Source organism: Streptomyces hokutonensis (assembly GCF_000376565.1).
GTDB lineage: Bacteria > Actinomycetota > Actinomycetes > Streptomycetales > Streptomycetaceae > Streptomyces > Streptomyces hokutonensis.
In genome coordinates, this window is record NZ_BARG01000021.1 from 111676 (window position 1) to 168467 (window position 56792).

A 56792-nucleotide genomic window follows, 5' to 3' on the forward strand; every position below is an offset into this window, starting at 1 on the left:
GGCGATCCGGTCGGCCCGTGAGGTGTGGCTGCTCGCGGCGGGCGAGGACAAGGCGGAGGCCGCGGCGATCGCGCTGTCCGGCGCGGGCGAGATCCAGGCACCGGCCGCCGGTGCCCAGGGCCGCTCCCGCACCCTGTGGCTGCTGGACGCGGCGGCGGCCTCACAACTGCCCCGCGCGCTGTATCCGCCGGCTTCGCCCTGACGCCTGCGTGCTGCTGAAGAGCCCGTACGACTTCGGTCGTACGGGCTCTTCGCTGTCTCAACGCCCGCGCAGCTCGCGGTACTTGGTGACCAGAGCCGTCGTCGACGCGTCCAGGCCCGGCACGTCCGCGCCTTCGGTCAGCGCGGGTTCGACGCGCTTGGCGAGGACCTTGCCCAACTCGACGCCCCACTGGTCGAAGGAGTCGATGTTCCAGACCGCGCCCTGCACGAACACCTTGTGCTCGTAGAGCGCGATGAGCTGGCCGAGCACCGAGGGCGTCAGCTCGCGGGCCAGGATCGTGGTCGTGGGGTGGTTGCCCTTGAACGTCTTGTGCGGCACGAGTTCCTCGGGGACCCCCTCCGCGCGCACCTCGTCGGGCGTCTTGCCGAACGCCAACGCCTGTGTCTGGGCGAAGAAGTTGGCCATCAGGAGGTCGTGCTGCGCCTTGAGGCCGTCGCTCAGCTCGGCCACCGGCTCGGCGAAGCCGATGAAGTCCGCCGGGATCAACTTCGTGCCCTGGTGGATGAGTTGGTAGTAGGCGTGCTGCCCGTTCGTGCCCGGCGTGCCCCAAACCACCGGGCCCGTCTGCCAGTCGACCTCCTGGCCGTCCCGGCCGACGTACTTGCCGTTGGACTCCATGTCCAACTGCTGCAGATACGCGGTGAACTTGGACAGGTAGTGGCTGTACGGCAGGACCGCGTGCGACTGGGCGTCGTGGAAGTTGCCGTACCAGACGCCCAACAGGCCGAGCAGCAAAGGCACGTTGGACTCGGCGGGCGCGGTGCGGAAGTGCTCGTCGACCAGGTGGAAACCGTCGAGCATCTCCCGGAAGCGGTCCGGGCCGATGGCGATCATCAGCGACAGCCCGATCGCCGAGTCGTACGAGTAACGCCCGCCGACCCAGTCCCAGAACTCGAACATGTTGGCCGTGTCGATACCGAACTCGCTCACCTTGCCGGCGTTCGTCGAGAGCGCCACGAAGTGCTTGGCGACGGCGTCCTGACCGGCCTTCAGCTCGGTGAGCAGCCAGTCGCGGGCGGAGGTCGCGTTGGTGATCGTCTCGATGGTGGTGAAGGTCTTCGAGGCGATGATGAACAGCGTCTCCGCCGGGTCGAGGTCGCGGGTGGCCTCGTGCAGGTCGGCGCCGTCCACGTTCGACACGAAGCGGACCGTCAACTCGCGGTCGGTGAAGCTGCGCAGCACCTCGTAGGCCATCGCGGGGCCGAGGTCGGAGCCGCCGATGCCGATGTTGACGATGTTCTTGATGCGCTTGCCGGTGTGGCCGGTCCACTCGCCGGAGCGGACCCGCTCGGCGAAGTTCGCCATCTTGTCGAGGACCGCGTGCACGGCCGGCACGACGTTCTCGCCGTCGACCTCGATGACCGCGTCACGCGGGGCGCGCAGCGCGGTGTGCAGCACCGCGCGGTCCTCGGTCACGTTGATCTTCTCGCCGCGGAACATGGCGTCCCGGAGGCCGAACACGTCCGTGGCGGCGGCCAGCGCGTGCAGCAGCCGCAGGGTCTCGTCGGTGACGAGGTGCTTCGAGTAGTCGAGGTGCAGGTCACCGACCCGGAGCGTGTAGCCGGTGCCGCGTCCGGGATCGGCGGCGAACAGCTCCCGCAACCGGACCTCGCCGAGCTCCTTACGGTGCTTGGCCAGTGCGGTCCACTCGGGCGTCTGGTTGAGCCTGGTACGGCCGTCTGCGTTCATTGCGACTTCAGCCTTCTTTCCTACCGACCTGGGGGCCGGTTCCAACCTAATTGATCAGCCCGTGGCGCGAGCGGTCGTCCCGTTGTCCTGCGGGGCAACAACAGGTACGTCCGGCTTGACCCCAGGTATCAGTGCGATGACCGACAGGACGAAGAAGGCTGCGGTGAGCAGCGCGGGTGCGTTCAGTCCCCAGGCCTCGGCGGCGGCACCGCCTAGGAGGGCGCCCAGCGGGGCTCCGGCGACGGCCAGGGTACGGAAGGCGGAGCTGACCCGGCCCAGCATGTCGGCGGGGGTGCGCTGCTGCATCAGCGTGGTCGTGTTGACGTTCCACAGCATCCCCATGAAGCCGAAGACCGCGAGGGCCGCCACCACGGCGGTCAGGCTCCGCACGCTGCCCATGACGACGAGGGCGACGATCTGCACCAGGCCCGCGAGCAACACGCTCCGCAGCGGGCCGAGCCGGGCCGTGATCCGCCGGTTCAGGACTCCCCCGGCCAGGCCGCCGACGGTGTACGCGGTGGTCGCCGCCGCGTATCCGGCGGTGCCCGCGTCCAGCCGGCCGGTCACCAGGACGACCAGGGTGGCGATCAGCGCGCCCATGCCGATGTTGCACAGGGCCGTCGCGGCGCACAGCCCGCGCAGGGGCCGGTCGCGCCACAGGGTGCGCAGCCCGTCGGCGATCTCCCCGCGCAGGGTGCCGCCCGCCGGTCTAGGGCCTGTTGTGAAAGTCCCGTCGTCCGCCCGGAGGGCGGGCCCCGCGGCGTCTGGTGCGTGCTCTCGGCGTGCCGGGTGCAAGCCCTCGTACTGGACGTACTTGGGTTTGTGCCCGGTGCGGCGAGAGTGCGTGCCGGGCGTCGCGGGGCAGGCGGGGCTTTCGCGACAGGCCCTAGGCGCTCGCTCGGGTGCGCCGGCCCGCAGGGAGGCGACCAGCGCGGCGGCCAGCAGGAAGGTCCCCGCGTCGGCCACGAAGGGCACCGCCGCCCCGGCGGCGATCAGCAGGGGCACCACGGGCGCCCCTATCAGGCCGCCCGCGATCTGCTGGCCGGTCATCAGCCGGGCGTTGGCGCTGCTGAGCGCCGCGCGGTCGACGAGGGCCGGCAGCAGAGCCGTAGAGGCGTTGTCGAAGAGTGTCTGGAGTGTGGTCAGCGCGAAGGCCAGCGCGATGAGCAGGAGGATCGAGGCGTGGCCTAGGGCGACGGCCACCGCGAAGGCGGCGACGAGCAGGGCGCGGACCGCGTCCACCGTCCACATCGCGCGCCGCTGGTCCACCCGGTCGGCGACGGCGCCGCCGAGCAGCCCGAAGACGATCCAGGGCAGATAGCCGCAGGCGGTCACGGAGGCGATGAGCAGGGGCCGGTCGGTGAGCGAGACGGCGAGCAGCGGCAGGGCGGCACCGCGCAGCGCGTCCCCGAACCGGGAGATCACGGCGGCGCTCCACAGCCGCCCGAACCCCCCGCGCCACGCGGGCACATGACTGCCCGTCACCTCGACCGTCGTCACGGCTCCCCCTCACGATTCGTCGATGCACAAACCGTAGAGGGTGCCACTGACAATGGGTCCGGAGGCGGCCGGACGCCGGGGTGGGAAACAGCTCCGGCCAGACACCTTGTGGGCGTCCGGCCGGTTCAACTCCTAGATTTCTCCCCGCAGTTTGGCGAGTGCCTCGGCGAGGATCGCCTCGCCGTCCGCGTCGCTGCGCCGCTCCCGTACATACGCGAGGTGCGTCTTGTAGGGCTCGGTGCGCGGCGGGTCCGGCGGGTTGTCCCGGTCCTGTCCGGCGGGAAAGCCGCAGCGGGGGCAGTCCCAGGTGTCGGGGACCTGCGCGTCGCTGGCGAAGCTGGGCTGCGTCTCGTGCCCGTTGGAGCACCAGAAGGAGATGCGCAGCCGGGGCGCGGACTCGCCACGCTCGGCCTCGCCCATCGGCCCCGCCCCGACCCGGCTTCCACGGATCGCGTTGCCACTTGCCACGGTCGTAACTCCCTGCGTGATGGTGCCGCGAAGCGAGTCGGCGTTTCGCTCCGTTGCGAGCGCCTCAGTCTACGTAAGGCCCAACGCGCGTCCAGTGGTTGGAGTTACAGCCCCTACACCTAGACGCAAGCCCCATGATAGGCCGCGCTCAGCTGCGCGTACCGAACATGGGGCCTTACGTACGGAATGTGCGAAGGAACGTGCGGTCAGTTCGTCTTCATCAGCAGGCCGAGCACGACGATGCAGGCGAACCAGAGCAGACCGAGCACCACGGTGATGCGGTCGAGGTTGCGCTCGGCGACCGAAGAACCACCGACGGACGACGCCATGCCGCCACCGAACATGTCGGAGAGACCGCCGCCCTTCCCCTTGTGCATCAGCACCAGCAGCATCAGCAGCAGGCTGAAGACGATCAGGGCGATCGAGAACCCCAAAACCACGGCTGGACCAACTTCCTCGGATTCGGACGGACGACGGGGACACGGCCGTGGAGCCATGTCCCCGCAAGGGTACGACGGATCGTCGCTAAGGCCTACTCACGGTCTCACTGGTCGCGGAAGCGCACGATCTTGACGAACTCGTCGGCGTCCAGCGAGGCACCGCCGACCAGGGCGCCGTCGACGTCGGGCTTGGCCATGATCTCGGCGACGTTGCCGGACTTGACGGAGCCGCCGTACTGGATGCGGACCTGGTCGGCGAGCTCCTGGGTGTACAGCTCGGCGAGCTTGCCGCGGATGGCCTGGCAGACCTCCTGGGCGTCGTCGGCGCCGCAGACCTTGCCGGTGCCGATGGCCCAGACGGGCTCGTAGGCGATGACGACCGACTCGGCCTGCTCGGCCGGGACGTCCTTGAGGCCGCCCTCGACCTGGGAGAGCGTGTGGGCGACGTGGTTGCCCGCCTCGCGGATCTCCAGTTCCTCGCCGACGCACAGGATCGGGGTGAGGCCGTGCTTGTAGGCGGCCTTGACCTTGGTGTTGACGATCTCGTCGGTCTCGGCGTGGTACTGGCGGCGCTCGGAGTGGCCGATCGCCACGTACGTGCACTTCAGCTTGGCCAGCATGGCTCCGGAGATCTCGCCGGTGTAGGCGCCGGAGTCGTGGGCCGAGATGTCCTGGGCGCCGTACTTGATCTTGAGCTTGTCGCCGTCGACCAGGGTCTGCACGGAGCGCAGGTCGGTGAAGGGCGGCAGGACGGCGACCTCGACGGCCTCGTAGTCCTTGTCCGCGAGGGCGAAGGCGAGCTTCTGGACGTGGGCGATGGCCTCGAGGTGGTTGAGGTTCATCTTCCAGTTGCCCGCCATGATCGGCGTGCGCGTGCTCATGTAGGTCAGTCCTCCAGTGCGGCGAGGCCGGGGAGCGTCTTGCCCTCGAGGTATTCGAGGGAGGCGCCGCCGCCGGTCGAGATGTGTCCGAATGCCGTCTCGTCGAAGCCCAGGATGCGGACGGCGGCGGCGGAGTCGCCACCGCCGACGACGGTGAAGGCCTGGGAGTCGACGAGGGCCTGGGCGACCGCCTTGGTGCCCTCGGCGTAGTCGGGGTGCTCGAAGACGCCCATCGGGCCGTTCCAGAAGATGGTGGCCGCGTCGGCGAGCTTCGAGGCGTACAGGGCACCGGTCTCGGGACCGATGTCGAGACCCATGTGGTCGGCCGGGATGGCGTCCGCGGCGACGGTGACGGGGTGGGACGGGGCCTTCGTCTTCAGGTCCGGGAAGGCGGTCGCGGCCACGACGTCGACGGGTACGACCAGTTCGACGCCGTTCTTCTCGGCGCGCTCGACGTACTCGGTGACGGCGGGCAGCTGGTCGTCCTGGACCAGGGAGGCGCCGATCTCGTAGCCCTTGGCCTTGAGGAAGGTGAAGGCCATGCCGCCGCCGATGAGCAGCCGGTCGGCCTTGCCGAGGAGCTGGTCGATGACGGCGAGCTTGTCGGAGACCTTGGAGCCGCCGAGGGCGACGACGTAGGGCCGCTTGACGTCCTCGGTGAGCTTCTTCAGGACGCCGACCTCGGTGGCGATGAGGTAGCCGGCGTAGTGCGGCAGCCGGGCCGGGAGGTCGTACACGGAGGCGTGCTTGCGGTGCACGGCGCCGAAACCGTCGCCCACGTAGACATCGGCCAGGGCGGCGAGCTGGTCGGCGAACTCGCCGCGCTCGGTGTCGTCCTTGGCGGTCTCGCCGGCGTTGAAGCGCAGGTTCTCGATGACCGCGACCTGGCCGGGCTCCAGGCCCCGCACCGCGTCGTGGGCGGCGGGGCCGACGGTGTCCTGGGCGAACGCGACGGGCGCGCCGAGGAGTTCGGCGAGGCGCTCGGCGGGCTGGAGGAGGGAGAAGGCCGGGTCTGGGGCGCCCTTGGGGCGGCCGAGGTGCGAGGCCACGATCACCTTGGCGCCGGCCTCGACGAGGGCCTTGATCGTGGGCAGTACGGCCCGGATGCGGCCGTCGTCGGTGATGAGGCCGTCGGCCAGCGGGACGTTGAGGTCGGCGCGGACGAAGACCCGCTTGCCGTCCACGCCTTCGGCGAGAAGTTCGTCGATCGTCTTCATGAAAGGGGCTCCTAGGGAAGGCTCTTCGGGCTCTTCGGATCCGAGAGGGCTGATCGATCACTACGTAGTAGGCGATCGATCACTACGCAGCGCAGGGCTCGGACAGCGCGGCGTGCGCTGCCCGAGCCCTGGCTCACATCGAGTTGCCTGCTCTGGGAACTAGAGCTGGCCGCCGACGAAGACCGTGAGGTCGACGAGGCGGTTGGAGTAGCCCCACTCGTTGTCGTACCAGCCGAGGATCTTCACCGAGGTGCCGTCCTGGACCATCGTCAGGGAGGAGTCGAAGGTGCAGGAGGCCGGGTCGCTGACGATGTCCGAGGAGACGATCTCGTCCTCGGTGTACGCCAGGAGGCCCTTGAGGGGACCGTCCTCGGAGGCCTTCTTGAACGCGGCGTTGACCTCGTCCTTGGTGACCGGGCGGGTCAGTTCCACGACCAGGTCGGTGGCCGAGCCGGTCGGGACCGGGACGCGCATCGCGATGCCGTCGAGCTTGCCCTTGAGCTGCGGGAGGACCAGGGCGGTCGCCTTGGCGGCACCGGTCGTCGTCGGGATGATGTTCTCGGCGGCGGCGCGGGCGCGGCGCAGGTCCTTGTGCGGGAAGTCCAGGATGCGCTGGTCGTTGGTGTACGCGTGGACCGTCGTCATCAGGCCCTTGACGATGCCGAAGTTCTCGTCGAGAACCTTGGCCATCGGCGCCACGCAGTTGGTGGTGCAGGAGGCGTTCGAGATGACGTGGTGCTGGGCCGCGTCGTACTTGTCCTGGTTGACGCCCATCACGATGGTGATGTCCTCGTCCTTGGCCGGAGCCGAGATGAGGACCTTCTTGGCGCCGCCGGCGATGTGCTTCTCGGCGTCGGCCTTCTTCGTGAAGATGCCGGTCGACTCGATGACGATGTCGACGCCCAGCTCGCCCCACGGAATGTCCGAGGGGTTGCGCTCGGACAGCACCTTGATGGTGTGTCCGTCGACGGTGATCGTGTCGGCGGTGTGCGACACCTCGGCCTTGAGGCGGCCCAGGATGGTGTCGTACTTCAGAAGGTGAGCGGTGGTCGCGGTGTCACCCAGGTCGTTGACAGCCACGATCTCGATGTCAGCACCCTGCTCCAGCAGCGCGCGGAAGTAGTTACGACCGATGCGGCCAAAGCCGTTGATGCCTACGCGGATCGTCACGAACCGATCTCCTCGTTGGTACGCCGGCTCAGTGCCGGCGAGTTGTATGGGATGTCCCCGACCGCCTACGACCCTACCCTCCTGAGCCCGCCGAGGTGACATCGAGTTGCCCCATACACCGCAGGGCGGTCCGTACCCGCCAGTAGGGGTACGGACCGCCCTGGATGTTCATGACATCGTCACACCGAGTCAGCTCTTCAGAGCCGCCAGTGCCTTCTTGAGCAGGGCCGCGCGGTCGGTGGCCGAGGTGACCTGCTCCAGGCCGAAGCCCAGCAGTACGGTCCGGTCGGTGGTGACCGCGCCGTAGGTCTGGAAGAGGGCTCCGGTGCGGGTCCAGTCGTTCAGGACCGCGGGGCTGCCGGCGGGCGGGCCGGTCACGGTCCAGGCGCCGAGGGAGGTCTCGAAGCCCTCGATCTGGGTGGCCGTGCCGCCCACGACGAGCGAGGTGTCGTCGGCGAGGACGCCGTGGCCGCCGGTGCCCGGGTCGGTGATGTAACTGAGCGAGACCTCCACGGACTTGCCCGCGTAGGCGCTCAGGTCGAAGCCGACCTGCTGCCAGCCGTTGGACGCTCCGGTGAGGCTGTTCCACGAGCCGGTGGTGCCGGTCGCGGTGCAGCCGCTGCTCGCGACCGTCAGGTAGTGCTTGAGCCAGGGGTGCTCGGCGACCAGGAATCCGGCCTCGCACTCCGTCGGTACGGCGGTGCTGGTGGCGCCGCCGACCTCAGGGAGCGTGGTCCAGTCGTCGGCCCCGGTGGTGTGGATCTCGACGACGGCGTGGTCGTAGCCGGGCTCGGTGTCCCACAGCAGCTCGCTGCGCAGCGTGGGCTTGTCGGCCGCGGTCACCCCGGTGAGGTCGATGGTGCGGGTGAGGCGCTTGTAGGCGTCGTCGGTGTGGACGGCCGCCGCCATGTACGAACCCGCGTAGGGCCCGTACGGGTTGACGGTCCCGGCGAACTTGCCCGCCCCCGCGCTCGCGAACTGCGGGTACTTGGCGGGGGACAGCGAGTCGGAGGTGACGCTGTAGGTGCCCGCCCGGTCCAGCGGGTTGCCGGGCGCGCCGCTGAGCGCTCCGGTGAATCCGTCGAGCTTGTTGGAGCCGGTGAAGCCGGTGGCCCCGGGGGTGGACGTACGGGAGTAGGCGCCCAGGTAGTACTGGCTGAAGTCGTTCGAGGGGGTGCCGTCGGCGAGGGCGACGGAGCCGCCGGCCTGTTCGCCGGCCTCGATCAGCTTGCCGCCCTCGTTGAGGAAGGCGCGCAGCTGGAGCTGGGTGTCGTTGCCCGGTCCGGCCGCGCCGGAGTAGTGGACGACCGTCTTGAAGTGGTCGAGCACGGCGAGCGCGTCGGGCGCGCCCTGGGTGGCGACGTCCCAGACGAGCGGCTTGCGGCCGTTCGCCTTCAGCGCGTCGACGTAGGCCTGCGCCTGGGTGGCGGCGGCGCCCTCCTCGGCGACGACAAGGGTGTCGGCCGAGGGCAGCTTGGCCACCGTGTACGTGAAGTGGGCGCTGGAGGTGGGTTTCCCGGCCTTCGTCCTGCCGGTGAACCACACCTCGACCTTGTCGCCCGGGTCGCCGTCCTTGACCTTGGCCCGGTACTCGTCGAAGTACAGGTTGTCGTCCCCGCCGTAGGTCTGGCCGCCCTTCCAGGGCTTGAGCGCCACGTCCTGCGTACGGCCGCCGTTGACGCGGTACTTGAGCTCCTTGTCGCGCACGGACTTCCGTACGACGACGGAGACCGTCTGGTCGGCGCCGCGCGCGTACGACGTGGCGAAGGTGGCCGGGGTGAAGTCGGCGGCGCTGAGGCCGACGGACGACTTCGGCTGGTCGGGGTGGACGGCCGTCTCGGCGACGGAGAGCGCGAAGGGGATGTTCTTCGCGAACTCGTCCTGGATCAGCTTCTCGTCGTCGGGGAAGTTGAAGACGGACTGGCAGTCGGCCGCGTTCCAGGCGTCGTTGGGGTCGATGTTCGACGCGGTCTGGCAGGTCGACATCTCCGGGGTGAACATCGACATGCCGTTGACGTTCGACGCGTGGCCGTCCGCCTCGCCGTTGGTCGTGTACAGCTCCGAGGAGACCTGCGAGTGGTAGCCGGGGATCGCCGGGTTGTCGGGCGTGCCCGCGAGCGCCTTGTAGAGCACGTCGTCCGGGGTGGGTGTCGCGACCTGCCAGCCGACCCCGTAGAGGAGGAGTTCGGCGGCGGAGTGGTAGTTGATGCCGTAGGTGAAGCCGATCCGCTTCTCGAAGTTGTCGAGCGCCTGCGTCTCGGGCTCGGAGGCGGGGGCCGTGCCGCGGTACGTCTCACTGGTCGGGTTCGGGGACGAGCCCTCGTCGTCGTAGCCCCACTTGTAGGCGAAGTTGCGGTTGAGGTCGACGCCGTCGCCGGTGGAGATGGTGCCGTCGCCGTTGACGTCCCGCAGGTTCTTGCGCCACAGGCGGGTGTTGGTGTCCTTGAAGGTGTAGTCGTAGCCGTCCGGGTTGGCGGAGAGCACGAACCACAGTTCCGTGGAGTCGACGATCTTCTTGACGCGCTTGTCGGTCTTGTAGTTGTCCAGGTAGTAGTGCATCAGCCGGCGGGTCATTTCCGGCGTGATCCACTCGCGCGCGTGCTGGTTGGACACGTACAGCACCGAGGGCTTGGAGCCGTCCTTGGTCTTCTTCGCGTTCTTGGTCAGTTTGAGCGCGAGGATGTCCTGGCCGTTGATCGTCTTGCCGATGGACTCGACCTTGGTGAGACCGGGGTTGGCCTGCCCCGTCCTGACGATCTCCTCTTTCAGACCGCCGCTTCCGCTGTACGGCCGGAACACGCCCTGCGCCGCGTTCTCGACGCGGGTCTCGGCCTTCGCCGAGAGGGTGTGCTCGGTGAGGTCGACGCCCTGCTTCTCCAGCTTCTGGGCCTGCTGGTCGGTCAGGTAGACCTCGACGGAGGTCTTGCCGGCGGCCGAGAACTGGTTGTCGCCGAGTTCGTGCGCGTCCTGTCCGGCCTTCAGGAGCAGGGGTATCTGCTTCTGGGTGACGTCGGCGTGGAAGACCTTGACCTCGTCGGGGTCGGCCTTCGCGGAGCTCCCGCCCTGCGCCTGGGCGATGGGCGCGATGCTCGCCCCGGCCATCAGGAGCGCGCCGACAGCGAGGATCGATCTCGCTCTGTGTCTCATGAACCCCCCTTGCGATTGTTCGCCACAGCAGCGAACAGTTGCCAGGCTCATGACACTTCATGATCGAGTCAAGGGCGACACAAGGACAGACAAACGCCGGTGAGGATATCCCAAGGGGACATCCGCACCGGCGTGTTGAGAGATCGTCAGGCGACAGGGGGTGTCAGCCGACCATGTTGTCGGCCATCTCCTCGGTGATGCTGGACTCCGTGCCCGGGATGCCGAGGTCCTGGGCCCGCTTGTCGGCCATCGCCAGCAGGCGGCGGATACGGCCGGCCACCGCGTCCTTGGTCAGCGGCGGGTCGGCGAGCGCGCCCAGCTCCTCCAGGGAGGCCTGCTTGTGGTCCATGCGGAGCCGGCCGGCCGCCGCGAGGTGCTCGGGGACCTCGTCGGCGAGGATCTCCAGCGCGCGCTGCACCCGGGCGCCGGCGGCGACGGCCGCGCGGGCCGAGCGGCGCAGGTTGGCGTCGTCGAAGTTGGCGAGACGGTTCGCCGTGGCGCGCACCTCGCGGCGCATCCGGCGCTCCTCCCAGGCCAGCACCGACTCGTGCGCGCCGAGCCGGGTGAGCAGCGCGCCGATCGCGTCGCCGTCACGGACGACCACCCGGTCGACCCCGCGCACCTCACGGGCCTTCGCCGCGATCGACAGCCGGCGGGCGGCGCCGACCAGCGCGAGCGCGGCCTCCGGACCCGGGCAGGTCACCTCCAGGGAGGAGGACCGGCCGGGCTCGGTCAGCGAGCCGTGCGCCAGGAACGCGCCGCGCCAGGCCGCCTCGGCGTCACAGGTCGCCCCGGAGACCACCTGTGGCGGCAGACCCCGGATGGGGCGTCCGCGGCCGTCCACGAGGCCCGTCTGCCTCGCCAGCTGATCGCCGCCCGCGACCACCCGGACGACGTAACGGGAGCCGCGGCGCAGTCCGCCGGGCGCCATCACGATCAGTTCGGAACTGTGGCCGAAGATCTCCAGGATGTCCCGCTTGAGCCGGCGCGCCGCCATCGCGGTGTCCAGCTCCGCCTCGATCACGATGCGCCCGCTCACCAGGTGGAGGCCTCCGGCGAACCGCAGAATGGCGGAGACCTCCGCCTTCCTGCAGCAGGTCCGGGTGACGGGGAGCCGGGAGATCTCATCCTTCACCGCTGCCGTCATCGCCATGGGCCGATCCTTCCATGCATCCGAAAAATACGGTCGTACGCGGCGGCCAACAGCTCCGGGTCGTGCCTTGGAGTTCCGTCGGTCCGAGCCACCGGCGCCAGCTCGACCGCGGCGTCCAGCCGCTTGGCGGCTTCGGTGAGCGACGCTCGGTCGGGCACGGCGGCCTCGTCGGCCAGCACCACGTCCAGGGCGAGTTTAGGGGCGTGTCGTCCCAAAACCTCCAAATGACGCTGCGGGGAGAAGCCATCGGTTTCTCCGGGCTGCGGAGCGAGGTTCAGGGAGAGTACCCGGCGCGCCTTCGTCTCGGTGAGCGCGTCGAGCAGTTCCGGCACCAGCAGGTGCGGGATCACCGACGAGAACCAGGAGCCGGGACCGAGCACCACCCAGTCCGCGTCGAGCACGGCGGCGACCGCCTCGGGCACGGCCGGCGGGTCGTGCGGCACGAGGTGCACGGACTGCACCTCGCCGGGCGTCAGCGCCACGGTCGCCTGGCCCCGCACGGTGTCGACGTCGTCGGGCCGCGCCGGATCGTGCCCCTTGACCAGGGCCTGGAGCTCCAGCGGTACGGCGGACATGGGCAGCACGCGCCCGTGCGCGCCGAGCAGCTTGCCGACCAGGTCGAGGGCCTGCACATGGTCCCCGAGCTGCTCCCACAGGGCGACGATCAGCAGATTGCCGACCGCGTGCTCGTGCAGGTCGCCCTTGGACTGGAAGCGGTGCTGGATGACGCGGGCCCAGGTCTGGCCCCAGTCGTCGTCGCCGCACAGCGCGGCCAGGGCCTTGCGCAGGTCGCCCGGGGGCAGCACGCCCAGTTCGTCGCGCAGGCGGCCGCTGGAGCCGCCGTCGTCGGCCACGGTGACGACGGCGGTGAGGTCGCCGGTGATCCGGCGCAGTGCGGTGAGCGAGGCGGACAGCCCCATACCGCCGCCGAGGGCGACCACCTTGGGCTGGGTGCCCCGTCGGCGCGGCTTGCCGCCGCGGGCCTCCACGGGCCTGGTCGTACGTCCCTCGGGCACCACTCGGCGCAGCCGGCCGAGCCGTGGGCTACGTCCCGTCATTCCCGTCCCATGTCCCGGTGTACGACCACCGTCTCGACGCCCTCGGCCACGAGCCGCGCGGCGAGCTTCTCCGCCGTGGCGACCGAGCGGTGCTTGCCGCCGGTGCAGCCGATCGCGATCGTCACGTACCGCTTGCCCTCGCGGCGGTAGCCGGCCGCGATGAGGCGCAGCAGCTCGGCGTACCGGTCGAGGAACTCCTTGGCGCCGGGCTGGTTGAAGACGTACGCCGAGACCTCTTCGTTGAGGCCGTTGAAGGGGCGCAGCTCCGGAATCCAGTGCGGGTTGGGCAGGAAGCGCATGTCGGCGACCAGGTCGGCGTCCACGGGGAGGCCGTACTTGAAGCCGAAGGACATGACGGTGGCCCGCAGTTCGGGCTCCTCCTCGCCGGCGAACTGGGCGTCCATCTTGGCGCGCAGTTCGTGGACGTTGAGGCTGGAGGTGTCGATGACGAGGTCGGCGTCGCCGCGCAGTTCGCGCAGCAGCTCGCGCTCGGCGTCGATGCCGTCGACGATGCGGCCGTCGCCCTGGAGGGGGTGCGGGCGGCGCACGGACTCGAAGCGGCGCACCAGGGCGTCGTCGGAGGACTCCAGGAAGACGATCCGCCGGGTGACGTTCTTCGACTCCAGGTCGGCGAGGGACTCGCGGAGGTTGTCGAAGAAGCGCCTGCCGCGTACGTCGACGACGACCGCGATCCGTGCCACGTTGCCCTGGGAGCGGGCGCCGAGCTCCACCATGGTGGGGATCAGGGCGGGCGGGAGGTTGTCGACGACGAACCAGCCGAGGTCCTCCAGACACTTGGCGGCCGTGGACCGCCCGGCCCCGGACATGCCGGAGATGATCACCAGCTCGGGGATGGCCGCCTCGGGCACCCCGCCGGCTGTCGTGCTGTCCGTGCTCACCTGTGCTCCGTCGTCCTGGACCGCCTGCTGCGAAGCCTGATCGTCGCCCGTTTCCTTGTGCGTCCGATCTCGGTCCGCTGTGGGCTGCTTCTCTTGTTCCGTCATGTCTCCTGCCCCCGTCGCTCGTCCGGGGCGCCCGCGGGTACGGGCTCCCCCGGTGCACCCGCCGTCGTCGCGGGTGTCCCGTCTTCCATGTCATCCATGATCTCTCCAGTCGCCGTGTTCACGGCGGGTGCGGCCGGGGCCGCCTGGGCGAGGGCCACCGCGATGGTCTCGGCGGTCTTGCGACCTATGCCCGGAACCTCGCAGATCTGATCGATTGTCGCGGATCGCAGCTTCTTCACCGAACCGAAGTGCTTGATCAGCGCCTGCTTGCGGGTCTCGCCGAGTCCGGGCACGTCGTCCAGGGGGCTCGCCCGGAAGCGCTTGGCGCGCTTGGCGCGCTGGTAGGTGATCGCGAAGCGGTGGGCCTCGTCGCGGACGCGCTGGAGGAGGTAGAGGCCCTCGCTGGTGCGGGGCAGCACCACCGGGTCGTCCTCGTCGGGCAGCCAGACCTCCTCCAGGCGCTTGGCGAGACCGCACACGGCGATGTCGTCGATGCCGAGCTCGTCGAGGGCCTTCTTGGCGGCGGCGACCTGCGGCTGGCCGCCGTCGACCACCACGAGCTGCGGCGGATAGGCGAACCGCTTGGGACGGCCCTCGTCGTCCTTCAGGTCCGTGAGCTCGTCGCCGTCCGCCCACTCCCCCGTCTTCTCCTTCTCGGCGAGATAGCGCCGGAAGCGGCGGGTGATCACCTCGTGCATCGAGCGGACGTCGTCCTGGCCCTCGAAGCCCTTGATCTGGAAGCGGCGGTACTCGCTCTTGCGCGACAGCCCGTCCTCGAAGACGACCATGGACGCCACCACGTCGTCGCCCTGGAGGTGCGAGATGTCGTAGCACTCGATCCTGAGGGGGGCGCTGTCCAGGTCGAGGGCCTCGGAGATCTCCTCCAGGGCGCGCGAGCGGGTGGTGAGGTCGGAGGCGCGCTTGGTCTTGTGGAGGATCAGCGACTGCTGGGCGTTGCGCGCGACGGTCTCCATGAGGGACTTCTTGTCGCCGCGCTGCGGGATGCGCAGCGACACGTTCGACCCGCGCCGGTCCGTCAGCCACTGCTGGACCGGCTCCACCGGGTCGGGCAGGGCCGGGACGAGGACCTCCTTGGGGACGGAGTCCCCGGTCTCCTCGCCGTAGAGCTGCTGGAGGGCGTGCTCGACCAGGGCCGCGGTGGTGACGTCCTCGACCTTGTCGGTGACCCAGCCGCGCTGACCGCGGACGCGTCCGCCGCGGACGTGGAAGATCTGGACGGCGGCCTCCAGCTCGTCCTCGGCGACCGCGATCAGGTCGGCGTCGGTGGCGTCGGCGAGGACGACCGCGCTCTTCTCCATGGCCTTGCGCAGGGCCTCGATGTCGTCGCGCAGGCGGGCCGCCCGCTCGTACTCCATCTCCTCGGCCGCCTCCGTCATCCGCTGCTCCAGGCGGCGGATGTACGTGCCGGTGCGGCCGGCCATGAAGTCGCTGAACTCCTCGGCCAGTTCGCGGTGCTCCTCCTCGGAGACGCGGCCGACGCAGGGCGCGGAGCACTTGCCGATGTAGCCGAGCAGACAGGGGCGGCCAGTACGGGCGGCGTTCTTGAAGACGCCCGCCGAGCAGGTGCGGACGGGGAACACGCGCAGCAGCAGGTCCACGGTGTCGCGGATCGCCCACGCGTGTCCGTACGGCCCGAAGTAGCGGACGCCCTTCTTCTTGTGACCGCGCATCACCTGTACGCGCGGGTACTCCTCGTTCATCGTCACCGCGAGGTACGGGTAGCTCTTGTCGTCGCGGTACTTGACGTTGAACCGGGGGTCGAACTCCTTGATCCAGGAGTACTCCAGCTGAAGTGCCTCGACCTCCGTGGACACGACCGTCCACTCCACCGACGCGGCCGTGGTGACCATCGTGCGCGTGCGCGGGTGGAGTCCGGCCAGGTCCTGGAAGTAGTTCGCCAGGCGCTGGCGCAGGCTCTTCGCCTTTCCGACGTAGATCACCCGGCGGTGCTCGTCGCGGAACTTGTAGACCCCGGGCGAGTCCGGGATCTCTCCCGGCCTGGGGCGGTAGCTGGAGGGATCGGCCATGTTTCACACCCTACTGGCGCGGAGTGACAGCGCGGCGGGGCTGTGGACAACGCCGGGCACGCCCCGGCGGAACTCCTACCGCGACTCCAGAAAGGTGAGAACCGCCAGGACCCGGCGGTGGTCGTCGGCGGCCTCCGGAAGGCGGAGTTTGCCCAGGATGCTGCGGACGTGCTTCTCGACGGTGCCCTCGGTGACCCACAGCCTGCGGCCGATGCCGGCGTTGGAGCGGCCCTCCGCCATCAGTGCCAGGACCTCGCGCTCGCGGGTGCTGAGGACGGACAGCGGGTCGTCGCGGCGCTGCGCCGAGAACAGCTCGTGCACCAGGGAGGGGTCGACGACCGAGCCGCCCTTGTGGATGCGGTCGAGGGCCTCGATGAAGTCGTCGACGACCGTCACCCGGCTCTTGAGGAGATACCCGATCCGGTGCCCGCCGGCCAGCAGCTCCAGGGCCTCCTCGACCTCGACGTACGCCGAGAGGACGAGGATGCCGGTGCCGGGGTGGCGCTCCCGGATCTTACGGGCCGCCTTGAGGCCCTCGGTGGAGTGGTCCGGGGGCATCCTGATGTCGACGATCGCGAGGTCGGGCCGCTCGGTGTCCACCAGTTCCAGGAGCCGTTCCGCGTCACCGGCCTGGCCCGCCACCTGGTAGCCCAGGCGTTCGCACAGGCTCGCCAGGCCCTCTCTGAGCAGGACGTCGTCATCCGCGAGAACGACCCTTCCCCGCGCGGTCTGCTGCGATGCGTCCATCGTCTCGGCTCCCCTTGCCCGACCGGTGCCGTGCGCCAGGCACAGCCTGCCGGACCCGGTCGGGTACGGCTAGTGGGTAAGGGAATTGGGGGGTGACCGTGACGACAGGGGGCCGGGTCCGGACGATTCTCGAAGCAGTGCGGACGCGAGCGGACCGGTCGCCCCGGGTGAGGGGTTTCGGGCCGCGGGTCGGAAGGGCTGCGGGAGATGCGGCGGACACGGGCGGAGAGACGACGGCGGTCGGTCCGTGTCCACCGGTACGAGGACGACACCCGGTCCCCGAAGGACTTCCTGGACCCCCGGGACCCGGACGTGGTGCGTGCCGAGCAGCTGCGCGCCGACCCCGCGCGGCACCCCTGAAGCCGGACGGTCGCCTCTCCGTCCGAGAAGACCGCCCGACGCGTACGCGACGTCACCGAGTCCACGCTCCCCCGGCCTGGACCCCACCGCGTACGCCTCGGGCGGTCACAGCTCCGTTGCGGGCAGCGGCAGCCGCACGGTGAGTGTCGTGCCCTCCCCCGGTGGGCTGTCGACGCGCAGCTTGCCGCCGATCGCCTCCACCCGGTCGACGAGTCCGATGAGCCCGGAGCCGTGTCCGAGATCGGCGCCGCCCGCTCCGTCGTCGGCGATCGTCACCTCCAGGACGTCGTCCCCGGCCCGCGCGGTCACCCGCACGAAGCTCGCGCGCGCGTGCTTGGCGGCGTTGGTGAAGGACTCGGAGGTCACGTAGTAGACGGCGACCTCCGTCTGTTCCGGGAGACGGCCCGGAGGCAGCCGCAGGTCGAGTTCCACCGGGACGGCCGAACGGCGGGCGAGCGCGCGCAGGGCGGGGCCCAGGCCGCCCTTGGAGAGGATCGCGGGGTGGATGCCACGCGCGACCTGAAGCAGGTCGGTGAAGGCGTCGTCGAGGCCCTTGGCGATGTGTTCCAGTTGCTCGGCGAGTTCCTCCGGCTGTTCGTCCAGCATCGACTGGGCCGTTCTGAGGTCGAGTTGGAGCGAGACGATCCGCTGCTGGACGCCGTCGTGCAGATCGCGTTCGATACGGCGCCTGGAGGCGTCCCCGGCGGCCACCACGCGCGCGCGTGACGCCGTGAGCTGGTCGCGGCTGTCGGCGTTGGCGAGGGCGGTGGCGACGAGTTCGGTGAAGTCGGCGAGCCGGGACTCGGTGCCCGGGGGCAGCGGTTCGGGTCCGGCGGCGGTCGCGACGACGGCACCCCACAGCCGGTCGTCCACGACGATGGGGGCGCCCACCGAGCGGCCCACGCGCGCGGGGCGTGCGGTGCGGGCCACCTCCTCCGCGGCCTCCGTCGCGGCCGGGTCGGTCTCGGCGGTGGGCCCGTGGGCGGCTCCGAGGACGGTGGCCGTTCCGTCGGCGCCGTAGCGCAGGACGGCGGCCGAGCCGCTGCTCAGGACCTTGCCCACCTGGTCGGCGACTTCGGAGAACACCTCGTGCGGCGGCACCCCGCGCGCGACGAGGGTGGCGACCCGGCGCAGCGCGGCCTGTTCACGGGCGGCACGGCGGCTCTCGGTGACATCGCGCGCGGCGGCGTAGATCAGTCCCTCCGCGGTGACCGGGTGGGCGCTCCACTGGAGCCAGCGTTCGGTGCCGTCGTCCCGGAGGAAGCGGTTCTCGAACTCGCCCAGTTCGACACCCTTCGCCAGCCGGTCGAGGGCGGCACGCGTGCGTGCCTGGTCCTCCGGGTGCACGAACTCCAGCCAGGGTCTGCCGAGCAGCGCCTCGGCGGAGTGGCCGAGGGTCCGCTCGAAGGCGGGGTTCACGCGCTTGAAGTAGCCGTCGAGTCCCGCGATGCACAACAGGTCGAGGGAGAGGTGGAAGATGCTCGCCAGTTCCTGCTCGGCCTTGTCGCGTCGCCCGTGGGCGGCGGCGAAGGATGCCATGGTGCCGTTCATGCCGCCCAGGAGCCGCGCCCACGCCCCTTCGAAGGCGGCGACGTCCGCGCGGTGGCCGAGTCGGTTGTCGTCGATCGCCACGCTCATGGCGTTGATCTCGGCGGCGAGCCGTCCGGTGGTGACCCTCAGTTCGCGGAACGTGTCGGCGACGGCGCCGAGTTCGTCCCGGCCGGCGTACCGGATGTCGTACGACAGATCGCCCCCGGAGAGTGCCCGGGCGCCGGCGGAGACCTCGCCGAGCGGGCGGGTGATCGACAGCCGCAGGGCCAGTGCGAGGACGGTGACGGCGGCCAGGACGGCCAGCGACACGCCGAGGTCGCGGGTCTCACGCGCGCGTGCGGTGTCCAGGTCGCGCGTGGCGTCACGGCCCAGTTCGGCGGCGGCCCGGTGCTGGACGACGCGCAGCGCCTCGATGCGCCGGGTGGAGGCGGTCAGCCAACTGTCGTACGTGGGCCAGGCGTTCCGCTGGGTGTGCGGGTCGGCGAGGATCTCGCGGGTCTTGCGGACGACGAGACCTGGGTGCTGGAGGAGGACGACGTACAGCCTGCCCCTGAGGCCGGCGGGCGCGGTCCGGCCGAAGTCGTCCAGGAGCGCCTTCTCCAGGGCGGACCAGCGGTCCGTGGCGATGGGGTGCGGGGCGTCGGGGGCGGCGAACAGGACGGCCAGCTCGGTGCGTTCGCGTTCGGCGGCCTCGATGGCGTTCAGGAGCGCGACGTGGGCGTCGGCGGCCTGGCCCGAGGTGCGGGTCGGGCGGCCGGACTCCAGGGTGGCGGCCAGCTCCAGGAGGTCGTGCTCGATCGTGTCGTACTGGTCGGCGAGTTGGGGCGCGGTGAGGGAGCCGGTCCCGGTCTGCAGCCGCAGGGCGCGGAGTTGGCGGCTGCGGGCGTCGAGCCGGCCCGGCACGTCGAGCGGTCCGGTCCGGTCGGCGGCGTCGAGGAGGGCCGCGCGCAGGGCTCCGTCGGTCGCGTGCTGTGCCCCGGCGCGTTCCTTCAGGGTCGCGGATCCCGGACGCAGCCGGGCCTTCACGGCGGCGATGCGTTCCCTGGCGAGCGCGTCGGTCAGCGCGGTGGTCCGGAACGACAGCTCGGTCGCCGTCCTGAAGTCCCGCAGGGTCTGGGCGTCGTGCCACTGCGAGACGGCGCCGAACGCGGTGAACGCCATCATGCCGGTCACCGGGAGCAGCACCAGGAGCATCAGCTTGCGCCCGACGCGCAGCCGGGCGAGGAAGGGGATGCGGAGGTTGGCGGTGGGCCGGGGGCGGCGCATGGCGGGCTTCAGCAGCGGCCGGTGGGTGGGGAGTGCGGATGGTGGTCGGTCACATGCTCAGCCTGCCCCGAACCAGCCATGATCGTCAGGGTCTTGGCTAGGACGAGTACCGCCGAGCCGGGCACGCACGCGTGGCGCTCGGGGCGGGCACGCACGCGTGCCGCCCGTTTTCACGAGGTGTTCGTCGGATACCCGTCGTGCGCCGCGAGGTCCTTGTCGATCTTCTTGGCGGCCTCGTCCAGGGTGGCCCGGACCGGAGCCCGATCGAAGATGATCTTCGCGAAGGCCCGGGAGAAGGCGTCGCTGATCGCCGGATAGGCCGGCGTCTGCGGCCGGGGCCGGGCCACGCCGTCCCGGAGCTGTTCGATGAACAGATGCTCGGGGCCGCCCGGTGCGTACTGCGACGAGAGCTTGATCGCGCTCTCGGTGGCCGGGATCGCCCCGTTGGCCACGGTCATCCGGTGCACCTGGGCGGGCTGGAGCAGGAAGGACAGGAAGCGCCAGACGGCGTCCCCGTCGGCGTTGCCCGCCGGGACGCCCCACTGGAAGGAGCCCATGCCGGTGACGGTGCCCTGGCCGAAATCGGGCAGCGGGACGATCGTGACGTCCCCGGGGAAGGCCTTGTTGAATTCCGGATAGGTCCAGTGGCCGCACCAGGAGATCGCGCTGCGGCCGCTGACGAACGCCTTGTCGTCCTTGACCATGTCGATGAGCCCGGCCCTGGCCCAGTTCTGCATGGTGGTGAGCGCCTCGACCGAACCGGGGCCGTTCACATAGCCCTCGGCGGTGCGGTGGTTGCCGGGCTCCACGAGGTCGCCGCCCGCCGACCACACGGCGGGTGCGAAGCCGTAGGTGTTCCACTCCTGGCCCGGCTGCGAGTAGACGAGCCGCAGGTCGAGCGGTGCCTTGTAGCCCTGGGTGCGCAACTTGCGGAGGATGCCGGTCAGTTCGGTGGCCGTCCAGGCGTCCTTGGGGCCGGTGGGGATCCGTATTCCGGCCTTCTTCATGACGGACTTGCGCACATACAGGCCCATGCCCGAGTCGAAGGTGCCGATGCCCCACAACCTGCCCGCGTAGGTGCCCTGTTGACGGATCGTCGGCAGCAGGTCGGCACGGACGCTGGCGGGCACGCAGGAGTCGATCGGCCGGAGCTTGCCCGACCATGCGTAGCTGTAGAGGTTGGGCCCGTCGAAGTCGAGGAGGTCGGGCAGGTCCCCGCTGGCGGCGGCGGACAGCACCAGGTCGTTGTAGACGCGGTTCTCCGGGAGGGTGACCAGCGAGACCCGCACCTTCTTCTGCCGCTGGTTGAACTCCTTCACCTGGCTCTGCAGCGTGGTGAACTCGCCGCTCGGGCCCGCGTGGAACCACACGGTGATGTGCGCCGTGCCGTTGATCTTCCCGTCGCAGGTGGTGTCCTTCGGGGACGCGCTCACCCCCTTGGCGTCGCTCCCGCCGCCGTCGCACGCGGCCAGCAGCAGGGCCGCGCACAGCACCCAGGGGACCAGGGTGCCCCGTACCCGGCGAACCGCGGGCCACGCGCGCGTGGCGCTCGTACCGCTCATGGCACACCCCCACTCGACCGGCCGACTCGGCCTCCCCAGGGTGGCGACATGCTACCGCCCGTCGTGTCGCCATCGCCCTGTGTGCACGAGAACCTCCTTTCATGGCACGGGACTTCAGCACTTTCCGGCTAGCCGGAAGGCGCGAGGGACCGCTCGTTGGCAAGCTGTGGACATGTCGCTGCGCTGTCTCCTCGTCGATGACAGCGCCCGGTTCCTGGAGGCGGCTCGCGCCCTGCTGGAACGCGGCGGAGTCGAGGTCGTCGGTATTGCCTCGACGGGCGCGGACGCCGTCTCCCGGGCCCGGGAGACGGCCCCTGACGTCGTCCTGGTCGATCTCGACCTCGACGGCGAGAACGGCTTCGACGTCGCGCGCCGCCTGGTGGGCGACGTACCGGCCGTGATCCTCATCTCGACCCACTCCCGGGAGGACTTCCAGGAACTGATCGCCGCCAGCCCCGCGCGCGGATTCCTGCACAAGTCGTCCCTGTCCGCGCGGGCGATCAGGGACGTCCTGAGCGACGGCGGACCGACCGCACCGCCCTGAACCCACCCACCACGACTCGGCCAGGTCACACCGGACTGTTGGGCGACAGGTGTTGTCGGGACTTGGTCAACACGCTTCAATGCGGGGGAACTCGGGGCGTGAACGACGGCGTACGGATGTGAAGACCCTTCTCCGATGCCGACGGGGGCCCCGAAGCAACCCGCGCGAACGGCCTGACCAGCCGTTGTGAACATTCACAGAAAGGGCCCCTGCATGCCGCACGCCACACAGCAGGCGGACGCCGCCACCGCGGAACTCGACTCGGCCCTGCGCGGCGGCCCCTTCCACGTCGCGCTGCGCGCCGCCATCGCCGCCCGCGGACTGCCGCTGCAGCGCGTCCAGCACCATCTGACGCGCTACGGGGTCAAGGTCGGCGTCACCAGCCTGAGCTACTGGCAGCAGGGCGCCCGCCGCCCGCAGCGCCCCGAGTCGCTGCGCGCCGTACGGGCCCTGGAGGAGATCCTCCAGCTCCCCGAGGAGTCCCTGATCCGGCTGCTCGCCGAGGCCGAGGAACGCTCGGTCGCCGCCCGCCCCGCGGCCCGCTCCTACCGCTCCTTCGTCGAGGCCTCGGGCGTCCTGGAGCAGCTCCTGGCCGAACTGGAGTCCACGCCCGACAGCGGGCTGCACACCTTCGGCCACCACGAGCGGGTGCGCGTCGGCCCGCGCCGCGAGCTGGCGAGCCGCGAGTCGCACCACATCGTCCGCGCCCACCGGGACGGCATCGACCGCTTCATCGCCGTCCACTACGGCGACCCGGGCTGCACCCCGGAGCACATGACGGTGCACGCCCTGGAGAACTGCCGCACGGGCCGCGTCCGCCGCCACCACGACACCGGCATGCTGGTCGCCGAGCTCCTCTTCGGCACCCGGTTGCGCTCGGGAGATACGTTCCTCTTCCGCTACGGCGTCGAGGACGGCACCGCCGGCGTCTCCCGCGAGTACGTCCGCGACTTCGGTTCCGCGGGCGGCCAGTACGCGCTCCAGGTGAGCTTCGACGAGAACACGCTGCCGGCGCGCTGCCACCGCTTCACCCAGCACTCGGCGGCGGCCCCGCGCAGCGGCCGTCAGGAGCTGCGGCTGACCGGACACCACTCGGTGCACCTCGTGGAGCCGCGGATGCGGTCGGGGATCGTGGGGATCGGCTGGGACTGGGAGTGAGCCGCGGCGGCCCGGACGCCCCAGGGGTCAGGCGCCCGGCCCCGCGACGATCCTGCCGTTCTCGGCCGTCACCTTGAGCTCCGTCAGCGGCTCGGTGGCCGGGGACTGGAGCACCTTGCCCGTGGTGGCGTCGAACTGGCTGCCGTGGCACGGGCAGATGAGAGTCGTGCCGTCCAGCTTGTTGATGGGGCACTGCGCGTGCGTGCAGATCGTGCTGTACGCCTTGAGGGTGCCGTCCGCGGCCCGGCTGACGACGACATTGCTGTCCCGGTAGAGCTTGGCGCTCCCCTTGGCGATCTCGCTCTCCGCGCCGAGGTCCACGGGCGCGGTCGGCGTCGCGGAGGTCGCCGAGCCGCCGCCCGAGCAGGCGGTGAGCCCGAGCCCGGCGACGGGCGTGAGGACCGCTCCGCGCAGGACGGTACGACGGCTCGGGACGGGGCGGCCGGGCATGCGGGTCTCCAGCTGTTCGGGCTGTTCAGAGGTCGTGCACGCTGACGATACCGGTGGAGTTCCGCCCGCTTTGAGTCGGGTTCACCCCATGAGCGCTCACCGTACGTAAACGTTTGCGCAAGCGTTTACGCGAGGCGCCGGATGAGATACGTTCCCGGCCGGAAGGCCCGCCGCAATCCAGGGACTCGGGGAGGGACCCGTCATGGCCACCATGGCCGACGTCGCACGCAGCGCCGGTGTGTCCGTCGCGACCGTCTCGCACGTCCTGAACGACACCCGCCCGGTGCTGCCCGGCACCCGGCAGGCCGTGCTGAGCGCGATCGAGGAGCTGGGCTACATCCCCAACACCCTCGCCCGCTCCCTGGTGACGTCCCGCACCCGCTCCATCGGCCTCGCGGTGTCGGCGATCAGCAACCCGTACTTCACGGAGATCCTCCAGGGCGTCGAGGCCGGCGCCCTGGAGCACGGCTACAGCCTGCTCATCACCGACCCGCACGACGACCCGGAGCACGAGCTCAAGGTCGCTCAGCTCCTGCACGAGCGCCGGGTGGACGGCATGATCGTCGCACCGTCGGCGGACCCCGACGCCCTCGTCGCCTACCTGGGGCGGCACTCCGTACCGACGGTGTTCCTGGACCGGGTGGTCAAGGCGCCCCCGGACGACGCGTCCCCCTCCGACCAGGCGAGCGCCTCCGGTCGAGCGGGCGCCTTCGACCAGGTGTGCGCCGAGAACATCGAACCGACGGCGCAGCTGGTCACCCATCTCGCCGGACTCGGCCACCGCCGGATCGGCCTCGTCGCGGGCCTTCCCGGGCTCAGCACCACCGGCGAGCGGATCGCCGGATACCGGCACGGCCTCGCCGCCGCCGGACTCCCTTACGACGAGCGGCTGTTGGCGTACGGCGACTCCGAGTCGGCCGCCGCCGAGCGGGCCACCGCGGCCCTGCTGTCCCTCACCGCCCCGCCCACGGCCCTGATCACCGCCAACAACGCGATGACCATCGGCGCCCTGCGCGCCCTGCGCGAACGCGGTCTGTCCGTGCCCGGCGACCTCGCGCTGTGCTGCTTCGACGACTTCGCCTGGGCGGACCTGTTCGAGCCCCGGCTCACCGCGATCGCCCAGCCCAGCAAGGAAATCGGCGCCGGGGCCGTACGGCTGCTGCTGGACCGGCTGGCCGCGCCGGACCGGCCCGCCCGTGTGCTGCGGCTCCCCTGCTCGTTCGTCCACCGCACGTCGTGCGGCTGCCCCGACCAGCCCGAGAAGTCCACGAAGGGAAACGTCTCGTGATCGTCGTCGCCGGTGAGGCCCTGATCGATCTGGTACCGCAGGGCCCGGGCGCCCTCGCGGTCCTCAAGCCGGCGCTCGGCGGCGGCCCCTACAACACCGCCGTCGCCCTGGGCCGCCTCGGCTCCGCCACCGCCTTCTGCTCGCGCGTCTCCCAGGACGCCTTCGGCGAGGCCCTGCTCGCCGGGCTGCGACAGGCCGACGTGGACGTCCTGGACGTACAGCGCGGCCCGGAGCCGACCACGCTCGCGGCGGCCACACTCGACGCGAACGGCTCGGCCACCTACTCCTTCTACGTCGACGGCACCGCCGACCGGCTCTTCGCGATGCCCTACGCGCTGCCGGCCGAGACCGAGGCGGTGTCCTTCGGCACCTGTTCGCTCGTCCTGGAGCCGGGCGCGAGCGCCTACGAGGAGCTGATGCGGACCGCCGCCGCACAGGGCGTGTTCACCGCGCTCGACCCGAACATCCGGGCCGGTCTGATCCCCGACGCCGATGCCTACCGGGCGCGCTTCAAGAGCTGGCTGCCGCACGTGTCGCTGCTGAAGCTCTCCGAGGAGGACGCGCTGTGGCTCGGGGGCACTCCCGTCGAATGGCTGGACGCCGGTCCCTCGGCCGTCGTGATCACCCAGGGCGGCGACGGTCTCACCGCGTTCACCCGGGACGGCAAGGTGTATCCGGTGCCGGGCGAGAAGGTCGACGTCGTGGACACGATCGGGGCCGGCGACACGGTCAACGCGGCGCTGCTGCACGGTCTGTCCGCCCGGGACGCGCTGTCCCCGGAGGGGCTGACGGGCCTGGGTCGCGACGGCTGGACCCGGTTGCTGCGGTACGCGGCGCGGGCGGCGGCGATCACGTGTTCGCGGGCGGGGGCGGAACCGCCGTACGCCTCCGAACTGGGCGATCTGTAGCGGGTGTTGAGCGAGTGCGGCGCCCTACGGGAGTTCCCGTGGGGCGCCGCATCCGTGTAGCCGCTCCGCGATGGTCAGGCCTTGCGGGCCCGCGTCGTCTTCTTCGCGGGCGCGGCCTTCTTGGCGGGAGCGGCGGCCTTCTTCGCCGCGACCGCCGCGGTCTTCTTGGCGGCCACCTTGCGCGGGGCCTTCACGGGGGCTCCGTCGCTGATCCGGTCGGCGTCGAGGATCTCGCGCAGGAACTTGCCGGTGTGGCTGGCCCCCACCGCGGCGACCTGTTCCGGGGTGCCCTCGGCGATGACGAGTCCGCCGCCCGCGCCGCCCTCGGGGCCCATGTCGACGACCCAGTCGGCCACCTTGATCACGTCGAGGTTGTGCTCGATGACGATGACCGTGTTGCCCTTGTCGACCAGGCCGCCGAGCACCGTGAGGAGCTTGCTGATGTCCTCGAAGTGCAGGCCGGTGGTGGGCTCGTCCAGGACGTAGACCGTGCGGCCGGTGGAGCGGCGCTGGAGCTCGCTGGCGAGCTTGACGCGCTGGGCCTCACCGCCGGACAGGGTGGTCGCGGACTGGCCGAGCCGGACGTAGCCGAGGCCGACGTCCTTGAGGGTGTTGAGGTGGCGGGCGATCCCGGGGACCGCCTCGAAGAACTCCGTGGCCTCCTCGATCGGCATGTTCAGGACGTCGGCGATGGACTTGCCCTTGTAGTGGACGTCCAGCGTCTCCCGGTTGTAGCGGGCGCCGTGGCAGACCTCGCACGGGACGTAGACGTCCGGCAGGAAGTTCATCTCGATCTTGATGGTGCCGTCGCCCGCGCAGTTCTCGCAGCGGCCGCCCTTGACGTTGAAGGAGAAGCGGCCGGGCAGATAGCCCCGCACCTTCGCCTCGGTGGTCTCCGCGAACAGCTTGCGGACGTGGTCGAAGACACCGGTGTACGTCGCCGGGTTGGAGCGGGGGGTGCGGCCGATGGGCGACTGGTCGACGTGCACGACCTTGTCGACGAGGTCGTCGCCGTCCACACGCGTGTGCCGCCCCGGTACGTTCCTCGCGCCGTTCAGCTCGCGGGCCAGGTGCGTGTACAGGATGTCGTTGACCAGGGTCGACTTGCCGGAGCCGGAGACTCCGGTGACCGCGGTGAACACGCCCAGGGGGAACGAGACGTCGATGTCCTGGAGGTTGTTCTCGCGGGCGCCGTGCACCGTGAGCCGGCGGGAGGGGTCGAGCGGGCGCCGGATCTCGGGCAGCGGGATGGCCTTCTTGCCGGACAGGTACTGCCCGGTCATCGACTCGTCGTTGGCGAGCAGTTCCTTCAGGGAGCCGCTGTGCACGACCTTGCCGCCGTGCTCGCCCGCGCCGGGGCCGATGTCGACGATCCAGTCGGCGACCTTGATGGTGTCCTCGTCGTGCTCGACGACGATGAGTGTGTTGCCCATGTCGCGGAGCCGGACCAGGGTCTCGATCAGCCGGTGGTTGTCCCGCTGGTGCAGGCCGATGGACGGCTCGTCGAGGACGTAGAGGACGCCGACGAGTCCGGAGCCGATCTGGGTGGCCAGGCGGATGCGCTGGGCCTCGCCGCCGGAGAGGGTGCCGGCCGCGCGGTTCAGCGAGAGGTAGTCGAGGCCTACGTCGACCAGGAAGCGCAGCCTCTCGTTGCACTCCTTCAGCACGCGCTCGGCGATCTTCTTGTCGCGGGCGTCGAGCTTCATCCCGCCCAGGAACTCCGCGCAGTCGCTGATGGACATGCCGGAGATCTCGGCGATCGACTTGTCCATGATCGTGACCGCGAGGACGACGGGCTTCAGGCGCGTGCCCTGACAGGTGGGACACGGCACCTCGCGCATATAGCCCTCGAAGCGCTCCCTGCTGGCGTCGCTCTCCGCCTCACCGTGCCGGCGCTTCACGAAGGGGACGGCGCCTTCGAAGGGCGTCGTGTAGACCCGCTCGCGGCCGTAGCGGTTGCGGTACCGCACCTCGATCTGGGTCTTGTGGCCGTAGAGCAGGGCCTTCTTGGCGCGCTGCGGGAGGCCCGCGAAGGGGATGTCGGTGCGGAAGCCCAGGGCGTCCGCGAGGGCGCCGATGAGGCGGCCGAAGTAGTCCTTGGTGTGGCCGTGCGACCAGGGGTGGATGGCGCCCTCGTCCAGGGACTTGTCCTCGTCCGGGACGATCAGCTCGGCGTCGACCTCCATGCGCGTGCCGATGCCGGAGCACTCGGGGCAGGCACCGAAGGGCGAGTTGAAGGAGAAGGAGCGGGGCTCCAGCTCCTCGAAGGACAGGTCGTCGTACGGGCAGTACAGGTGCTCCGAGTACATGCGCTCGCGCTCGGGGTCGTCCTCGGGGAGGTCGACGAAGTCGAGCACGACCATGCCGCCTGAGAGGCCGAGGGCGGTCTCCACGGAGTCGGTGAGGCGGCGCTTGGCGGAGTCCTTCACCGTGAGGCGGTCGATGACCACCTCGATGGTGTGCTTCTCCTGCTTCTTCAGGACGGGCGGTTCGGAGAGCTGGATGGTCTCGCCGTCCACGCGCGCGCGGCTGTAGCCCTTGGTCTGGAGGTCCGCGAACAGGTCGACGAACTCGCCCTTGCGCTCGCGCACCAGCGGCGACAGGACCTGGAAGCGGCTGCCCTCGGGCAGCGCCAGGACCTTGTCGACGACCGCCTGCGGCGACTGGCGCGTGATCGGGCGGCCGCACTCCGGGCAGTGCGGCTTGCCGATGCGCGCGAAGAGCAGACGCAGATAGTCGTAGACCTCGGTGATGGTGCCGACCGTCGAGCGCGGGTTGCGCGAGGTCGACTTCTGGTCGATGGAGACGGCCGGGGAGAGACCTTCGATGAAGTCGACGTCCGGCTTGTCCATCTGGCCGAGGAACTGGCGGGCGTACGAGGAGAGCGATTCCACGTAGCGCCGCTGGCCCTCGGCGAAGATCGTGTCGAAGGCCAGGGAGGACTTGCCCGACCCGGACAGGCCCGTGAACACGATGAGCGAGTCGCGTGGCAGGTCGAGCGAGACATTCTTCAGATTGTGCTCGCGCGCGCCACGGACGATGAGACGGTCGGCCACGCCGGTCCGCACCTTTCTTGAGAGAAGTGACAGGGGCGGGGCCCCCGTCGTTCTCAGACTAGGGGGAGCCACTGACAACGCCGGTCGGAATCCCGGCCGAGGCATAACAACCTCCGGCCTTCCAGCATGCCCGACGCCGCACCCGACGATATAGCACGTGCATTCGATTTACGGCACAGCTTCACCACCTTCACCCAAAGGTGTGGCGGGACTAGGGTCAGCAGCATGATTGATCACGCTCATGACCTGGCCTCTGTACATGACGCGACCGAACGGCTCCTCACCGCAGCCGCCGCACTGGACAACGCCTCGGCCGCCGAGCCGTCACGGCTCCCCGGCTGGAGCCGCAATCACGTCCTCGCCCACATCGCCCGCAACGCGGACGCCCTCGTGAACGTCCTCCAGGGGCGCCCCATGTACGCCACGGCGGGCGTCCGTGACGCCGACATCGAGCGCGACGCCCCGCGCTCCCTCGACGTCCAGCTCGCCGACGTGCGCGAGAGCGGGGCCCGCTTCCAGGAGGCGGGTGCCGCTCCGGCGGACTGGTCGCGCACCGTGGAGCTGCGCAACGGGGTCGTCGACACCGCGTCGCGCGTGCCGTTCCGGCGGTGGGTCGAGGTCGAGCTGCACCACGTGGACATGGGGATCGGGTACGAGCTGGAGGACCTGCCCGAGGAGTTCACCCGGCGGGAGATCGACTTCCTCGCCGAGCGGTTCACCGGGCACCCCGACGTGCCGTCGACACACCTTTCGGACTCCACGCGCGCGTGGAGCACGGGCCGGGCCGCCGAGAAGCCCGAAGTCACCGTCACCGGCAGCCCGGCGGAGCTGCTCGGCTGGCTCTGCGGACGCCGTGACGGGTCCGGTCTGACGGTCGACGGCGGCTCTTTGCCGGCGCTTCCCCCGCTATAGGGTGACCGCCATGACGTACAGCGGAGAGGTGACGGTCGGCGGTCCGGCGGACGTGCATGAGCTCACGGACCTGATGATCACCAAGATCGCGGTCGGGCCCATGAACAACAACGCCTATCTGCTGCGCTGCCGGGCCACGGACGAGCAGTTGCTGATCGACGCGGCCAACGACGCGGAGACCCTGCTCGGCACGATCGGTGACGACGGCATCGCGTCCGTCGTCACCACCCACCAGCACGGCGACCACTGGCAGGCGCTCGCCGAGGTCGTGACGGCCACGCGCGCGCGTACGTACGCGGGCCGCGAGGACGCCGACGGCATCCCGGTGCCGACCGACGTCCTGGTCGACGACGGCGACACGATCCGGGTGGGGCAGGTCGAGCTGACCGCGCGTCACCTCGTGGGCCACACCCCGGGCTCGATCGCGCTCGTCTACGACGACCCGCACGGGCATCCCCATGTGTTCACCGGGGACTGTCTGTTCCCGGGCGGTGTGGGCAACACCCGTAAGGACCCCGAGGCGTTCGCCAGTCTGATCCACGACGTCGAGACGAAGATCTTCGGCACGCTCCCGGACGAGACCTGGGTCTACCCGGGGCACGGCAACGACACGACCCTGGGCGCCGAGCGCCCGCATCTGCCGGAGTGGCACGCGCGCGGGTGGTGAACTCCCGGGCGTGAAGCGGTTCCCGCGCGCCCCGTGTGAATCCTTCGCACGCGCCGGTGTCGTACGCGCGCTCCCGGCACACATGGTTGCGCGGTCAACTGGAAGCAGCCCCGCTCAGGATGACGGCTCCTGTGCGGATGGGCCGCCGGTCCATCGATCCCCGCCCTCGACCGGCGGCCCCGGCAAGCGCGTCGCGGGCGGGATCGCACAGGGGTTGTTCACGAAAACGCAACACCCGTTCCCAATATGCGGACATTGAGGGCTGTGACCTCGACAAACAGGACGTTTGGCTGTCACTCTCCCGCCATGCACCTTGCCCCTCGCGCACCGCGTCGCGCGATAGCCGCCGTCACCATAGCCCTCTTCGCCACCGCTGTCGGCTGTGCTCCGCAACCGGACGACAAGGCCTCCGACAAGGCCTCCACGTCCGCCGGGACCACCTGCGCCAAGGGCAAGCTGGCCACCCAGACCTCCGGCAAGCTGACGATCGCGACGGACGAACCGGCGTACGAGCCCTGGTTCGAGGACGACAAGCCCGCCAACGGCAAGGGCTTCGAGTCGGCGGTCGCCTACGCCGTGGCGAAGCAGCTCGGCTACGACAAGAGCGCCGTCGTCTGGCAGAGCGTCCCCTTCAACAAGGCCTTCGCGCCCGGTGTGAAGACCTTCGACTTCGACATCAACCAGGTGTCGATCAGCGCCGAGCGCAAGAAGGCCGTCGACTTCTCGTCCGGCTACTACGACGTCCGCCAGGCCGTCATCGCGCTCAAGAGCAGCAAGGCCGCCAAGGCGACGACCATCGCCGGCCTGAAGGGCCTCAAGCTGGGCGCCCAGGTCGGCACCACGAGCCTGAACTACATCAGCGACGTGGTGAAGCCGACGCAGCAGGAGGCCGCGTTCTCCAAGAACGACCAGGCCGTCTCCGCGCTCAAGAACGGCCAGGTAGACGCCATCGTCGTCGACCTGCCGACCGCCTTCTACATCACCTCGGCCGAGGTCACCAACGCCAAGATCGTCGGCCAGTTCGAGAACCAGGGCGGCACGCCCGAGCAGTTCGGGCTCGTCCTCGACAAGGGCAGCGACCTCACCTCCTGCGTGACGTCGGCCGTGGACGCGCTCCGCAAGGACGGCACCCTGGCGGCGCTGGAGAAGCAGTGGCTGTCCGACGCCGTCGACGCCCCGGTCCTCAAGTGACCGTGGTGAAGGACGAGCCGGGCCGGGAGGGCGCGGACGACAAGGGCGACATGCCCGGCGGGGGCGACACGTACGTCCCCTCCGAGCGCCGCCTGGAGCGCGAGCGGCACAAACGCGCGCGTGCCCGTCGCGCGACCGCGATCGCCGCGGTGTCGACCCTGGTCACCGCCGTCGTCCTGTACGTGGTCGTGGTCAGCGCGCCGGGCTGGGAGCGCACCAAGGAGACGTTCTTCGACGGGCACTACGCGCGCGAGGCGTTCCCCAAGGTTCTCGAAGGCCTGTGGCTGAACATCCGGCTGCTGCTGATCTGCGGTGTCCTGGTGCTCGTCCTGGGGATGCTGATCGCCATCGCGCGCACCCTGCGCGGGCCGGTGTTCTTCCCGCTGCGGGTGCTGGCGGCGGCGTACACGGACTTCTTCCGCGGGCTGCCGCTCATCATCAACCTGATGATCGTGGTCTTCGGAGTGCCCGCGCTGCGGCTCCAGGGCGTGACCGTCGACCCCGTGTGGCTGGGCGGTACGGCGCTGACGCTGACGTACTCGGCGTACGTGGCCGAGGTGTTCCGCGCCGGCATCGAGTCCATCCACCCCTCGCAGCGCGCGGCGGCCCGCGCCCTGGGCCTGACCAACCGGCAGGCGCTGCGGCACGTGGTGCTCCCCCAGGCCGTACGCCGGCAAGTGCCGCCCTTGTTGAACGATCTGGTGTCCCTCCAGAAGGACACCGGGCTCGTGTCGATCGGCGGCGCGATCGACGCCGTACGGGCGTCCGACATCATCGCGCAGCGCGCCCTCAACTACACGCCGTACATCGTCGCGGGGCTGGTCTTCGTGGCGCTGACCATCCCGATGACCCGCTTCACGGACTGGGTGACCGCGCGGATGGACCGGCAGCGCGCCCAGGGAGGCACGACATGAGCACCGACGACACCGCTCCTGTGCTGCGCATGGAGTCCGTCCGCAAGACCTTCGGCACGTCCGTCGTCCTGCGGGACGTCGACCTGGAGGTCCCTCAGCACACCGTGACCGCGCTGATCGGCGCGTCCGGCTCCGGCAAGTCGACGCTGCTGCGGTGCGCGAACCTCCTGGAGGACATCGACGACGGCGCGATCTGGCTGGACGGCGAGGAGATCACCGACCCGCGCGTCGACCAGGACGCGATACGGCGCCGTATCGGCGTGGTTTTCCAGGCGTACAACCTGTTCCCGCACATGACGGTCCTGGAGAACATCACCCTCGCCCCGCGCCGGGTGCACGGCAGCTCCCGCGCGGAGGCCGAGGCGCACGCGCGTGAGCTGCTGGAGCGGCTCGGGCTCGGGGACAAGGCGGGCGCCTACCCGGACCGGCTGAGCGGCGGCCAGCAGCAGCGGGTCGCGATCGTGCGCGCCCTGGCCGTACGGCCCCGGCTGCTGCTCTTCGACGAGATCACCGCCGCGCTCGACCCCGAGCTGGTCGGTGAAGTGCTCGCCGTCGTCCGGGACTTGAAGGACGAGGGCATGACCATGGTGCTGGCCACGCACGAGATGGGCTTCGCCCGGGACGTCGCCGACCAGGTCTGCTTCCTGGACGGAGGCGTCGTCCTGGAGCGCGGCACCGCCCAGCAGATCTTCGGCGACCCGCAGCAGGAGCGCACCCAGCGCTTCCTGCGACGGATCGTGGAGGCGGGCCGGCTGTGACCGGCCGCTGTGACGGGGCCTCTGTGACGGGTCGTCTGTAAGGGGCGTGCGCCTGGAGGCCGGTGCTTACGCGTCGGCCTTCCCAGCCCCCGCCAGCGCGGCGACCCGCTCCACACCGAACACATACCCCTGCACACCGCACCCCGCGATCACGCCGTCGGCGCGCAGCGAGACGTAGGAGTGGTGCCGGAACGACTCGCGCTGGTGGATGTTGGAGATGTGGACCTCCAACACCGGCAGCCCGTCACAGGTGTTGAGGGCGTCCAGGATGGCGATGGACGTGTGCGAGTACGCCCCCGGGTTGATCACGATGCCGCAGTGGTTGAGCCGCGCCTCGTGGATCCAGTCGACCAGCTCGCCCTCGTGGTTGGACTGCCGGAAGTCCACCGTGCCGCCGTGCCCGGCCGCCGCCTTGACGCACAGCGCCTCGACGTCGGCGAGCGTGTCGGAGCCGTAGATCTCCGGCTGGCGCTGGCCGAGGAGGTTCAGGTTGGGGCCGTTGAGGATCATGATCGGGGCGTTGGCCAGGGTGCGGGGCACGGTTCCTCCGGTCCGTTCGGACATGTCGTTCGAGATGGGCCGCCGATTGACGGCCACTGCTCGGACCCGGTCTATCACGCCGCCTGCGCACCACCGTGCGCCCCCGTAACCGTTGTTCACTGTGGGTAGTTGACGCGGCATGCACGATGCACGCACCGTAGGCCCCCCGTCCATGCTGCGGCTCGCCGCCGCCTCCCTCGCCGGAACCGCGATCGAGTTCTACGACTTCTTCGTCTACGGCACGGCGGCCGCTCTGGTCCTCGGTCCGCTGTTCTTCCCGACGTTCTCGCCGGTCGCGGGGACCCTGGCCGCCTTCGGGACGTTCGGTGTGGGCTTCGTGGCGCGACCACTGGGCTCGATCCTGTTCGGGCACTTCGGGGACCGGCGCGGGCGACGGCCGGTTCTCGTCGCCTCGCTGCTGCTGACCGGTGCTTCGACGGTCGCGGTCGGCTGCGTCCCGTCGTACGGCTCGATCGGGGTGGCCGCTCCCGTGCTCCTCCTGATGCTGCGATTTCTGCAGGGGCTGGGGCTCGGCGGGGAGTGGGGCGGGGCGGTGCTGCTGACGGCCGAGCACGCGCCCGCCGGGCGGCGCGGACTGTGGTCGAGCTTTCCCCAGATCGGGCCGGCGGTGGGGTTCCTGCTGGCCAATGGCGTGATGCTGGCGCTGTCGGCGACCCTGACCGACGCGCAGTTCGCGCAGTGGGGCTGGCGGGTGCCGTTCTGGGTGGCCGGGGCGCTGGCACTGGGCGGGCTGTGGCTGCGTTCGTCGCTCGTCGAGAGTCCCCGGTTCCTCGAAATCGACGACCACGCGCGCGTGCCGCTCGCCGAGGTCGTGCGCGACCACTGGCGGCTGGTCCTGCTGACCGCCGGGGCGCTGTCGGTGGGGTACGCCATCTTCTACGCGGTGACGACCTGGTCCCTCGCCTACGGCACGGAGCGGCTCGGGGTCGGCCGTACCGAGATGCTGGCCTGCATCATGGCCGCCGTGGTGGTGAAGGGCTCACTGACCCCGCTGGTGGCGCTGCTGAGCGACCGCTACGGGCGCCGGCCGCTCTGCCTGCTGGGGTGCGCGGCCGCCGCGCTGTGGATGTTCCCGATGGTCGGGCTGCTCGCCACGGGTGCGCCGCTGCTGATGTTCCTCGGGTTCCTGGGGGCGCTGCTTGCCTTCGTGACGATGTTCGCCGTGCTCGGCGCCTATCTGCCGGAGCTGTACGAGCCGCGGGTGCGCTGCACCGGCGCCGCCGTGGGCTACAACCTCGGCGGGGTCCTCGGCGGCGCGCTCACCCCGATCGTGGCGACGGCGCTCGCCGAGCACGGCGGGCACGTTCCCTGGGGTGTGGGCGCCTATCTGACCGGGGTGGCGCTGTTCAGCCTGGGCTGCTTCGCGCTGCTGCCGGAGACGCGGCCTGTGCGGTTGGCGGTCCCCGAGCCGGCCACCGGGTGAGCCGGCTGGTGACTCGGCTACGGGTTGATCGCCAGCTCCAAGTACGCCGCGAACAGCACCAGATGGACGCCGCCCTGGAGCGGTGTCGCCCGTCCCGGCACCACGGTCAGGGAGCTGACCACCACGGTCAGGGCGAGCAGCACCATGTGGGTCGAGCCGAGGCCGAGGACGAGCGGTCCGGAGAGCCAGATGGACGCCAGGGCGACGGCGGGGATGGTGAGGCCGATGCTGGCCATGGCCGAGCCGAGCGCGAGGTTGAGACTGGTCTGCACGCGGTCGCGGCGGGCGGAGCGCAGGGCGGCGATGGTCTCGGGGAGCAGGACGAGCAGCGCGATGATCACGCCGACGACGGCGTGGTGCAGCCCGGCGGCCTCGACGCCGGACTCGATGGTCGGCGACACGCCCTTGGCCAGTCCTACGACCCCGATCAGGGCGAGGCCGAGCAGGCCCAGGCTGATCAGGGCGGTGCGGGCGGTCGGCGCGTCCGCGTGGTGGTCCTTGGTGATCACCGCACCCTGCCGGGAGACCGGCAGGAAGTAGTCGCGGTGCCGCACGGTCTGCGTGGCCACGAAGAGGCCGTACAGGGCGAGTGAGGACAGTGCGGCGAAGGTGAGCTGGGCGCCGGAGAACTCCGGGCCCGGCTTGCTGGTGGTGAAGGTCGGCAGGACCAGGCTGAGCGTCGCCAGGGTCGCCACGGTGGCGAGGGCGGCGCCGGTGCCCTCGGGGTTGAAGACCGCCGTGCCGTGCCGCAGCGAGGCGACGATCAGGCACAGGCCGACGATGCCGTTGCAGGTGATCATGACGGCCGCGAAGACGGTGTCTCTGGCGAGGGTCGAGCTCTTGTCGCCGCCGTCGGCCATCAGGGTGACGATCAGGGCGACCTCGATGATCGTGACGGCGACGGCCAGGACCAGGGAGCCGAAGGGTTCGCCGACGCGGTGGGCGATGACCTCGGCGTGGTGCACCGCAGCCAGGACGGCCCCGGCGAGGACCAGGGTCACCAGGGCGACGACCACGCCGGGCAGGTCCTTGCGCCCCCAGGTGAAGATCAGCAGGACGGCCGCGAGCACCGGTACGAAGGTCGTCCACCGGGTGGTGAGCGACCTGAGCCGAGTGATCATGAAGAGATCCTCGCAGAGGCGTACGGGCCCCGCACTCCGGCGTCGCGGAGCCCGTCGCGCGCTACTTGAACTCGGTCATGTCCAGGACGTCGCAGTCGGTGAAGGACGGCGGCCTGGTACACAGCGCGGCCATCTGCTGGGCGAATTCGGTGGTACCGGGATCGTTGCTGTTGCGCATGGCGTCCTCGTACGAGTCGAACTCGATCACGACGAGGACGTGGCCGGGCTTGTTCCTGTCCCGCAGGACGAGGCGGTGGGTGGGCCCGCCGTCGCGGCCGGCCATGCGTTTGTCCGCCTCCTCCGCCAGCTCTCGCATCTCGTCGAAGCGGTCGGTCTCGAAGTCGACGATCTGCACGAATTTCATCGCTGCGTCCATGGATGCCTCCACCCGGCCGTGCCACCCCCGGGGTGGGGGCGCTCGGTATCCAACGAAGCACCGGGAGCGGTGGTCGGCAATTCATCGTGCGGTGCTCCCGGTGTTCGTTGTTCCTACGTCCGGCGTGGTCAGGCGTCGATGCTGTCCTTCGGAGCGCCTTCGGTCCCCGTCTGCGCCGCCTCGGCCGCCGCCTGCTTCTTGTTGGCCATCAGGCTGGTGATCGTGGTGACGATCAGGACACCGCAGATCACGCCGAGGGAGACCGGGATGGAGATCTCCGGGACATGGACCCCGGACTCGTGCAGTGCGTGCAGCACCAGCTTGACGCCGATGAAGCCGAGGATGACCGACAGGCCGTAGCTGAGGTGGACCAGCTTCTTGAGCAGGCCGCCGATGAGGAAGTACAGCTGCCTCAGGCCCATCAGGGCGAACGCGTTGGCCGTGAACACGATGTACGGGTCCTGCGTCAGGCCGAAGATCGCGGGGATGGAGTCGAGGGCGAACAGCACGTCCGTCGTACCGATGGCGAGCATCACGACCAGCATCGGGGTCATGACCCGCTTGCCGTTCTCCTGGATCCACAGCTTGGTGCCGTGGTACCGGTCGGCCACGCCGAAGCGGCGCTCGGCGGCCTTGAGCAGCTTGTTCTCCTCGAACTCCTCGTCCTCCTCGTCGGCGCGGGCCTCCTGGATGAGCTTCCAGGCGGTCCAGATGAGGAAGGCGCCGAAGATGTAGAAGACCCAGGCGAAGTTGGCGAGGACGGCCGCGCCCGCCGCGATGAAGACGGCGCGCAGGACCAGGGCTATGAGGACGCCGACGAGCAGCACCCGCTGCTGGTACTGCGAGGGCACGGCGAACTTCGCCATGATCAGCACGAAGACGAAGAGGTTGTCGACGCTCAGCGACTTCTCGGTGATGAATCCGGCGAAGAACTCGCCGCCGGCCTGGCCGCCTCCGAAGATAAGCAGTCCGAGTCCGAAGAGTCCGGCGAGGGCGATCCAGACGATCGTCCAGATCCCGGCTTCCTTGATCGACACGTCATGCGGCTTGCGGCCGATGAAGAAGTCGACGGCGATGAGGGCGGCCAGCCCCACGATGGTCAGGACCCACAGGGTCACGGAAACATCCACTACTGCTCCTCCGGCGGTATTAACGGCAAATGGTCAGCGTCGTCGCTACCGGAGGTCTCTTCCACCTTGGACGGGCGTCCAGGGCCGACGCCCCGGGATCTGGCCTGATCCGTATTGACGGGTACGCCGCAGCAGATAGGGAGTACTCCCCTCCGTACGGAAGAGCTTACCCCAATCACCAAGGAAAGGTAAAGAGATGGGCAAAGAAAAGACAAAGTAGCAGGTGAGAGCTCTTTACCTGTACTTGGTACGCGCTGTCGCAACCTCGGTCAGCACCCGCTGGAGCACCTGACTGCCGGGCGGCACGAGCGAGGGCTCGTACGTCCAGGCATGACCCACCCACGGGTCGGCGAGATGGTCGTCGGGCAGTGGGGTGAGTCGCATCAGCGAACGCCAGAGCGGGTCGAGCAACGGGCCGTAGCCCGCCGCGTCCTCGCGGTCCGCGACCATCATCAGATGGACGCCGACGGCCGGTCCCTCGTCCGCGAGATAGCGCAGCTGGGTCACGGCACGGTCGTCGAAGCCGTGCGGGAAGTCGTTGACGATCAGCAGCTGTTCGGCCGTGTCGAGGCCGGGCGGCAGTGAGTCGGCGGCTCCGCCGCGCACCGCCATCTGCACCAGGTCCACCCGCTGGGTCAGCCGGGCCAGCACGTCCGCGACCCCGGCGGCCCCCACGGCGGGCGGCGCCGCGAGCACGCCGGTGTGCACCAGCGGGACCAGCGCCTGCGCCGCCGAACCGGCCGGGTCGATGACGTGCACGGCGAACTCGCCCACCGGATACACGGCCAGCAGCCGGGCCGCGTGCGCCACGGCCGTGTCGAGCGCGAGGCGCCGCAGCTCGTGGGAGTCGGCGAACGAGCCGTCCAGGGACTCCCCGCCACCGCTGTCGATCCACAGACCGCGCTCCAACGGCAGCCGCACCAGCATCGGGATCCGCAGGTCGGGGCTCTCCGGGAGGTGGAGGTCGCCCAGGCGCAGGGCCATGGGGATCTCCATCGGGACGCGGTATCCGTGCCAGACGGGGTTGTCCCAGCCGGCGAAGGCCAGTGGGAGCGCGGGTTCGACCACCTCGGACTCGGCGGCCAGCTGGGCGAGGTCCCGGTCGAGGGCCGCCCGCGCCTGGTCGACGAGTTGGGCGTGCTTGGCCTGGGCCGCCTCCCGGGCCGCGTCGCCCTGGCCGCCGATCCGGCTGCGCGGGTCGGACAGCGCCTGGTCGAGCTCCTTCTCCATGCGCGAGTCGGCGAAGTCGACCGCGCTGCGGTACGCGGCCATGGTGCGGGCCAGGTCCTCGAACATGCCCCACACCTGGTTGTAGAGCCGCTCCTCCATCGACCACCCGGTCGCGTCACCGGCGACGGGCTGCGCGGCCTGTCCGGGCGGAGCCGGGGGCGCGGTCGGCGCGGGCGACGGGGGCGCCCCGGTCCCCCGACGCGGGTGGCTGTAGTCGATCGGGCCACCGGTGGCGGGGGCGGCGGGCTGGGCGGCGGCCGGGTCCGCGGGGTATCCGGACGGCGGCGCCACAGCGCCTTGCGCACCGTACGGAGAGGTCGACGGCTGCGGTGCTACGGCCCCGGAGGCGCCCGGTGTCGTAGGACCGCTCGCGTCGGGGCCGATGCCCGGTGTGGCCGTCTGGCGGGTGCGGTCGCCGTCCGTGGTTCGAGGTGGGGGTGTTGCCACGGAGCGGGCCAGGCCCCGGGCCACCGCTTCGTTGATGCCGCCCGCGAGGTGGGCGGCCTGGGGCAGGCCCTGGTCGGTGAGGAGTTCGGCCAGGCCGCCCGCGTAGCCCTGGCCGACGGCGCGTACTTTCCAGGCGCCCTGTCTGCGGTACAACTCCAGGGCCACGACTGCCGATTCGGCGTCCAGGCCGGTGATCGTGTAGCTGGCGACCTCGGTGCCGTCGAGGCCGGTGACCGCTACGAAGGGTGCGGCGACGGCCCCGAAGCGGGTGGGGCCGCCGGCGCCGAGGGGCAGCGCGAGCAGCACGCTGACGCGGTGCACGGCCTCCGGCATGGCGCCCAGGTCCACCGCGAGACGGTGGTCGGCGGCGGCCTGCTTGGAGACCTCCAGGCCGGGCAGGGTCGGTGTGCCCGGGTGGGCCACCCATTCCACGCCGTGGATCCTGCCGCGCTCGTCGCCGAGCGTGGCGGCGGCCACGACCGGCTTGCCGGCCGCGACCCGGATCTCCAGACGCATCTGGGAGAGCGGGTGGTTCTGCCCTCGCACCAGCTCGGCCGCCATCGCTCTCGTCCCCCTGCTCAGCCGTGTCGTCCCGTGTGCGCCAAGCCGCCTTACAGGTGCGGCAGGATCGCCGGCATCAGGTCCTGGAAGGTGCGGCCGTTGGTCGGTGTGCCGAGGGCCGTCAGGGTCCAGCCGGAGCCGGTGCGGTGCACCTTCGCCATGATCTGGGCCGTGTACTGGCCGCCGCCCGCCAGCGTGTAGCGGGCCAGCTCCTGGCCGTTGGTCTCGTCGACCAGGCGGCAGAACGCGTTCTGCACCTCCTGGAAGGTCTGGCCCGTGAAGGAGTTCACGGTGAAGACGATCTGGTCGATGTGGACCGGCACGCGCGCGAGGTCGACGAGGATGGCCTCGTCGTCGCCTCCCTGGCCGACACCGCCGACGAGGTTGTCGCCGGTGTGCCGGACGGAGCCGTCGTCGCTCACCAGGTGGCGGAAGAACACCACGTCGACCGGCTGCTTGTCGGCGAACAGTACGGCGGACGCGTCGAGGTCGATCTCCCGGGTGCGCGAGCCGAACAGGCCGCGCCGGGGAGCCGCCTGCCAGCCGAGACCCATGCGCACCGCGGTCAGGCCGGTCCCGTCGTTCTTCTCAAGACTGATGGCCTGACCCTTGGTCATGTTGACGGTCACGGCTGTTCCCCTCTCGAACTGTCCCCTGTTGCCGCGGAATCCACGGCTGCCCAGAACCCTACGCAGCGGCACTGACAGTGCCGAACCCCGCATCGGACTTTGTGTCGGTCTTGCAACACAGAGCGCATATCCCGAGGTCCGGCGCTCCCCCAAGGGGGTCAGGCGAGGCCCGCCTCCTTCATCTGCCGCAGTTCCTTCTTCATCTCGTGCACCTCGTCGCGCAGCCGGGCGGCGACCTCGAACTGGAGGTCCGCGGCGGCGGCGCGCATACGCGCAGTCATCTCCTCGATCTGCTCCGCGAGTTCGGCCGCGGGACGGTCGGTCGGCACCCCGTCCTTGGCCTTCCCCTTGGCCGACTTGGACGCCTTGGCGGCCTTGCCGCCGAGCGCGGGCACGGGGGCCTTGGCGCCCTTGCCGTCCTTGGCCTTGCGATAGCCCGAGCCGAGCAGCTGCTCCGTGTCGACGTCCTCGCGGGCGATCTGCGCGACGATGTCGTTGATCTTCTTGCGGAGCGGCTGGGGGTCGATGCCGTGCGCCGTGTTGTACGCGACCTGCTTCTCCCGGCGGCGGTTGGTCTCCTCGATGGCCTTCTCCATCGCCGGGGTGATCTTGTCGGCGTACATGTGGACCTGGCCGGAGACGTTGCGCGCCGCGCGGCCGATGGTCTGGATCAGGGAGGTACCGGAGCGCAGGAAGCCCTCCTTGTCGGCGTCCAGGATGGCGACCAGGGAGACCTCGGGCAGGTCGAGGCCCTCGCGGAGGAGGTTGATGCCGACCAGGACGTCGAACTCGCCGGAGCGCAGCTCGCGCAGCAGCTCGATGCGGCGCAGGGTGTCGACGTCGCTGTGCAAGTAGCGCACCTGGATGCCGAGTTCGAGGAAGTAGTCGGTGAGGTCCTCGGCCATCTTCTTGGTGAGGGTGGTGACCAGGACGCGCTCGTCCTTCTCGGTGCGCTTCCGGATCTCGTGCACCAGGTCGTCGATCTGGCCCTCGGTGGGCTTGACGACGACCTCGGGGTCGATGAGGCCGGTGGGGCGGATGATCTGCTCCACGGTGCCGTCCGCGCGCGAGAGCTCGTACTTGCCCGGGGTCGCCGAGAGATAGACCGTCTGTCCGATGCGCTTCTGGAACTCCTCCCACTTCAGGGGGCGGTTGTCCAGGGCGGAGGGCAGCCGGAAGCCGTGGTCGACGAGGGTGCGCTTGCGGGAGGCGTCGCCCTCGTACATCGCGCCGATCTGCGGGACCGTGTTGTGCGACTCGTCGATGACGAGGAGGAAGTCCTCGGGGAAGTAGTCGATCAGGGTGTTCGGCGCTGAGCCGGGCTCGCGGCCGTCGAAGTGCATCGAGTAGTTCTCGACGCCGGAGCAGGAACCGATCTGGCGAAGCATCTCCAGGTCGTACGTGGTGCGCATCCGCAGGCGCTGGGCCTCGAGGAGCTTGCCCTGCTTCTCCATCTCGGCCAGCCGCTCGCCGAGTTCCTTCTCGATGTCGTTGACGGCCCGCTCCATGCGCTCGGGTCCCGCGATGTAGTGGGAGGCCGGAAAGACGTAGAGGTGCTCGTCCTCGCTGATGATCTCGCCGGTCAGCGGGTGGAGGGTGGAGAGGGCCTCGATCTCGTCGCCGAACATCTCGATGCGGACGGCCAGTTCCTCGTAGACCGGGAAGATCTCGATGGTGTCGCCGCGGACGCGGAAGGTGCCGCGGGTGAAGGCCAGGTCGTTGCGCGTGTACTGGATGTCCACGAAGCGGCGCAGCAGCTGGTCGCGGTCGATCTCGTCGCCGACCTTGAGAGGGACCATGCGGTCCACGTACTCCTGCGGAGTACCGAGGCCGTAGATGCAGGAGACCGAGGCGACCACGATGACGTCGCGGCGGGTGAGCAGCGAGTTGGTCGCGGAGTGGCGCAGGCGCTCGACCTCCTCGTTGACCGAGGAGTCCTTCTCGATGTAGGTGTCCGACTGCGGGACGTAGGCCTCGGGCTGGTAGTAGTCGTAGTACGAGACGAAGTACTCGACCGCGTTGTTCGGCAGGAGCTCGCGGAACTCGTTGGCCAGCTGGGCGGCCAGGGTCTTGTTCGGCGCCATCACCAGGGTGGGGCGCTGGAGCTTCTCGATCATCCACGCGGTGGTGGCCGACTTGCCGGTGCCGGTCGCGCCGAGCAGGACGACGTCCTTCTCACCTGCCTCGACGCGCCGGGCCAGCTCGGCGATGGCCGCCGGCTGGTCGCCGCTGGGCTGGTAGGAACTGACGACCTCGAAAGGCGCCACCGTGCGTTCGATGTGGGAAACGGGCCGCATGGAACCAACCGTACGACCCGCCACTGACAACGGGGTCGGATCAGCGGTTCTGCGGGGTGCGGGAGCGACGGTGTCCGAGGTCGCGGTCGGCGCGGACCGGGGTGCGCCGGGGGTGCGGGACGACGGCGCCGGCCGGGACGCCGGGCTTGTGCTCGACGGGGAGCCGGGCGGGCTTCCCCATGACCATCAGCGGGTCGAACAGCACGACGACACCGGCCAGGGCCAGGAAGGCGAGGGGGCCGATCATCATGGGCGCGAGCAGTGACGCGGCGGAGACTCCGTCGGTGGTCGCGGCCGTGCCGTGGACGTGGACGGTGAGGGCGGCCATCCCGGTGTAGTGCATGCCGGTGACGGCGAGCCCCATGATGAGGCTCGCGCCCACGCTCCACAGGAATCCGCGGACCTGTCCGGCCGCCCACAGGGCGCTGATCGCGGCGACGACCGCTATGACGACGGAGGCGGTGACCGTGAAGGTGTTGTACTCGAGCTTTCCGTTGAGGCGCATGCCGGCCATGCCCAGGTAGTGCATCGAGGCGATGCCCAGGCCGGTGAGGGTGCCGCCGGTGAACAGGGCCGTCCCCCTGGCTCCCCGGTAGCCGACGATGAAGATCCCGACGCCCACCATGACGATGGCGACGGCGAGGCTCGCGAAGGTCATCGGCTTGTCGTAGTGGACCGGTGTCTGGCGGACCGAGAAACCCATCATCGCGATGAAGTGCATCGTCCATATGCCGGAACCGATGGCCGCCGATCCCAGGGCGAGCCAGCCGGGCCTCCAGGACTGGGCCACGAGCATCGATCTGGTGGTGCAGCGCAGGCCGAGCGCACCGCCAAGGCAGGCCATGAGGTAGGCCACCAGCGGTGTGACGAGTCCGTAGCTGAAACCGTCGACCGTGCCCTGCATGCGCAGTAACCCTTCCGCCCTGTTCCGTCCCGCAAATTCCTGAAACCCGCCCAGCCCCAGGACCGCAGGAACGGTCAGGGTCGACGCAGAGAGTATGACCCCCACCGGAATGGTCGAACGATTTTCCGGCAAAGAAACACGGCCCCGCCCCACTTGTGCGGCACCGGTGAGCGGACTTGGGCAACTCCATTCATTCTGTGTCCATCCCGTACCCCACGGGTAGTGACGTTCCGCTGTCATTCTCGAGCCGTATGTGATCGCTCGACGCGAGGAGTACGCATGCACCTGCGCGCAGTTGCCGCCTCGACCACCGCGCTCCTGGGGGCCGCCGCCCTCCTGCTCCCCTCCCCCCGGGCCAGTGCCGGTGACGCCGCCCAGTGGCCCACCGTGGTCGCCCATCGCGGCGCGTCCGCCTACGCCCCCGAGAACACCCTGGCCTCCATCGACAAGGCGGCCCGGCTCGGTTTCCAGTGGGTGGAGAACGACGTCCAGCGCACCAAGGACGGCGAACTCGTCGTCATCCACGACGACAGCCTGAAGCGCACCACCGACGTCGCGAAGGTGTTCCCCGACCGGGCCCCCTGGAAGGTGAAGGACTTCACCGCCGCCGAGATCGCCCGCCTCGACGCGGGCAGCTGGTTCGGCCCCGCGTTCACGGGCACGCGCGTGCCCACGCTCACGCAGTACATGCGCGAGGTGGAACACAACCACCAGAGCCTGCTCCTGGAGATCAAGAACCCGGAGCTGTACCCCGGCATCGAGCAGCAGACCCTCAAGGTCCTGGGCAACGAAGGATGGCTCGACCAGTCCCACCTCGGCGGCCGGCTGATCGTGCAGAGCTTCAGCGCGGACAGCATCCGGATCGTGCACGACCTCAGCCCCGGCATCAGGACCGGCTTCCTCGGCACGCCTTCCGTCTCCGCCCTGCACGAGTACGCCGCCTTCACCGACCTGATCAACCCGTCGTACGGCTCGATCTCCACGAGCTACGTCTCCGCCGTGCACGGGCTCACGGGCCCGCACGGCACTCCGATGGAGGTGTACGCCTGGACCGTCGACGACGCGCCCACCGCCTGGAAGGTCGCCGGGTACGGCGTGGACGGCATCATCACCAACAAACCGGACGTGGTGCGGTCCGCGCTGAACGGGTTCTGAGACCGCTCGCGGGGCGTTGTCAGTGCCGGGTCGTACGGTGGGCGCATGGACAGCCATGGGCAGAACGAGCAGCGGGTCGAGTGGACCGTCGTCGGCACCGACATCGGTCCGCTGCTGCTGGCCGCGACACAGGACGGCCTGGTCAACGTCGTCTTCCACGCCACGGACGCGGTGCGCGACAGGACACTCGACCGGCTGGCGTCCCGGCTGGGCACCGAACCGGTCGAGGCGCCCGACTCCCCCTTGCTGGCCGAGGCGATACGTCAGTTCGAGGCCTACTTCGCCGGAACGCGACGCGACTTCGACCTGCCGCTCGACTGGTCCCTGATCTCCGGCTTCAACCGGCAGGTGCTGCGCGAGCTGGCGTCCGGCGTCCCGTACGGCTCGGTCGTCGGCTACGGCGATCTGGCCGGGCGGGTCGGTCAGCCGCGTGCGGCCCAGGCGGTGGGGGTCGCGATGGGTTCCAATCCGCTGCCGGTCGTGGTGCCGTGCCATCGGGTCGTGGAGAGCGACGGCGGTATCGGCGGGTTCGGGGGCGGCCTGGAGACGAAGCGGAAGCTGCTGGCGCTGGAGGGGGTGCTGCCCGAGCCGTTGTTCTGAGCTCGGGCAGGTGACTACGGGGGGAGAGACCGTGCTGGGGAAGACCGGTTGCACATGCGGTCACAGTGACTGCGGGTGCGCGTTGTGACCGCCCTGGAGGAGCGGGCCGTCACGGCCGAACGGCTGCCCGCCCTGCGGCGTCGGATCTCCGGCGTGCTCATCGCGACCCAGATCCTGGGCGGGCTCGGTGTCGCCACCGGGATCGCGCTGGCCGCCGTCCTGGCCAAGCAGATCAGCGGGACCGAGTCGCTGTCCGGGCTGGCGCCCACGGCGACCGTCACGGGCACCGCGCTGCTGTCGATGCCGCTGGCGGCGCTGATGACGGCACGCGGCCGGCGTCCCGGCCTGGTCCTCGGCTATCTGGTCGGGGCGCTGGGAGCCGGTGTCGTGGTGCTCGCCGCGAGCATCGGGAGCTTTCCGCTGCTGCTGTGCGGCATGGCCTGCTTCGGGGCGGCCTCGTCGGCGAATCTGCAGTCCCGGTTCGCCGCCGCCGATCTGGCCGAGCCGGAGCAGCGGGCGCGGGCCATCTCACGTGTCGTGTGGGCGACGACCATAGGGGCGGTCCTCGGACCCAACATCGCCGCGCCCGCGGGCCGTAGCGTCTCCGGGCTCGGGATACCCGAGGCGGCGGGCCCCTTCCTGTGGGCGGGCGGGATCTTCCTGGTCGCCGCGGTCGTGGTCGCCGTACTGCTGCGGCCCGATCCGTTGTTGACGGCCCGGGCGCTCGCGCCGGAGGAGGACCGGTCACCGGCCGCGCGGTCGCTGCGGGCGGGGTTCGCCGCGGTGGCCGCCTCGCCGCGGGCGCGGCTCGCGCTGGTGACGGTGGCCGTGGTGCACACCGCGATGGTGTCGGTGATGGCGATGACTCCGGTCGAACTGGGCCATCACGGGGCGAGCATCGATCTGGTCGGGCTGGTGATCAGCGGACACATCGCGGGGATGTACGCGTTCTCGCCGCTCATGGGGAGGCTGTCCGACCGGGTCGGGCGGCTGTCCGGGATAGGGCTCGCGGTGGGGCTGCTGGCCTGCGCCGCGTTCCTCGCCGGTACGGCCGGCGGAAGTCACGGGCGGATCGCGCTGGGGCTGTTCGTACTGGGCCTGGGCTGGTCGGCGGGGCTCGTCTCCGGCTCGGCGCTGCTCACCGACTCGGTCCCGCAGCCCGCGCGCGCCGCCGCACAGGGCCTGTCCGACCTCACCATGAACAGCTCGGCGGGCATCGGCGGGGCGGTGGCCGGTCTGGTGGTCGCGGAGGCCAGCTACGGCTGGCTGAACCTCGCCGCCGCCTGCCTGCTGATACCCCTGGCCGCGCTGGCGCTGTTCACCCGCTCCCGGAAAACCCCGGTTTCCGATGGCCCGCGGAGGGTGGCCGGGACGCCGAGCCGGTAGCAGACTCCGCCATGCGCGCGCACAGCCACTGGCATCCGGGGGATCGGAGCCGAAGGGACGGCGATCACGCATGAGTGGAAGCGGAAACAGGGCAGTCGCGTATCTCAAGCCGGGAGCGGTCGAAGTCAGGACCATCGACTACCCGACGCTTGAACTGCAGGACGGGCCGGGAGTCGCCCAGGCCAACGTCGGCCGCAAGGTCCGGCACGGGGTGGTCCTGAAGGTGCTCGCCAGCAACATCTGCGGCAGCGACCAGCACATGGTGCGCGGTCGGACGACCGCGCCCGAGGGGCTGGTCCTCGGACACGAGATCACCGGAGAGGTCGTCGAACGGGGTCCGGACGTCGAGTTCATCGACGTGGGCGACATCGTCTCCGTACCGTTCAACATCGCCTGCGGGCGGTGCCGCAACTGCAAGGAGCGCAAGACCGGCATCTGCCTGAACGTCAACCCGGCCCGGCCTGGGGCGGCCTACGGCTATGTCGACATGGGCGGCTGGGTCGGCGGTCAGGCCGAGTACGCCATGGTCCCGTACGCGGACTTCAACCTGCTGAAGTTCCCCGACCGGGACGAGGCACGCGAGAAGCTGCTCGATCTGACCATGCTGTCGGACATCTTCCCGACCGGTTTCCACGGCGCGGTCACCGCGGGCGCCGGGGTCGGGTCCACGGTGTACGTCGCCGGGGCGGGTCCGGTCGGGCTCGCGGCGGCAGCGTCGGCGCAGCTGCTGGGCGCCGCGGTCGTCATCGTCGGCGACCTCAACGCCGAACGCCTGGCCCAGGCAAGGAGTTTCGGCTGCGAGACCGTGGACGTCTCGCGCGGCGACATCGGAGAGCAGATAGCCGGGATCCTCGGCGAACCCGAGGTGGACGCGGCGGTCGACGCGGTCGGCTTCGAGGCACGGGCACACGGCCCGAACGCCCCGGAGGCACCGGCGACCGTCCTCAACTCGCTGATGGGCGTCACGCGCGCGGGTGGTGCCCTCGGCATCCCCGGGCTGTACGTCACCGACGACCCCGGCGGGATCGACGAGGACGCGAAGAGCGGCACCCTGAAGGTGCGGCTCGGCCTCGGCTGGGCCAAGAGCCACCGGTTCACGACCGGTCAGTGCCCGGTGATGACGTACCACCGGAGTCTGATGATGGCGATCCTGCACGGACGCGTGCACATCGCCAAGGCGGTCAACGCGACCCCGATCGCGCTGGAGGACGCACCGCGCGGCTACGCCGAGTTCGACCAGGGCGCCAGCCGCAAGTACGTGCTCGATCCGCACGGGACGCTGGCCGGCATCAGCCCGGTCTGACGCACGGGAACGCGGGGGCCACGCACGCGTGGCCCCCGTTTTCCATGTCGGACGGTGATGATGTCTCCCACAGCCCGCGAGGGTTTGACCGGGCACTGAGCCCGCCAGGGATGAGGGAAGACCGAACGACAGGAGGCGCGTGGTGCTAGTGGTGTCCGAGGAAGTACGCGAGGCGATCGACGCGCGTCGACCCGTGGTGGCCCTGGAGTCGACGATCATCGCGCACGGGCTGCCGCGCCCGCGCAATCTGCAGGTGGCGCTGGAACTGGAGGCGGCGGTACGGCAGGAGGGCGCGGTCCCCGCGACGATCGCCGTGCTGGACGGGCGGCCCCATGTCGGCCTGGACAAGGAGCAGTTGGAGCGGGTCGCCAACGAGGACGGGATCCGCAAGCTCGGCCACCGTGATCTGCCGCTCGCGGTGGCGGCGGGCGCGAGCGGGGCGACCACGGTGTCGGCGACGGCGCTGCTGGCGGCGCGGGCGGGTGTCCGGGTGTTCGCGACCGGGGGCCTGGGCGGGGTGCACCGGGAGTGGACGGTGACGCAGGACGAGTCCGCCGACCTGGGGCTGCTGGCGTCCACCCGGATCACGGTGGTCTGCGCGGGCGTGAAGTCGATCCTGGACGTGCCGGCGACCTTGCAGCGCCTGGAGACGCTTGGCGTGGCGGTCGCCGGATACGGCACGGACCGCTTCCCCGGCTTCTACCTCTCCGACTCCGGATACCCGGTGGACTGGACGCTGGAGACCCCGCAGCAGGTGGCGGCCGTGATGCGGGCGCAGGACGCGCTCGACGCCCCGGAGTCGACGCTGATCGTCGCCAACCCCGTGCCCGAGGACGAGCAGTTGGATCCCGCGCTGCACGCGCGCGTGCTCGCCGACGCGCTGCACGCGTGCGAGGCGGAGGGCATCACCGGGCAGGCGGTCACCCCGTTCCTCCTCGGCTACCTCGTGGAGCACACGGACGGTGCCTCGCTGAGCGCCAATCTGGCGGCCGTGCGCGGCAACGTACGGCTGGCGGGGCGGATCGCGGCGGCCTGGGCAGAGGAGGCGTGACGACCGGGCCGGCCGGCGCGCTCCTGGTCGTCGGGGACGTGGTCACGGACATCGTGGCCCGGCATCGGGGCCCGCTCGCCCCGGGCACCGACACGGCTGCCGTGATCCGGACCGTGCCGGGCGGCGCGGGCGCCAACGTGGCGTGCTGGGCGGCCCATTGGGGCTGCGCTGACGTACGGCTGCTCGGTCGCGTGGGTGCGGACTCGGCGGCATGGCACGAGCGGGAGCTGGTCGCCTCCGGGGTACGGCCCCGTCTCGTCGTCGATCCGGAGGCGGCGACCGGGACGGTGATCTGCCTGGTCGACACGGGGGCGTCGGCCGAGCGGACGTTCCTCACCGACAGTGGCGCGGCGCTGCGGCTCGGCCCCGAGGACTGGTCGGACGCACTGCTGGACGGCGTCGTACGGCTGCATCTGTCTGGGTATCTGCTGTTCTCCGGGCCGAGCCGGGCGTTCGTGGCCACGGCGGTGGAGTCGGCACGCGCGCGTGGGGTGCCGGTGAGTCTGGATCCGGCATCGGCGGGGTTCCTGGAGGAGCTGGGTGTGGACCGATTCCTGGCGCTCGTCGAGGGGGTGGACATGCTGCTGCCCAGCCGGGACGAGGCGTGTCTGCTCACCGGGTTGCCCGATCCGGCGGACGCGGCGGCCAAGTTGAGCCGTCATGTCCCCCTGGTGGTGACCAAGCAGGGCGCGCAGGGGGCCTTGGTGGCCCACTCCGGGACGGTCCACGCACACGTACCGGCCGAGCCCGCCACGCCCCGGGACACCACGGGCGCGGGCGACGCGTTCACGGGGGCGTTCCTCGCGACGCTGCTGACGGGCGCCGATCCGGAGGAGGCGGCACGGGAAGGGTGTCGAGCGGGGGCGCGAGCGGTGCAACGAGTGGGAGGGCGACCGCCTGGGCGGGGGTGACGGGCAGTGCCCCTTGGAGGAAGGGCCGGCCATCACATCTCAAGCGACACCCGCCCGGCGTCAACTCCCGCTCCCCGCCTACCCCTTCCGCCCCCAGGCCGAGATCATCGGTGCCGTCGCCAGGTCCATCGTGCCGGAGGCGACGTTGGCCAGGTGGCGGTCGATGTCCTCGTCCGTGGCGAGGCCCGCGGTGACGAGCTGGTCGCGGATCTGGCGGACCGTGGCGGATTCCAGGGCGGCGCAGGCCGGTGAGGTGACCGGGAAGTACGCGTCGGCCTCCACCCGGCGCAGGCCGGCCTCGCGGAGCAGGCGCGGGAGTTTGCGGCCGTAGGAGAGGTCGGCGCCCCGGTCGGCGAGGAGTTTGCGGAAGCCGTGGCGGAGGCGGTTCGCGAGTTGCTGCTCGGGGCCGTGTTCGTCGGGGCAGAGCAGGGGCTGGAGGGCGGGGTCGGCGTCCTCGATCAGGAGGCGTCCACCGGGGCGCAGGGACTTGATCATCGAGCGCAACGCCCGTTCCCGGTCCGGGACATGGACGAGGACAAGGCGGGCGTGCACGAGGTCGAAGCCCTCCCCCGGCGGTTCCTCGGCGCCGACGTCGTGGACGCGCACCTCGATCGGCGGGCGGGCCACCGAGGCGACCTGGGAGATGTCGATGTCGGTCGCGACGACCTTCCCGGTCGGTCCGACCTTCTTGGCCAGCCAGGACACCACCGAGGTGCCGCCGACACCGACCTCCCAGACCCGCCAGCCGGGTCCGACGCCGAACCCCTCCATGTGCCGGAACGTGGTGGGGTCGAAGAGCGTGGCGAAGGCGTCGAAGCGCTGCCCCGCCTCGGACTGCCGGTTGTCGAGGAGATACCCGTCGGATCGCGTCATGCCGCGATCATCCCAGTTGCTCCGCTTCTCGGGAGGGGGCGACGCTCCGGTTCCCCACCCCCTCGCCACGACCGTGCACCTGTTCATCCACAGCCGGGAACAAAGCGGAGGATTCCGTTCCCACAGGCTTACCCGCCGCTCACGTCGGCCTGGCAAACTGGCACGCCAGGCGCAGAAATGCGATGCGAGGGGATCCACGCAAGGAGATCCGGATGTCCATGGCAGGGAATCTTCGGAAGGTCACGGGCCTCGGCAGGGTCGGCGGCCTCCGCAAGGTGGCACGGCTGGCGCGACGGCGCCCGCGGGTCGACCTGAGCCACCACGCCCGGTCGCCCCTGGGCTCCTCGGTGGTGAAGTGCGTCACGTATCAGGACGGAGTCCGGGTCCCGGTCGGCGGCGATCTGGTGGACGCCGTCGAGCGGGTGCGCAAGAAGGACGACGGGTTCGTCTGGCTCGGACTGCACGAGCCGACGAACGAGGAGTTCGCGGGCATCGCCGAGCTCTTCGACCTGCACCCGCTGGCGGTCGAGGACGCGATCGAGGCCCATCAGCGCCCGAAGGTGGAGCGCTACGGCGAGACGCTGTTCGCGGTGTTCAAGACGGTCTGCTACGTCGAGCACGAGAAGCTGACGGCGACGAGCGAGGTCGTGGACACCGGCGAGATCATGGTGTTCGTCGGCGCCGAGTTCGTCATCACCGTGCGGCACGGACGGCACGGCTCACTGGGGCCGCTGCGCGAGGAGCTGGAGTCGAACCCGCGGCAGCTCGCCAAGGGGCCGGCCGCAGTGCTGCACGCGATCGCGGACCACGTGGTCGACGACTATCTGAGCGTCACGGACTCGGTGCAGGCGGACATCGACCAGGTGGAGACGGACGTGTTCGCGGAGAACGGCGCGCGGGCGGACCCGGGCCGTATCTACCAACTCAAGCGTGAGCTGCTGGAGTTGAAGCGGGCGGTGGTCCCCCTCAGCGGCCCGCTCGAGGCACTGTCCACACGGCCGATGCGGGTGGTCGGACCGGAGATACAGGCCTACTTCCGCGATGTCTCCGACCACCTGCTGCGGGCGAAGGAGCAGATCGCGTCCTTCGACGAACTGCTCAACTCGATTCTGCAGGCGCACCTCGCGCAGGTGACGGTCGCGCAGAACGAGGACATGCGGAAGATCACGGCCTGGGCCGCGGTGATCGCCGTGCCGACGATGGTGTGCGGTGTGTACGGCATGAACTTCGACCACATGCCGGAGCTGCACTGGCGGTTCGGCTATCCCCTGGTCCTCGGCGTGATATCCCTCGCCTGTCTCGCGCTGTACCGGGGCTTCCGGCGCAACGGCTGGCTCTGAGAGGCAGCCGCTGAACCGGAACCGTCCGGTGGTTCAGCGCATACCGCTCCGGGCGTAGACGCTCTCGACCCAGCCGGCGAGCTGTTCCTCCGTCAGATGCTGGGCGAGGTCGGCCTCGCTGATCATGCCGACGAGGCGCTTGTTCTCGATGACGGGAAGCCGGCGGATCTGGTGTCCCTGCATCTCCTGGAGCACCTCGCCGACATCGGCGCCGGCGTCGATCCAGCGGGGCGTGCCCTGGGCCATCTCGCCCGCGGTGATCTTCGCCGGATCGTGGCCCATGGCCACACAGCCGACGACGATGTCCCGGTCGGTGAGGATGCCGCAGAGCCGTTCGTTCTCGTCGCTGATGGGCAGGGCTCCGACGCCCAGTTCACGCATCAGCTGGGCGGCGCGGTCCAGGGTTTCATGGGCGGGGATCCACTGGGCGCCCCGGTGCATGATGTCTCCGGCGGTGGTCATGAAGTACCTCCCGGTGCCGGACGGCCGGCGCGGCACAGAACGTTCCGCTAGTCCCGGCGCCCTACATTCTCGCCGCGCGGCGGGGCGAACGCACCCGGACGGTCGCGACTTCCGGTGCGCCGAGGGGAAGTCCGGGACGGCGCCGGGGCGGCACTCGGACGGCGCTCAGACCTTGAAGCCCACGATCTTCCGCGGCACGACGCGGACGATCACCCGCATCTGGTCGTCCCGTTCGCCGGGCGGATCGACGCCGAGGTACTTGTGCGAGAGCTCGTGCGGGAGCCGCTTGTCCGGGTCGGGGAGGATCTCGGCGGTGCCGCGGATCTCGGCCGAGGCATAGGGGTTGGCGAGGTCGAACACCGACAGGCTGACGCGGGGGTCGTGGCGGAGGTTGCGCACCTTCTGACGGTCCTGGAGGGAGGAGAAGAGGACGGTGTCGCCCTCGCGTTTGATCCAGACCACGGAGTTCTGCGGGGCGCCGTCGGGGCCGAGGGTGGCGACGCTGGCGAAGTTCTTGCCGTCGAGAAGAGCGCGGACGGAGTCGTCGATGATCGGCATGACAACACCCTAACTAAATGCACACGCATATAAAAGCCTTTGGGTGAGGCGGGCCACTCACCCCTTGGGCAACCCGCCCCACGCCGGGTGACGCGGATCGTCGGCGCGCACCAGGACGTCCGCCGTGGCGGCCGGGTCGGTCTCGTCCTCGTAGCGTTCGAAGGCGGGCAGGGTCCAGTGCTCGGTCTCGGGGGTACGGCGGCGCAGGGCGCCCGGTGAGAGGAGGACGTGGAGGGTCAGGTCGAAGGGGAACCAGTGCCGTAGGAGGAGGGGGCCGTGCAGCAACAGAAGGGCGCCGGGCGGGAGTTGGACGTAGGGGCTGCGGGTGGCGCGGTCGGCGGCCGGGTCCCACAGGTCGGGCAGGACACGGCCGTCGCCGTCCGGTTCGAGCGGCCCGAAGACCTCGCGCCACAGGGCCCGGGTGTCGAACCAGCCGTCGTAGTAGGCGTCGGCGTCCTGGTGCCCGTACTCCAGGCGCAGCGAGGCGGGGCGCAGGAAGCCCTCCGTACCGACGACGAGCGAGGAACGGCCGCGGATGCGCAGTGCCTCCGAGACCCGCTCGGCGAGGTCGCCCGGGCGGGCCGCCGGGGCACCGTCGAAGGCGACGCGCGGCCAGGGGCCGCCGTCGGCCGGCTTGAGGTCGAGCAGGCGCTCGGCGAGGAGGTCGCCGAGCCGGTCCCAGGTGATCGCTTCCAGTCGCACAGGGCCCATGATGCGTCAGCCCTCGGCCAGGGGGTGTCGTCCGGGTCGCTCCGGCGGGCGGCGAGCAGGTGCGGGAGACGGGTCTCGCTCCAGGCGCGGGCGGCGTCGAGGGGTCGAGGGGTCGAGGCCGCGGCCGAGAGGGGGAGGGCATGGGTTCCGCCCCCAGACCCCCGTTTCCCGGCCGGCCACCCGTTCGCCGTCGGCCGAGACGTGAGCCTCTTCCGCGCGAGGGACATGTGCGGCGGACGTAGGAGAAAAGAGACAGGAGAGAGGTGGTCGGTGGCAGGGAATGGATCTCGTATGGCATCGCTCTCGACTCCCCCGCTCCGCAACGGACTTGTGGTCGGCGGCGGACTTGTGGTCGTCCAGCCGCTCAGGAAGCGGCACTGTGCGGGGTGTCGTCGTGGGCCGTTGGCGCTGCTGGTCGTGGAGGGCGGGGTGCCGCGGTGTCTCGACTGCGTGGACCTCGGGCATCTGGTGTTCCTGCCGCGCGGCGACACGGCGCTGACGCGCAGGGCGCGGGAGGAGAGCGCGCTGTCGGCGGTGGTCGTGCGGTTCGACCGGCGCCGGGGCCGGTACGAGCGGCAGGGCGTCCTCGTCGAGGAGGCGGGGCTCGCCCGGGCCGAGGAGCGGTGCCTCGCGGACGCGGAGGCACGGCGGTGGCGCCGGGTGCGGGACGCGGGGCGGCGGGCCGTGGAGGACGTGCGGTTCACGGAGGCGTTCGCGGCGGAGATACGACGACTGTTCCCGGGCTGCCCCGAGGCGCGGGCCCGGACGATCGCCGCGCACGCCTCGCTGCGGGGCAGCGGCCGGGTGGGGCGAAGCGCGGCGGGACGGGCGCTGTCCGAGGGCGCGGTGGTCTCGGCGGTGGTGGCGTCCGTACGGCATGTGGACACGCCCTACGACCAGTTGCTGATGAGCGGCGTGCCGAGACACGAGGCACGACGACGGATCACGGCGAGGGTGGAACGCGTGCTGAGGGACTGGCGGGACGCCCCGGCATGACGTCCGCCGGTGTCGGCAGGCGCAGGCCGCTGTCGGCGGGCGCAGGCCGCTGTCGGCAGGCGCAGGCCGATCCGGCAGGCGCAGACCGCTGTCGGCAGGCGCAGGCCGATCCGGCAGGCGCAGGCCGATCCGGCAGGCGCAGACCGCTGTCGGCGGGCGCAGGCCGATCCGGCAAGCGCAGGCCGCTGTCGGCAGGCGCAGGCCGATCCGGCAAGCGCAGGCCGCTGTCCACCGGTACCGGCAGGCGCACGGCGCCGTGGACGCCCGCGTATGCCCCGGCGATTCTCGGCCATGGTTGCGCGGGCGGGGATGGGTTCGACTTGTCGTGATGGTTGGTGGTGGGCAGGATCTCGGCTCTACGGGCGGGAGTTGGTGTCGGCATGATCGGTGAACCGTATTTCGCGCTGACGGTTCTGGGGGTGCTCGCGACCGGGGTGATGGCGGGCGTGTTCTGTGCCTTCTCCGTGCTGGTCATGCGGGGGCTGGCCGAGCTGCCGCCCGCGCAGGGGGTCGCCGCGATGAACGCGATCAACAGGGCGGCGATGACGCCCGCGTTCATGCTGCTGTTCGCCGGTTCGGCGCTGGTGTGCGCGGTGATCGCGGTGGTGACGTTCGTGCTGTGGCCGGATCAGGGGACGGCGGAGTTGCTGCTGGGCAGCGCGCTGTATCTGTTCGGGGCGTTCGGGCTGACCCTCGTCGCGAACGTGCCCCGCAACGAGGCCCTGCTGAAGCTGGACCCGGGGACCCCGGAGGCCGCCGCGTACTGGCCGTCGTACGTGCGCGAGTGGACGATGTGGAATCACGTCCGCGCGGTGACCTCGGCCGCCGCCGCGCTGGTCTACATGCTGGCCCTCGCCTGAGCGAAGTCCCAAGATCAACTGGGTGGGGGCTGAGGAACGCGGGCAAAGGGCGGCACAAGCCTGCGGAAACCCCCGCCAGAAAGCGGTCTCGCCCACTCTGCGCGCTCGGCCGGGGGGCCTTATCGTGGCTGAAAGAGTGCCGCTCGATGACGCACGGCCTGTCGCATGCGGACGCGAGGAAGACCGCCATGGCCGATCCCAAGGGTTTTATGACCACTCCGCGCGAGGAGTGGCCCCGCAGGCCCGTCGACGAGCGGGTGCGGGACTGGGACGAGGTGTATGTCCCGGGCGCGCTGCTGCCGATCGTGAGCAGGCAGGCCGACCGCTGCATGGACTGCGGTGTCCCGTTCTGCCACGACGCCTGCCCGCTCGGCAACCTGATCCCCGAGTGGAACGATCTGGTCAGCCGGGAGGACTGGCGGGCGGCGGCCGACCGGCTGCACGCCACCAACAACTTCCCCGAATTCACCGGGCGGTTGTGCCCGGCGCCGTGCGAGGCCGGCTGCGTGCTCGCCATCAACCAGCCCGCGGTCACCATCAAGAACGTCGAGGTGGCCATCGCCGACCGCGCGTGGAC

The 56792-nt window shown here is 70.5% G+C and carries 51 protein-coding genes (2 of these 51 only partly in view); 22 read left to right on the plus strand and 29 right to left on the minus strand.

Annotation, left to right across the window (positions count from 1 at the left end):
* Window positions 1-202 carry the end of a 6-phosphogluconolactonase gene (pgl, locus tag SSP08S_RS10580; protein WP_019067560.1) on the plus strand. Its footprint begins 581 nt before the window's first position, so 202 of the gene's 783 nt are visible here — the last part of the coding sequence; its start codon lies beyond the left edge, outside the window; its stop codon occupies window positions 200-202.
* A 57-nt stretch (window positions 203-259) separates the two neighbouring features.
* On the opposite strand, the gene pgi is transcribed toward pgl, so the two are convergent.
* From pgi to SSP08S_RS10645, 13 genes are all read right to left on the minus strand, one after another.
* Window positions 260-1912: a glucose-6-phosphate isomerase gene (pgi, locus tag SSP08S_RS10585; RefSeq protein WP_019067561.1), complete on the minus strand. Its 1653-nt coding sequence runs from the start codon at window positions 1910-1912 to the stop codon at window positions 260-262.
* 54 nt (window positions 1913-1966) lie between these two features.
* Complete coding sequence (locus SSP08S_RS10590; protein ID WP_019067562.1) at window positions 1967-3412, minus strand: MFS transporter; 1446 nt, start codon at window positions 3410-3412, stop codon at window positions 1967-1969.
* 132 nt (window positions 3413-3544) lie between these two features.
* Complete coding sequence (locus SSP08S_RS10595; RefSeq protein ID WP_003957010.1) at window positions 3545-3880, minus strand: RNA polymerase-binding protein RbpA; 336 nt, start codon at window positions 3878-3880, stop codon at window positions 3545-3547.
* A 206-nt stretch (window positions 3881-4086) separates the two neighbouring features.
* Entirely contained in the window at window positions 4087-4320 is a 234-nt protein-coding gene (gene secG, locus SSP08S_RS10600; protein WP_078532404.1) for a preprotein translocase subunit SecG, read from the minus strand.
* Between the two features lie 104 nt (window positions 4321-4424).
* Window positions 4425-5201, minus strand: coding sequence for a triose-phosphate isomerase (gene tpiA / locus SSP08S_RS10605; RefSeq protein WP_019067564.1), 777 nt, complete (start codon window positions 5199-5201; stop codon window positions 4425-4427).
* A gap of 5 nt (window positions 5202-5206) precedes the next feature.
* Entirely contained in the window at window positions 5207-6418 is a 1212-nt protein-coding gene (locus SSP08S_RS10610; protein WP_019067565.1) for a phosphoglycerate kinase, read from the minus strand.
* A 159-nt stretch (window positions 6419-6577) separates the two neighbouring features.
* Window positions 6578-7588 (minus strand): type I glyceraldehyde-3-phosphate dehydrogenase, encoded by a 1011-nt coding sequence (gene gap / locus SSP08S_RS10615; protein WP_019067566.1) that lies wholly within the window; start codon window positions 7586-7588, stop codon window positions 6578-6580.
* A gap of 189 nt (window positions 7589-7777) precedes the next feature.
* Complete coding sequence (locus SSP08S_RS10620) at window positions 7778-10735, minus strand: M14 family metallopeptidase (RefSeq protein ID WP_026178368.1); 2958 nt, start codon at window positions 10733-10735, stop codon at window positions 7778-7780.
* 163 nt (window positions 10736-10898) lie between these two features.
* Window positions 10899-11888 (minus strand): DNA-binding protein WhiA, encoded by a 990-nt coding sequence (whiA, locus tag SSP08S_RS10625; protein WP_019067568.1) that lies wholly within the window; start codon window positions 11886-11888, stop codon window positions 10899-10901.
* A complete protein-coding gene (locus SSP08S_RS10630; protein ID WP_026178369.1) occupies window positions 11879-12946 on the minus strand; it encodes a gluconeogenesis factor YvcK family protein in 1068 nt (355 codons plus the stop codon). The genes whiA and SSP08S_RS10630 overlap by 10 nt, the downstream gene beginning before the upstream one ends.
* Window positions 12943-13950 carry an RNase adapter RapZ gene (gene rapZ / locus SSP08S_RS10635; protein WP_019067570.1) on the minus strand — a complete coding sequence of 336 codons (1008 nt, stop codon included), beginning with the start codon at window positions 13948-13950 and terminating at the stop codon, window positions 12943-12945. Before rapZ ends, SSP08S_RS10630 begins: the two co-directional genes overlap by 4 nt.
* Entirely contained in the window at window positions 13947-15998 is a 2052-nt protein-coding gene (gene uvrC / locus SSP08S_RS10640) for an excinuclease ABC subunit UvrC (protein WP_019067571.1), read from the minus strand. Before uvrC ends, rapZ begins: the two co-directional genes overlap by 4 nt.
* Window positions 15999-16073: 75 nt before the next feature.
* On the minus strand, window positions 16074-16745 hold the full coding sequence (locus SSP08S_RS10645; RefSeq protein WP_019067572.1) for a response regulator transcription factor: 672 nt from the start codon (window positions 16743-16745) through the stop codon (window positions 16074-16076).
* A 207-nt stretch (window positions 16746-16952) separates the two neighbouring features.
* On the opposite strand from SSP08S_RS10645, the gene SSP08S_RS62500 reads away from it, so the two are divergent.
* Entirely contained in the window at window positions 16953-17105 is a 153-nt protein-coding gene (locus SSP08S_RS62500) for a hypothetical protein (protein ID WP_019067573.1), read from the plus strand.
* Window positions 17106-17210: 105 nt separating this feature from the next.
* On the opposite strand, the gene SSP08S_RS10655 is transcribed toward SSP08S_RS62500, so the two are convergent.
* Window positions 17211-19922, minus strand: a complete 2712-nt coding sequence (locus tag SSP08S_RS10655; protein WP_019067574.1) for a nitrate- and nitrite sensing domain-containing protein — start codon at window positions 19920-19922, stop codon at window positions 17211-17213.
* Window positions 19923-20092: 170 nt separating this feature from the next.
* Window positions 20093-21484: an ABC transporter substrate-binding protein gene (locus SSP08S_RS10660; protein ID WP_019067575.1), complete on the minus strand. Its 1392-nt coding sequence runs from the start codon at window positions 21482-21484 to the stop codon at window positions 20093-20095.
* Window positions 21485-21656: 172 nt separating this feature from the next.
* Between SSP08S_RS10660 and SSP08S_RS10665 the strand changes: the two genes are divergently transcribed.
* Both SSP08S_RS10665 and SSP08S_RS10670 read left to right on the plus strand, forming a co-directional pair.
* On the plus strand, window positions 21657-22028 hold the full coding sequence (locus tag SSP08S_RS10665) for a response regulator (RefSeq protein WP_026178371.1): 372 nt from the start codon (window positions 21657-21659) through the stop codon (window positions 22026-22028).
* A 213-nt stretch (window positions 22029-22241) separates the two neighbouring features.
* Window positions 22242-23186 (plus strand): hypothetical protein, encoded by a 945-nt coding sequence (locus SSP08S_RS10670; RefSeq protein WP_019067577.1) that lies wholly within the window; start codon window positions 22242-22244, stop codon window positions 23184-23186.
* Between the two features lie 27 nt (window positions 23187-23213).
* On the opposite strand, the gene SSP08S_RS10675 is transcribed toward SSP08S_RS10670, so the two are convergent.
* Window positions 23214-23636: a Rieske (2Fe-2S) protein gene (locus SSP08S_RS10675; RefSeq protein ID WP_019067578.1), complete on the minus strand. Its 423-nt coding sequence runs from the start codon at window positions 23634-23636 to the stop codon at window positions 23214-23216.
* 202 nt (window positions 23637-23838) lie between these two features.
* On the opposite strand from SSP08S_RS10675, the gene SSP08S_RS10680 reads away from it, so the two are divergent.
* Entirely contained in the window at window positions 23839-24924 is a 1086-nt protein-coding gene (locus SSP08S_RS10680; protein WP_019067579.1) for a LacI family DNA-binding transcriptional regulator, read from the plus strand.
* Window positions 24921-25832: a carbohydrate kinase family protein gene (locus SSP08S_RS10685; protein ID WP_019067580.1), complete on the plus strand. Its 912-nt coding sequence runs from the start codon at window positions 24921-24923 to the stop codon at window positions 25830-25832. The genes SSP08S_RS10680 and SSP08S_RS10685 overlap by 4 nt, the downstream gene beginning before the upstream one ends.
* A gap of 74 nt (window positions 25833-25906) precedes the next feature.
* Here SSP08S_RS10685 and uvrA read toward each other — a convergent pair whose 3' ends face one another.
* Entirely contained in the window at window positions 25907-28888 is a 2982-nt protein-coding gene (gene uvrA, locus SSP08S_RS10690) for an excinuclease ABC subunit UvrA (protein ID WP_019067581.1), read from the minus strand.
* Window positions 28889-29113: 225 nt separating this feature from the next.
* Between uvrA and SSP08S_RS10695 the strand changes: the two genes are divergently transcribed.
* The 5 genes from SSP08S_RS10695 (at window position 29114) to SSP08S_RS10715 (ending at window position 33330) form a co-directional block, all read left to right on the plus strand.
* Window positions 29114-29800 carry a maleylpyruvate isomerase family mycothiol-dependent enzyme gene (locus SSP08S_RS10695; RefSeq protein WP_019067582.1) on the plus strand — a complete coding sequence of 229 codons (687 nt, stop codon included), beginning with the start codon at window positions 29114-29116 and terminating at the stop codon, window positions 29798-29800.
* A gap of 10 nt (window positions 29801-29810) precedes the next feature.
* On the plus strand, window positions 29811-30467 hold the full coding sequence (locus SSP08S_RS10700) for an MBL fold metallo-hydrolase (protein ID WP_019067583.1): 657 nt from the start codon (window positions 29811-29813) through the stop codon (window positions 30465-30467).
* Window positions 30468-30773: 306 nt separating this feature from the next.
* Window positions 30774-31658: an ABC transporter substrate-binding protein gene (locus SSP08S_RS10705; protein ID WP_019067584.1), complete on the plus strand. Its 885-nt coding sequence runs from the start codon at window positions 30774-30776 to the stop codon at window positions 31656-31658.
* Complete coding sequence (locus SSP08S_RS10710) at window positions 31655-32572, plus strand: amino acid ABC transporter permease (protein ID WP_019067585.1); 918 nt, start codon at window positions 31655-31657, stop codon at window positions 32570-32572. The genes SSP08S_RS10705 and SSP08S_RS10710 overlap by 4 nt, the downstream gene beginning before the upstream one ends.
* Window positions 32569-33330, plus strand: a complete 762-nt coding sequence (locus tag SSP08S_RS10715; protein ID WP_019067586.1) for an amino acid ABC transporter ATP-binding protein — start codon at window positions 32569-32571, stop codon at window positions 33328-33330. The genes SSP08S_RS10710 and SSP08S_RS10715 overlap by 4 nt, the downstream gene beginning before the upstream one ends.
* Before the next feature lie 66 nt (window positions 33331-33396).
* Here SSP08S_RS10715 and aroQ read toward each other — a convergent pair whose 3' ends face one another.
* Complete coding sequence (gene aroQ / locus SSP08S_RS10720; protein ID WP_026178372.1) at window positions 33397-33870, minus strand: type II 3-dehydroquinate dehydratase; 474 nt, start codon at window positions 33868-33870, stop codon at window positions 33397-33399.
* Window positions 33871-34009: 139 nt separating this feature from the next.
* Here aroQ and SSP08S_RS10725 point away from each other — a divergent pair, with 139 nt between their 5' ends.
* Window positions 34010-35314, plus strand: coding sequence for an MFS transporter (locus SSP08S_RS10725; RefSeq protein ID WP_245607859.1), 1305 nt, complete (start codon window positions 34010-34012; stop codon window positions 35312-35314).
* Window positions 35315-35331: 17 nt separating this feature from the next.
* Here the strand turns inward: SSP08S_RS10725 and SSP08S_RS10730 are convergent, their stop codons facing one another.
* From SSP08S_RS10730 to SSP08S_RS10760, 7 genes are all read right to left on the minus strand, one after another.
* On the minus strand, window positions 35332-36435 hold the full coding sequence (locus SSP08S_RS10730; protein ID WP_019067589.1) for a calcium:cation antiporter: 1104 nt from the start codon (window positions 36433-36435) through the stop codon (window positions 35332-35334).
* Window positions 36436-36496: 61 nt separating this feature from the next.
* The gene (locus SSP08S_RS10735) at window positions 36497-36811 is read right to left on the minus strand and encodes a hypothetical protein (protein ID WP_019067590.1); all 315 of its coding nucleotides are present in this window, start codon (window positions 36809-36811) and stop codon (window positions 36497-36499) included.
* Between the two features lie 128 nt (window positions 36812-36939).
* Complete coding sequence (locus SSP08S_RS10740; RefSeq protein WP_026178373.1) at window positions 36940-37941, minus strand: TerC family protein; 1002 nt, start codon at window positions 37939-37941, stop codon at window positions 36940-36942.
* 234 nt (window positions 37942-38175) lie between these two features.
* A complete protein-coding gene (locus SSP08S_RS10745; RefSeq protein ID WP_019067592.1) occupies window positions 38176-40179 on the minus strand; it encodes a TerD family protein in 2004 nt (667 codons plus the stop codon).
* Window positions 40180-40229: 50 nt separating this feature from the next.
* Window positions 40230-40808 (minus strand): TerD family protein, encoded by a 579-nt coding sequence (locus SSP08S_RS10750; RefSeq protein WP_019067593.1) that lies wholly within the window; start codon window positions 40806-40808, stop codon window positions 40230-40232.
* A gap of 158 nt (window positions 40809-40966) precedes the next feature.
* Window positions 40967-43105, minus strand: a complete 2139-nt coding sequence (gene uvrB / locus SSP08S_RS10755) for an excinuclease ABC subunit UvrB (RefSeq protein WP_019067594.1) — start codon at window positions 43103-43105, stop codon at window positions 40967-40969.
* A gap of 40 nt (window positions 43106-43145) precedes the next feature.
* Window positions 43146-44009 (minus strand): MHYT domain-containing protein, encoded by an 864-nt coding sequence (locus SSP08S_RS10760; RefSeq protein WP_019067595.1) that lies wholly within the window; start codon window positions 44007-44009, stop codon window positions 43146-43148.
* Window positions 44010-44288: 279 nt separating this feature from the next.
* Here SSP08S_RS10760 and SSP08S_RS10765 point away from each other — a divergent pair, with 279 nt between their 5' ends.
* The 6 genes from SSP08S_RS10765 to SSP08S_RS10790 all read left to right on the plus strand — a co-directional run bounded on the left by SSP08S_RS10765 (window position 44289) and on the right by SSP08S_RS10790 (window position 50415).
* Window positions 44289-45164, plus strand: a complete 876-nt coding sequence (locus tag SSP08S_RS10765; RefSeq protein WP_019067596.1) for a glycerophosphodiester phosphodiesterase — start codon at window positions 44289-44291, stop codon at window positions 45162-45164.
* Window positions 45165-45209: 45 nt separating this feature from the next.
* The gene (locus tag SSP08S_RS10770) at window positions 45210-45764 is read left to right on the plus strand and encodes a methylated-DNA--[protein]-cysteine S-methyltransferase (RefSeq protein WP_019067597.1); all 555 of its coding nucleotides are present in this window, start codon (window positions 45210-45212) and stop codon (window positions 45762-45764) included.
* A 75-nt stretch (window positions 45765-45839) separates the two neighbouring features.
* The gene (locus SSP08S_RS10775) at window positions 45840-47150 is read left to right on the plus strand and encodes an MFS transporter (RefSeq protein WP_026178374.1); all 1311 of its coding nucleotides are present in this window, start codon (window positions 45840-45842) and stop codon (window positions 47148-47150) included.
* Between the two features lie 70 nt (window positions 47151-47220).
* Window positions 47221-48453, plus strand: coding sequence for a formaldehyde dehydrogenase, glutathione-independent (gene fdhA / locus SSP08S_RS10780; RefSeq protein WP_019067599.1), 1233 nt, complete (start codon window positions 47221-47223; stop codon window positions 48451-48453).
* A 139-nt stretch (window positions 48454-48592) separates the two neighbouring features.
* A complete protein-coding gene (locus tag SSP08S_RS10785) occupies window positions 48593-49504 on the plus strand; it encodes a pseudouridine-5'-phosphate glycosidase (protein ID WP_026178375.1) in 912 nt (303 codons plus the stop codon).
* On the plus strand, window positions 49501-50415 hold the full coding sequence (locus tag SSP08S_RS10790; protein WP_019067601.1) for a carbohydrate kinase family protein: 915 nt from the start codon (window positions 49501-49503) through the stop codon (window positions 50413-50415). Before SSP08S_RS10785 ends, SSP08S_RS10790 begins: the two co-directional genes overlap by 4 nt.
* A 78-nt stretch (window positions 50416-50493) precedes the next feature.
* On the opposite strand, the gene SSP08S_RS10795 is transcribed toward SSP08S_RS10790, so the two are convergent.
* Complete coding sequence (locus tag SSP08S_RS10795; protein ID WP_019067602.1) at window positions 50494-51288, minus strand: methyltransferase domain-containing protein; 795 nt, start codon at window positions 51286-51288, stop codon at window positions 50494-50496.
* Window positions 51289-51500: 212 nt separating this feature from the next.
* Here SSP08S_RS10795 and SSP08S_RS10800 point away from each other — a divergent pair, with 212 nt between their 5' ends.
* Window positions 51501-52628 (plus strand): magnesium and cobalt transport protein CorA, encoded by a 1128-nt coding sequence (locus SSP08S_RS10800; RefSeq protein ID WP_019067603.1) that lies wholly within the window; start codon window positions 51501-51503, stop codon window positions 52626-52628.
* Between the two features lie 33 nt (window positions 52629-52661).
* Here SSP08S_RS10800 and SSP08S_RS10805 read toward each other — a convergent pair whose 3' ends face one another.
* The 3 genes from SSP08S_RS10805 to SSP08S_RS10815 all read right to left on the minus strand — a co-directional run bounded on the left by SSP08S_RS10805 (window position 52662) and on the right by SSP08S_RS10815 (window position 54359).
* Window positions 52662-53090, minus strand: a complete 429-nt coding sequence (locus SSP08S_RS10805) for a CBS domain-containing protein (RefSeq protein ID WP_019067604.1) — start codon at window positions 53088-53090, stop codon at window positions 52662-52664.
* A gap of 165 nt (window positions 53091-53255) precedes the next feature.
* Window positions 53256-53648 (minus strand): PPOX class F420-dependent oxidoreductase, encoded by a 393-nt coding sequence (locus SSP08S_RS10810; RefSeq protein ID WP_019067605.1) that lies wholly within the window; start codon window positions 53646-53648, stop codon window positions 53256-53258.
* Between the two features lie 57 nt (window positions 53649-53705).
* On the minus strand, window positions 53706-54359 hold the full coding sequence (locus SSP08S_RS10815) for a nucleoside/nucleotide kinase family protein (protein ID WP_019067606.1): 654 nt from the start codon (window positions 54357-54359) through the stop codon (window positions 53706-53708).
* A gap of 291 nt (window positions 54360-54650) precedes the next feature.
* Between SSP08S_RS10815 and SSP08S_RS10820 the strand changes: the two genes are divergently transcribed.
* The 3 genes from SSP08S_RS10820 to SSP08S_RS10830 form a co-directional block, all read left to right on the plus strand.
* Window positions 54651-55355 (plus strand): DUF2293 domain-containing protein, encoded by a 705-nt coding sequence (locus SSP08S_RS10820; RefSeq protein ID WP_078532405.1) that lies wholly within the window; start codon window positions 54651-54653, stop codon window positions 55353-55355.
* A 380-nt stretch (window positions 55356-55735) separates the two neighbouring features.
* Window positions 55736-56215: an anthrone oxygenase family protein gene (locus tag SSP08S_RS10825; protein WP_019067608.1), complete on the plus strand. Its 480-nt coding sequence runs from the start codon at window positions 55736-55738 to the stop codon at window positions 56213-56215.
* A 188-nt stretch (window positions 56216-56403) separates the two neighbouring features.
* On the plus strand, window positions 56404-56792 hold the 5' portion of the coding sequence (locus SSP08S_RS10830) for a glutamate synthase subunit beta (protein ID WP_026178377.1). It continues 1099 nt past the right edge of the window; 389 of the gene's 1488 nt are visible here — the first part of the coding sequence; the start codon lies at window positions 56404-56406; its stop codon lies off the right edge, out of view.

Excerpts from the sequence above, each read along its gene's own strand:
- SSP08S_RS10730 (WP_019067589.1), bottom strand. The coding sequence starts at position 36,435 with ATGATCACTCGGCTCAGGTCGCTCACCACCCGGTGGACGACCTTCGTA.
- SSP08S_RS10725 (WP_245607859.1), top strand. The coding sequence starts at position 34,010 with ATGCACGATGCACGCACCGTAGGCCCCCCGTCCATGCTGCGGCTCGCC.
- SSP08S_RS10665 (WP_026178371.1), top strand. The coding sequence starts at position 21,657 with ATGTCGCTGCGCTGTCTCCTCGTCGATGACAGCGCCCGGTTCCTGGAG.
- SSP08S_RS10825 (WP_019067608.1), top strand. The coding sequence starts at position 55,736 with ATGATCGGTGAACCGTATTTCGCGCTGACGGTTCTGGGGGTGCTCGCG.
- tpiA (WP_019067564.1), bottom strand. The coding sequence starts at position 5,201 with ATGAGCACGCGCACGCCGATCATGGCGGGCAACTGGAAGATGAACCTC.
- pgi (WP_019067561.1), bottom strand. The coding sequence starts at position 1,912 with ATGAACGCAGACGGCCGTACCAGGCTCAACCAGACGCCCGAGTGGACC.
- SSP08S_RS10760 (WP_019067595.1), bottom strand. The coding sequence starts at position 44,009 with ATGCAGGGCACGGTCGACGGTTTCAGCTACGGACTCGTCACACCGCTG.
- SSP08S_RS10675 (WP_019067578.1), bottom strand. The coding sequence starts at position 23,636 with ATGCCCGGCCGCCCCGTCCCGAGCCGTCGTACCGTCCTGCGCGGAGCG.
- SSP08S_RS10800 (WP_019067603.1), top strand. The coding sequence starts at position 51,501 with ATGTCCATGGCAGGGAATCTTCGGAAGGTCACGGGCCTCGGCAGGGTC.
- SSP08S_RS10655 (WP_019067574.1), bottom strand. The coding sequence starts at position 19,922 with ATGCGCCGCCCCCGGCCCACCGCCAACCTCCGCATCCCCTTCCTCGCC.
- SSP08S_RS10745 (WP_019067592.1), bottom strand. The coding sequence starts at position 40,179 with ATGGCGGCCGAGCTGGTGCGAGGGCAGAACCACCCGCTCTCCCAGATG.
- SSP08S_RS10620 (WP_026178368.1), bottom strand. The coding sequence starts at position 10,735 with ATGAGACACAGAGCGAGATCGATCCTCGCTGTCGGCGCGCTCCTGATG.
- uvrB (WP_019067594.1), bottom strand. The coding sequence starts at position 43,105 with ATGCGGCCCGTTTCCCACATCGAACGCACGGTGGCGCCTTTCGAGGTC.
- SSP08S_RS10680 (WP_019067579.1), top strand. The coding sequence starts at position 23,839 with ATGGCCACCATGGCCGACGTCGCACGCAGCGCCGGTGTGTCCGTCGCG.
- SSP08S_RS10805 (WP_019067604.1), bottom strand. The coding sequence starts at position 53,090 with ATGACCACCGCCGGAGACATCATGCACCGGGGCGCCCAGTGGATCCCC.
- SSP08S_RS62500 (WP_019067573.1), top strand. The coding sequence starts at position 16,953 with ATGCGGCGGACACGGGCGGAGAGACGACGGCGGTCGGTCCGTGTCCAC.
- SSP08S_RS10645 (WP_019067572.1), bottom strand. The coding sequence starts at position 16,745 with ATGGACGCATCGCAGCAGACCGCGCGGGGAAGGGTCGTTCTCGCGGAT.
- SSP08S_RS10700 (WP_019067583.1), top strand. The coding sequence starts at position 29,811 with ATGACGTACAGCGGAGAGGTGACGGTCGGCGGTCCGGCGGACGTGCAT.
- rapZ (WP_019067570.1), bottom strand. The coding sequence starts at position 13,950 with ATGACGGAACAAGAGAAGCAGCCCACAGCGGACCGAGATCGGACGCAC.
- SSP08S_RS10670 (WP_019067577.1), top strand. The coding sequence starts at position 22,242 with ATGCCGCACGCCACACAGCAGGCGGACGCCGCCACCGCGGAACTCGAC.
- SSP08S_RS10705 (WP_019067584.1), top strand. The coding sequence starts at position 30,774 with ATGCACCTTGCCCCTCGCGCACCGCGTCGCGCGATAGCCGCCGTCACC.
- SSP08S_RS10610 (WP_019067565.1), bottom strand. The coding sequence starts at position 6,418 with ATGAAGACGATCGACGAACTTCTCGCCGAAGGCGTGGACGGCAAGCGG.
- SSP08S_RS10660 (WP_019067575.1), bottom strand. The coding sequence starts at position 21,484 with ATGAGCGGTACGAGCGCCACGCGCGCGTGGCCCGCGGTTCGCCGGGTA.
- uvrC (WP_019067571.1), bottom strand. The coding sequence starts at position 15,998 with ATGGCCGATCCCTCCAGCTACCGCCCCAGGCCGGGAGAGATCCCGGAC.
- SSP08S_RS10795 (WP_019067602.1), bottom strand. The coding sequence starts at position 51,288 with ATGACGCGATCCGACGGGTATCTCCTCGACAACCGGCAGTCCGAGGCG.
- SSP08S_RS10820 (WP_078532405.1), top strand. The coding sequence starts at position 54,651 with ATGGCATCGCTCTCGACTCCCCCGCTCCGCAACGGACTTGTGGTCGGC.
- SSP08S_RS10630 (WP_026178369.1), bottom strand. The coding sequence starts at position 12,946 with ATGACGGGACGTAGCCCACGGCTCGGCCGGCTGCGCCGAGTGGTGCCC.
- SSP08S_RS10735 (WP_019067590.1), bottom strand. The coding sequence starts at position 36,811 with ATGGACGCAGCGATGAAATTCGTGCAGATCGTCGACTTCGAGACCGAC.
- SSP08S_RS10765 (WP_019067596.1), top strand. The coding sequence starts at position 44,289 with ATGCACCTGCGCGCAGTTGCCGCCTCGACCACCGCGCTCCTGGGGGCC.
- SSP08S_RS10810 (WP_019067605.1), bottom strand. The coding sequence starts at position 53,648 with ATGCCGATCATCGACGACTCCGTCCGCGCTCTTCTCGACGGCAAGAAC.
- SSP08S_RS10695 (WP_019067582.1), top strand. The coding sequence starts at position 29,114 with ATGATTGATCACGCTCATGACCTGGCCTCTGTACATGACGCGACCGAA.
- fdhA (WP_019067599.1), top strand. The coding sequence starts at position 47,221 with ATGAGTGGAAGCGGAAACAGGGCAGTCGCGTATCTCAAGCCGGGAGCG.
- SSP08S_RS10770 (WP_019067597.1), top strand. The coding sequence starts at position 45,210 with ATGGACAGCCATGGGCAGAACGAGCAGCGGGTCGAGTGGACCGTCGTC.
- SSP08S_RS10815 (WP_019067606.1), bottom strand. The coding sequence starts at position 54,359 with ATGGGCCCTGTGCGACTGGAAGCGATCACCTGGGACCGGCTCGGCGAC.
- SSP08S_RS10715 (WP_019067586.1), top strand. The coding sequence starts at position 32,569 with ATGAGCACCGACGACACCGCTCCTGTGCTGCGCATGGAGTCCGTCCGC.
- whiA (WP_019067568.1), bottom strand. The coding sequence starts at position 11,888 with ATGGCGATGACGGCAGCGGTGAAGGATGAGATCTCCCGGCTCCCCGTC.